Raw genomic sequence first — 54,075 nt, 5'->3', positions numbered from 1 at the left:
GCAACGCGGCCAGCACCGGCACCGCCTCCGCACGCAGCCGGGTGTCGGCGCGTACGGCCCGGTGCCGGGTGGCGACGGCGGCGCGCACGGTTGCGTCGGACGGGTGTACGCCGAGCCGGGCGCACACCCAGCGCATCGTCGACTCGGCGTTCCCGAAGGAGCCGCTGGCCCGCTCGTAGAAGCTGCTGTCCAGCACCTCCACCAGGGCCTCGGTGGAGCAGCCGAGCATGTCGGCGGTGGCGCGGTGGGCGGCTCCGCGCCGTACGCCGTGAGTCAGGGTGCCGAAGAAGTCGAACAGCACCGCCTGGAATCGGAGCATGAGGGAACGCCTCCGGACGTCGAGGGGGAGGATCGCCGGGACGCGCATGATCGTAACGGAGTGCTGACGTTCCGTGTCGGTCGGGTGCCCGTGTGAGGATTACCGTTCGTGCCTACCGTTCCGCATCGCCCGCCGCTCGACGCGCTGACGGTCGGCGCGCTCACCCTGGCCGTCGCCTCGGTCTCGTCCTCGGCGCCGCTCGTGGCGTTCGCCGCCGCGTCGGCGCTGGCGGTGGCGTTCTGGCGTACCGCGTTGTCGGCGGCGGTCCTCGGCCCGGTCGCGTTGATCCGGCGGCGCGCCGAACTCCGCGCGCTGACCGTCGGCCCGGGCCGGCGCGAAGGGCTCTACTGCGTACTCTCCGGGGTCGCCCTTGCCGCCCACTTCGCCACCTGGATGCCGAGCGCGCAGCTCACCTCGGTGGCGGCCGCGACCGCGCTCGGCGCCACGCAGCCGGTGTGGCAGGGGTTGATCGCCCGCGGGCAGGGGCGGCGGCTGCCGAGGGCGGTGTGGGCCGGCATCGGGGTGGCGGTGCTCGGCGCGGTGCTCGCCACCGGCGCCGATTTCGGCGTCTCCGGCCGGGCGTTCGCCGGTGACCTGCTCGCCGTGGTCGGCGGCCTGTTCGCGGCCGTCTACACCGCGTTCGGCGAGCGGGCCCGGGCCAGCATCAGCACCACCACCACCTACACCACCGTCTGCTACGGCGTCTGCGCGGTGATCCTGCTCGTGGTGTGCCTGGTCGGCGGGGTACGCCTGCACGGCTTCGACGGCCCGACCTGGCTGGCGATCCTCGGCCTGGTGGCGGGCGCCCAACTGCTCGGCCACTCGATGTTCAACTACGCCCTGCACCGGGTCTCGGCGACCACTGTGAGCGTGCTGATCCTGCTGGAGGCGCCCGGCGCGGCGCTGATCGGCTGGGTGTGGCTGGGGCAGCTGCCCCGGCCGCTGGCGCTGCCGGGCCTGGCGCTGCTGCTGGCCGGCGTGGCGGTGGTGGTGCTCGGCGGGGCGCGGGCCGGTCGCCGTGCCGCACCGGTCGCGGCCCCCGCCGACCCGACCCCGCTCGGCGACTGAGCGACGGGCCTCGACCGCGGCACTCGCGGCCGCGAGCCGGCCGCCGCGCCGGTCGGGGCGAAGTCGCGCCGTTCCGGCCACCGGGCCGTCCGGTTTGCACGAAAGTGCTCAGAGTGGGAGCGGACCGGGACGACGCGGCGGAGACGGGCACCGTCGTCACGCCCTCGGCCGAGTTCCCGCCGCTCGGCGACGAGGAACGCGCGGCGCTCGGCCGGATCGGCGAGCGCTGGCGCGGCCCGCGTCGCGCCGACGACCTGCCGGTGGACCCGACGCTGGGGCGGCACGATCACCACCCGGTGCCGACCCGGTTCGGGCGGCTGGCGCCGATCGACATGTTCACCGTGGCGCAGCCGGACGAGCTGGTCGCCACCGGTGCGGCGGACCTGCCCGGCGACCGGGCCGGCCGGGCCGCCGCCCGGACCCGCCGGGCGCTGCTCGGGCCGCCGCTGTCCAGCGCGTCGGTGCTGTACGAGCGGATGCGCAAACTCGTCGCGCTGCCGGTGCTCTCGTCGGACCTGCTCAGTTCCGTGGCGTACGGGCCGGAGGCGATGCTCGCGGTGCTGGTGCTGGCCGGGAGCGCCGCGCTCGGACTGGCCCTGCCGCTCGCCGCCGTACTGGTGCTGCTGATGATCGCGGTCGGCCTCTCCTACCGGCAGACCATCCCGGCCTACCCGCACGGTGCCGGCTCGTACATCGTCGCGGGGGACAACCTCGGGCGTACGCCGGGACTCGCCGCCGCGGCCGGGCTGATGCTCGACTACGTGCTGACCGTGTCCGTGTCGGTGGCGGCCGGGGTGCACGCGGTCACCTCGGCGCTGCCAGGGCTCGATCCGTGGGCGGTGCCGCTCGGGGTGCTGGTGATCGTCGTGCTGCTCGCCGGGAACCTGCGCGGCGTCCGCACCGCCGGGAACATCTTCGTGCTGCCCACGTACGCGTTCGTGGTGGTGCTTGTCGCGGTGCTGGCGGTCGGTTACGCGAAGGCCGCCTCGCGGGGTTTCGCGCCGCTGTCGCCGCCCTCGGTGCCCGCAGCCGAGGGCCTGGGCCTGCTGCTGGTGCTGCGGGCCTTCTCCTCCGGCGCGGTGTCGATGACCGGCATCGAGGCGGTCTCCAACGCGGTGCCCGCGTTCCGCCCGACCGAGTGGCGCAACGCCCGCACCACGCTCGGCTGGATGGTCGCCATGCTGGTGACGCTGTTCGCGGGCCTGATCGGGCTGATCCACCTCGACGGACTGGTGCCCCGGGCGGACGAGACGCTGCTGTCCCAGCTCGGCCGGGTCACCTTCCCGAGCGGACCCTGGTACGCGATCCTCCAGGCCACCACCGCGCTGATCCTGCTGCTCGCCGCGAACACGGCGTTCAACGACTTCCCCCGGCTGTTGTTCTTCATGGCCCGGGACGGGCACGCGCCACGCCGGTTCCTGCACATGGGCGACCGGCTGGCGTTCAGCAACGGGCTGGTGGCGCTGGCGCTGACCGCAGCGGTCGTGTTCGTCGCGTTCGGCGGGCACACCGAGCGGCTGATCCCGCTCTACGCGGTGGGCGTCTTCCTCGCGTTCACGCTGTCCCAGACCGGGATGGTGGTGCACTGGCGGCGCCGCCGGGGGCCGGGATGGCGACGCCGGCTCGCGCTCAACGCGGTCGGCGCGGCGCTGTCCGGGCTGGTGCTGCTGACCGCGGCGGTCGCCAAGTTCACCGAGGGCGCGTGGGTGGTGGTGCTCGCCGTGCCGCTGCTGGTGCTGCTGTTCCGCCGGATCCACAGGCACTACGACCGGCTGCACCGCGCGCTGGCGCTGCATCCGCCGCCGTCCGCGCCGCCCGCCGAGTGCGACGAACTGCCCCAGCAGGTACGCCACCTGGTGATCGTGCCGGTGGCCCGGCTGAACCGGGCGTCGCTGCGCGCGCTGGCGTACGCGACCTCACTCGGGCGGCCGACGCTCGCCGTGCACCTCGCGCCCGAGGAGGCCGAGGCGGACCGGTTCCGGGAACAGTGGCGGGCCTGGGGCGACCACCTGAAGCTGGAGACGATCGTGTCGCCGTACCGGTCGGTGATCGGGCCGCTGGCGCACTACCTGGAGGCGCTGCACGCCGCGAGCCCGGACCTGACGCTCACCGTGATCGTGCCGGAGGTGGTGCTGCGCCGGCGGCGGTACCGGCTGCTGCACAGCCGCGCCGAGCAGCGGCTACGGGCGGCGTTGCGGGCGCTGCCCGGCGTGGTGGTCACGAGCGTCCCGGTGCACGTGTCGCGGTGACGCTCAGAGGTATCCGGCGAAGTGGTCGGCGACCAGCGCGGCGACCGCCTCGGCGTCCCGGCCGAGGTCCACCTCGATCACGCGGACCCCGAGCGAACGGGCGCCGGCGACCGCGTCGGCGGCGACCAGCTCGTCGCGCGCGATCCGGTGACGCCACGCCCGCTCCGGGTCGCTCACACCGGGATGCCGGGCCGTCGCCCGCAGCAGCCGTTCCACCTGGTACGCGCGGAACTCCGGCGTCGGCACCAGCACCACCATCTGCCCTGTCGACTCGACGACCGGGGCGACCAGTTCGGGCCGCAGCCCCCAGCCCTCGGCGACCACCCGGCGGCCGCTCACCAGCGCGCTCAGGTCGTCGAGCACCCACTCGAAACGGCGCGGAAACCCGGCGAGGGTCTCGGCCGCCATCCGCTCGGGGTCGGTCGTCACCCAGGTCGCCTCCGCGTCCGGGCCGTCCGGCGGCTCACCCCGTCGGATCCGGTCGGCGATCCGCCGGTCGTCGTGCCCGCGCGCGTCGTGGCGGTCGTAGAGGTACGCGGTCAGCCCGTACCGCAGTGCCAACGTGACCGCGAGTGTGGTCTTGCCGGCCCACTGCGCGCCGCCGATCCAGAGCGCGCGGCGGGCGGTGGCCAGGAGATCGAAGTCCATGCCCCGACCCTGCGCCTGACCAGCTCCAAGATCAAGTCTTGTTCTCGGCGTCCCCGCGTGATGAAGTGAGGGAGAAGGGGCAGCTCAGACGTCGCGTACCTCCAGCACCCGGGTGGCGGGTGCGGCGTCGCCGAGTTCGGCGCGCAGCGCGACGCGGTCCGGGTCGACAAGGAACGCGTCCAGCCCGGCGCGGGCGGCGAACCGGATGACGTGCACCTCGGTCTCTCCGTCCCCGGTGCGCAGCCGGCGTTCCAACCGGCCGCGGTGCCGGCCGAGCAGCGCCAGCACCGCGTCCTCGTACCGTCGGCCGGCGTCCACGTCGGCGCTCAGGTCGACGAGCGCGACCAGCAGGACCTCTTGCTCCGTGGCCATGTGTCCCCCTCGGTGTCGTCAGGCGTCGAGCCCGACGGCCTTCGCGCTGGCCGTCCACAGCCGGGCGGCCAGCGCCGGATCGGCCGCCTTGGGCCGGGGCCGGTGCGGCTTGCGGTCCGTGTAGTAGCCGCCGTCGGTCAGCCGGGTCGGATCCTGGCAGGCCAGCCAGACCAGCGTCTCCGCGCCCTTCTCCGGGCTGCGGAACGGCAGCAGCCGCATGCCGAGCGCCACGATCCGGCTCTCGTTGCCGAAGCGGGTCCGCACCACGCCGGGATGGAAGGCGTGCGCCGGCACCTCCGGCCAGCGCCGCGCGGCCTCGGCGGTGAACAGGATGTTCGCCTGCTTGCTGGTGCCGTACGCGCGGAACGGCCGGTACGAGCGCAGCGCGGAATTGAGGTCGTCCGGGTCGAGCACGCCGCTGCGGTGCGCGTCCGAGGCGGTGACCACCATCCGCCCGATCCGGTCTCGCAGCAGGCTGCTGAGCAGGAACGGGGCGAGGTGGTTGGCCTGCATGCTCAGCTCGAAACCGTCGACCGTGGTGATCGGTTCCAGCACGATCGCGCCCGCGTTGTTGGCGAGCACGTCGATCCGGTCGTACCGCTCGCGCAGCCGCTCGGCGAGCCCGCGCACGTCGTCGAGCACCGCGAAGTCGGCGCGGAACAGCTCCGGCTGCTCGCCGCAGCACTCGCGGACCCGCTCGCCCGCGGCGCGCAGCCGGGCCGGGTCGCGGCCGACCAGCACCACCTGGTCACCGCGGCGCGCCAGCTCCTCGGCGGCGGCCAGCCCGATGCCGGAGCTCGCCCCGGTCAGCACCACGATCCGACGCTCAGTGAGATCTTCCACAGGTCCATTCACCCCGGTCACGGCACGAGGTTACCGTGGCGTCACCACGCCCTTTGGGATCGTTAAGTTCTCGAAATCCACCGCTGCGCCGGCACCCGCGCCGGACGCTGGAAGGAGCGCATCCATGACCGCTGTCGGTCGTCCCCGCCGATCCTGCCTGGCGGTGCCCGGCTCCAGCGTCAAAATGCTCGGCAAGGCCCAGGGCCTTCCCGCCGACCAGGTCTTCCTGGACCTGGAGGACGCGGTCGCCCCGCTGGCCAAGCCGGACGCGCGCAAGAACATCGTGGCCGCGCTGAACGAGGGCGACTGGACGGGCAAGACCCGCGTGGTCCGGGTGAACGACCTGACCACGCCGTGGACCTACCGGGACGTCATCGAGGTGGTCGAGGGCGCCGGGGCGAACCTGGACTGCATCATGCTGCCGAAGGTGCAGAACGCCGAGCAGGTGCACTGGCTGGACCTGCTGCTCACCCAGATCGAGAAGACGCTCGGCCTGGAAGTGGGCCGGATCGGCATCGAGGCGCAGATCGAGAACGCGGCCGGGCTGGTGAACGTGGACGCCATCGCCGGCGCCTCGCCCCGGGTCGAGACGATCATCTTCGGCCCGGCCGACTTCATGGCCTCGATCAACATGAAGTCGCTCGTGGTCGGCGCGCTGATCCCGGACTACCCGGGCGACCCGTACCACTACATCCTGATGCGCATCCTGATGGCCGCGCGGATGCACGACAAGCAGGCCATCGACGGCCCGTTCCTGCAGATCCGGGACGTGGACGCGTTCCGCGAGGTGGCGAAGCGCTCGGCGGCGCTGGGCTTCGACGGCAAGTGGGTGCTGCACCCCGGCCAGATCGACGCCGCGAACGAGGTCTACTCCCCGGCGCAGGCCGACTACGACCACGCCGAGCTGATCCTCGACGCGTACGACTACTACACCTCGGAGGCGGGCGGGAAGCTCGGCGCGGTGATGCTCGGCGACGAGATGATCGACGAGGCGTCCCGCAAGATGGCCCTCGTCATCGCCGCCAAGGGCCGCGCCGCCGGCATGTCCCGCACGTCCACGTTCACGCCGCCCGCGTCCTGACCGCGCGCCGGGCCGCCTCCCTGCCGGGGGCGGCCCGATCGCGTCAGTAGCTGCTGGTGCTGCTGGCGCCGACCGCGATCACGATCATCACGATGTAGAAGATGATGAAGGCGATCAGCAGGGCGGTCAGGATCCAGCCGACGATGATTGCGGCCTTCGCCATGCCCTCGCCCTGCTCACCGGTCTCCCGGATCTGCTTGCGGGCGACGTGGCCCATGATCGCGCCGATCGGCGCGGTGATGCACGAGGTGAAGCCGACGAGCGACAGCACCAGCGCCACGATGGCGAGCGTGTTCGTGCGGGACGCCGGCATCGCATAACCGGGATAGGCGCCCGGCGGGGGATAGGCACCCGGATAGCCGGGCATCGGCGCCGCGTACTGCTCGCCGCCGGGCGGGGCGTAGGGCGACTTCGCGCCCGCGTACGGGTCCGCGACCGGCGCGTACGGGTCGGCCTGCGCGTACGGGTCGGCCGGGCCCGGCTGACTCGGCACGGCCGGCGGGCTCGACTGCTGCCCGGCCGCCAAGGGATCCTGCCAGCCACCGGGCGGTGGGGGATAGGTCATCTGATCATCTCCAGGTACGTGGTCGCGCTCAGGGTAGCCACCCCGTGCGCGACACGGACGTCCCCTTTCCGGCCACCGCGTTGCCCGTGGGGTCGGCACCGGGCAGGATCCTCGGCATGGCACTTGACGCGCGTGGAGGTCGGTCGCGACGGGACATGAGCCGGCCGGGGTCGGTGCGGCGCCCGCGCGGCGGCGAGCCGGTCGGCGCCGCCGACTCCGAGCGGCCGGCACCGCTGCCGGAACCGGCCACCATGCGCCTGGACGGCCGGGTCGCGCTGGTGACCGGCGCGGGCAGCCCGGACGGCATCGGGTACGCGACCGCGCGCCGGCTGTCCGACCTGGGCGCCCGGGTCGCGATCGTGTCCACCACCCGGCGCATCCACGAACGCGCGGGCGAGCTGGGCGTCACCGGTTTCGTCGCCGACCTCACCGACGAGTCGGAGGTGGGCGCGCTCGCCGACGCGGTGGCCGAGCAGCTCGGCGACGTGGAGGTGCTGGTGAACAACGCGGGCCTGGCCAGCCGGGCCAGCCCGGAGGTGCTGCGGCCGGTGGCCCAGCTGACGTACGACGAGTGGCGCGGCGAGATCGACCGCAACCTGACCACCGCGTTCCTGTGCAGCCGGGCGTTCATCGGCGGCATGGCCGAGCGGGGCTGGGGCCGGATCGTCAACCTGGCCGCCACCGCCGGGCCGGTCAACGCGCTGCCCACCGAGGCGGCCTACGCGGCGGCCAAGGCCGGCGTGGTCGGGCTGACCCGGGCGCTGGCGATGGAGATGATCGCCGACGGGGTGACCGTGAACGCGGTGGCGCCGGGCATCATCCACACCGCGGCGTCCACGATGGCGGAGATCAAGCAGGGCCTCGGTACGCCGGTCGGGCGTCCCGGAACGCCGGACGAGGTGGCTGCGGCGATCGCGTTCCTCTGCTCGCCGGCCGCGTCGTACATCACCGGGCAGATGCTTGTGGTCGACGGCGGCAACAGCGTCCGGGAGGCGCAGTTCCGCTGAGGCGTCAGTAGGTGCCGTTGTCGGAGTTGGCCCAGATCGCCAGCCCGATCCAGCCGCAGCAGACGAGCAGGCCGATCGCGGTGAAGATGTAGCTGAGGACCAGGCCCCAGGTGGCGAGCTGGTCGCCGTCCTCGCCGGTCTGCCGGATCTGCCGCTTGGCCAGGTGGCCGCAGACGATGCCGGCGGGCGCGAAGACGAACGCGAAGACGAGCGACAGGATGGCGAGCACGTTCGTGCCACGGGGTCCCGGCCCCTGTCCGGGCGGCCCGTACTGGCCGTAGGGCGGCTGCGGGGCGTACGGGGGCTGGTGGCCGTACTGCGGATGCTGCTGGCCGTACTCCGGCTGTCCGTACGGCTGGCCGTGCGACGGCGGCTCGTACGGCGACGGTGGCTGCTCGTCTGTCACAAGCGCCCCTTCCCCCAGGTCAACGGCCCTCTTACTTGCGGACGCTACCCGCAGCGGTGAACCTTTTCACAGCGGTTGTGTGGACTGGTCACCTTGGCGCGGCCGGTCCCGGGGCCGATACTGACCGAGCGTTCAGTTACCCATGAGTAAGGCGCCGACCCCGGAGGCTGAGATGGCCCGACTCGCCCAGACACCCGGACTGACCGACGTGCAGCGGTCGATCCTGGAAACCGTCCGGGAGTTCGCCGACAAGGAGATCATCCCGCACGCGCAGCGGCTGGAGCACGCCGACGAGTACCCGAGCGACATCCTCGACGGCATGCGCGAGATGGGGCTGTTCGGCCTCACCATCGACGAGGAGTACGGCGGCCTGGGCGAGTCCCTGCTGACCTACGCGCTCGTGGTCGAGGAGCTGTCCCGGGGCTGGATGTCGATCTCCGGCATCGTCAACACCCACTTCATCGTGGCGTACCTGATCTCGCAGCACGGCTCCGCCGACCAGAAGGCCCGGCTGCTGCCCCGGATGGCCACCGGCGAGGTGCGCGGCGCGTTCTCGATGTCCGAGCCGGAGTGCGGTTCCGACGTCTCGGCGATCAAGTCGAAGGCCGTGCGCGACGGCGACGACTACGTCCTCAACGGCCAGAAGATGTGGCTCACCAACGGGGCGTACTCCTCGGTGGTCGCCACCCTGGTCAAGACCGACACCGGGGCCGACTCGGTCTACGGCAACATGAGCACCTTCCTGCTGGAGAAGGAGCCCGGCTTCGGCGAGACCGCGCCCGGCCTCACCATCCCCGGCAAGATCGACAAGATGGGCTACAAGGGCGTCGAGACCACCGAGATGGTGCTCGACGGCGTCACGGTGCCCGCCTCCGCCGTGCTCGGCGGCGAGGAGAAGGTCGGCCGCGGCTTCTACCAGATGATGGACGGCATCGAGGTCGGCCGGGTCAACGTCGCGGCCCGCGCCTGCGGCATCTCGATCCGGGCGTTCGAACTCGCGGTCGCATACGCCCAGCAGCGCCACACCTTCGGCCAGCCGCTCGCCAAGCACCAGGCCGTCGCGTTCAAGCTCGCCGAGATGGGTACGAAGATCGAGGCCGCGCACGCGCTCATGGTCAACGCGGCCCGGCTCAAGGACGCCGGCCAGCGCAACGACGTCGAGGCGGGCATGGCGAAGCTGCTCGCGTCCGAGTACTGCGCCGAGGTGGTCCAGGAGGCGTTCCGGATCCACGGCGGCTACGGCTACTCCAAGGAGTACGAGATCGAGCGCCTGATGCGCGAGGCGCCGTTCCTGCTGATCGGCGAGGGCACCTCGGAGATCCAGAAGACGATCATCTCGCGCGGCCTGCTCAAGCAGTACAAGCAGTAGGGGCCCCGGCTCACCGCTCGGGCCGGCGCGCGGCCTGCTCGGCGGTGGGCAGGTACCGCCGCGCGTGCTCGACCAGCGCCGTCGGGTCGTCGGCGTACAGCCGGATCTCCCGTACCGGCTCGCTCGGCCCCTTCGGCAGCCGCACCGACAGCGGCTCGCGCAGCACCACGTCGACCGCCGTCTGGCTGCCGATGCCGAGGTTGAGCACCGCCGGGTCGTCCACGTCGTACTGGACGGCCCGGCTGGACGGCAGCGACCGGCGGCGGATTGCCACCCGGGCGACCGCGTCCCACGGGATCGTGACGTCGACCGAGACGCCGTTGCGCACCCGCAGGCCGACGTCGTCGACGACGTGCGGGTGGATCCGGAGGGCGGCCAGCAGCCCGATCATCCACAGCACACCCCAGACGCCGAGCGCGACGGCCGCGTGCCGCACTGTCGGCTGGTCGACCGTGTGCCGCAGGATCACGTCGAGGATCGGGATCTCGATCGTGGACAGGGCGATGAAGGCCAGCAGGATCGGCTGCACGCCGCCGACGTAGGCGTACGTCTGCGCGCCCGGGGCGACCGGATACGGGCGGCGCAGGATCCACCGGGCGAGGCTGCGCCACATGCCCCACTCGTACGCCACCGCACGCCGTGCCAGCCGGATCGCCCGTCCCATCACCGCACCCCCTTTTTTCAATACGACTGCAATGTAAACGCGCGCCGGTGGGGAGTCAATGCAGTCGTATTGTGAAAGCATGGGGGCATGCCGAAGCGGGTCGACCACCGGGAGCGTCGCGCGCTGATCGCCGACGCACTGATGCGGGTCGCGGCCGAGCAGGGGCTGGAGGCGGTCAGCCTGCGTCACGTGGCCGCGGCGGCCGAGGTCAGCCCCGGGATGGTGCAGCACTACTTCCGCACCCGGGACGAGATGATGGTCTTCGCGCTCGCCGTGGTGCGCGACCGCAACGAGGCCCGGATCCGGAGGGCGGTCGAGCCGCTCGGCGCGACGCCGGCGCCCCGGGCGCTGCTGCGCGCCATGCTGGCCGAGCTGCTGCCGCTGGACGAGGACCGGCGGGCGGACGGGCGGGTGGCCCTGGCCTTCCTCGCGTACACCGCCGTCCGGCCGGCCGTGGCCGCCGCCCTGCACGACGAGACGGCCGCGCTGCTGGCGTTCGTGGCCGGGCAGATCGCCGCCGGCTCACCGCTCGTCGCGGACGGACGGGTGGACCCGGAACGGGCCGCGGTCGGACTGCTCGCCGTGATGGAGGGCCTCGGCATCTACGTGCTCGGCGGCCACTACCCCCCGGAGACCGCGCTGGCGGCGCTCGACGCCCAGCTCGACCTGATCTTCGGGCCCGAACCGCCGCCCGGTGCCGTCAGCCGCGACGAGTCAGCCCGGCGGCGGCCCGCTCGACGATGAGGCACCTGTCCTCGACGTAGTCGAGGCCGGCCTCCTCGGCGATCCGGCGCGCCTCGTCCGAGAAGATCCCGAGCTGCAACCACACCGCCGGGGCGCCGATCGCCACCGCCTGCCGGACCACGTCGACCGCGTCGCGGGCCGGGCGGAACACGTCGACCAGGTCGACCGGGTGCGGGATGTCGGCGAGCGTCGGGTACGCCTTCTCGCCGAACAACTCGTCCACAGTCGGGTTGACCGGGATGATCCGCCAGCCGTGCCGCTGCATCTCCAGCGGTACGCGGTGCGCGGCCTTGCCCGGGTCACGGGAGGCACCCACGACGGCGATCACGGCGGAGTCGGCGAGGATCTGCTGTGCGGAACGCATCCCCCGAGACTAGCTCCCTCGGTGCGGCGACGGCAGGGATTTCTGTCCGGTGGACGGTTGACAATGGGCTTTTCCGCGCCGCGCAGATCTGCGCCGATAACGATTTCTCCAGAGAATTGCGAGTGGCATCGTAAGGGGTTTCTGCATTCACTATGGCCCCTCTTGGTATGATATGGATCACACATAGACGGCATCGCTTAGTGTATTGTCGATTTCAGCTTTCATTGATCACCTGGCCGGGATATCCAATCGTTCGATCATTGGATATGTCGATGATTGCTGTCTGGTTCTGTGCAGGTGTTCTCAACACGGGGAGAGTGCAGATGAGTAGTAACCTCGCAACCAGTAAGCGTCGCGGCCTGCTCGGTGGGCTGTCGGCCGTCGCCCTGGCGACGGCGGCGGGTGCCCTGATGGTCCCTTCGGCCGCTCAGGCGCACACGTCCACTGTCGACCTCAGCCGCTCGGGATGCAGCTACGCCGGGCAGAGCAGCCACGGCTACGCGAAGACCTGGAAGGGTAGCGGGAGCTGCAGCGGACACGCCTGGCTTCGTGTCAACTGGGCCGGCAACGTCAGCAGCTGGTCGCACGATGCGTCCAAGGTCGAGTTCTACGCTCCCGGCAACAACGGCATTGTGTGGAGTGAGCACAAGAGCTGCGAGACCTGCGGCTCGAAGAAGATCAACCACTAGCTCATGCGGATGTCCCATGCCGGACAGCTGCGCGTTTCAATCGCTGCGTTGCTGATCGGTGGGCTGTTCGGCTGCAGTGCTTCTCCGCCCGCTGACCGAGGCGGAGGCACTGCAGCCGGCAGTTCCGGTCAACACCTCACCGAGAAGGAGCGGGCGGACGGTGCCGCTGCCCAGGAAGCTCTGCTTGGCGATGGAGTGACAAGCCGAGCGGACTACGAAAAAGCAGCCGAGTTTTTGGGCAAATGTCTTCAAGCGCATGATGTGCAGCTCGTCAACACGGGCTGGAACCCGGTGAATCAACAAGTGATGACCATGTGGTACCGGAACCCAGAACTGTCTGACGAAGAGGTCGGGGCCATCGGTGACGAATGTCATGGGGCCTGGCTCGGGCGAGTTGAGGACCAGTTCGCCAAGAGTAATCCTCCCCGCATGAAGCCCGAACTCATGCTTGTCGTCAAGGAGTGCCTCAGGAGCAAGAACCTGGCAGTCAGTGATCGAGCGGTGGGGATCCCGGACCTCGACGCCGAACTCGGCGAAGATCGGCGCCAGGACATTCGCACTTGCGTCACACAGGCGGTCTCACAGCTTTACCCCGACTCGCCGGTGGCCATCTACTAGCGACGACGTCACATCGCGCTTGCGGTGGCACGTCGACCGGCCCGCCGTCCCCCGAGGCGCACGCGCACCGGGGGACGGCAAGGCATGGGCCCGATCCGGAGGGCGATCAAGGCGTTCCACCCCGTACCCGGGTCGGCCGGCCGAACCGAATGGGCAGCGTACCCAGGCGCTAGAGCAGGGAGAGCTGCTCGGCGGCCGGTGCGGGCGGCGGGGTCTCGGGCAGCCGGCGATTGTCGCCGGTCTCGCCGCGGTGCAGCCCGTGCCGGCGTGCCGCCATCCGCACCCGCGCTGTCACCTCCCGCTGGTACGCCTGCGGCGCGTACGAGCCGGCCTGGTAGAGCTGCCGATAACGGGGCACCAGGTGGGGGAACTCCCGGGCCAGCCAGCGGGCGTACCACTCCCGGGCACCGGGCCGAAGATGCAGCGGCAGCGGCGTCACGCTCGCGGCCCCGGAGGCGGCGATCGCCGCGACCGTGGCGTCGATGGACTCCTCGTCGTCGCTGAGGCCGGGCAGGATCGGCGCCATCAGCACGCCGACGGAGAAGCCGGCGTCGGTGAGGGTGCGGACCGCGTCGAGGCGGCGGCGCGGGCTCGGCGTACCAGGCTCGGCTGCCCGCCAGAGCGCCTCGTCGACGAACCCCACCGAGTACGACACACCGACCCGGGTCACCTCGGCGGCCTGGCGCAGCAGGGGCAGGTCGCGCAGCAGCAGCGTGCCCTTGGTCAGGATGGAGAACGGGTTCGCGAAGTCCCGCAGCGCCTCGATGATCGGCGGCATCAGGCGGTAGCGGCCCTCGGCCCGCTGGTAACAGTCCACGTTGGTGCCCATGGCGACGTGCGCGCCGCGCCAGCGTGGGGCGGCCAGCTCGCGGCGTACCAACTCGCCCGCGTTGACCTTGACGATCACCTTGCGGTCGAAGTCGGCGCCCGGGTCCAGGTCGAGGTAGGTGTGGGTGTTGCGGGCGAAGCAGTTGTGGCTGACCACGCCGTTGGCGATGAAGTCGCCGGTGCCGGTGGTGATGTCCCACAGCGGAAGCTCCAGGCCGAGGTCTTCGACGGCGGTCACCTGGAGCCGCGCCGCGCACTTGAGCGCCATGCCCTCGATCGAGCGCCGGGCGGTGACGGCCGGGTCGGTGAGGTGGAAGAAGCGCAGCCGCTCCGGCAGCCCGCCGGTGAGCCGGAGCTGACGCGCCGCACCCGGTGCGTCCGGCACGTCGAGGGCCCACCGGAAGCCGAACCGGTCCAGCGCGCCGGCTGCGCGGGCCCGGCTCTCGTCGTCGGCGACGCTGATCCGGAACACGCCCCGGTGGCAGGTGCCCACGGCGTCGAACATGCCGGCCAGGTAGCCCAGCGCCCAGTCGTCAGTCGCCTCGTCGGGTGGCGTGAACAGCCCGGTGACGACGTCGGCCGGGCCGGCTGTGCGTACCACTGTGGTCGTCGCCCGGCGGCCCGCCCGGGCGGTGGTTGCCCGCTCGACGGTGACGCCCGCGTCGGCCAGGTAGCGCTCGGCCCGGTCGAGCGCCTCCGCCTCGGCGGTGGCCAGCCGGAACCGGGTGTCGCGCCGGTGGCCGGCGGGGTGGTCGTCGCGGACCAGGGCGTGCAGGTAGCCCCGGCGGTAGTCGGCCGAGCGCTTCGGCGCCACCACGAACCCGCCGGTGCCGAGCAGGCGGTTGCGGGTGGTCAGGTGCGGACGGCGTCCGCCGCCGCGCATGGTCCCGGTGACGTGCTTCCAGCCGCGTTCGGTGAGGAACCGGTGGTCGCCGCTGGCGACGAGCGTGGTGCCGTCGGCCAGGGTGATCCGGTAGGCCCGCTTCACCGTGGACCACTTGTCGAGCACCGTGGTGACGACGTAGTGGCGGTAGGCGCCGCTGCGCCGGGTGCCGTAGATCCGATCGCCGGGCTCCAGCTCGCTGATCGCCCTGGTGCGGCCGTCGGCCATCAGGATCGGAGTGTCGCCGCCCAGGCAGTAGACGCAGGCGTGCGAGCAGCCCCGGTAGGGGTTGATCGTCCACTCGAACGGCACGCGTGACTGGCCGGGCACCCGGTTGATGATCGACTTGGCGCGGACCTCGTAGAAGGTCATGCCGGCGAAGTCGGGGGTGTCGAAGGTGCGGGTGACGGCGCCGGGCAGCGCCAGCGGCAGGGGTGGAGCCGCCGGCGCCGCCCGATCGGGAGTCCCCTCGTCCGGGGGAGCGGAGAGGTTGTCCCAGCGCATGGAGTTATTCGAACACGTGTTCGAACAAAGCGCAAGCGAGCCCTGCCGGTACGGGACACGCCGCCGGCCGGCACCCAGGAGGGGCGCCGGCCGGCGGCGTGCGGAACGTCAGTGGTTGTGCTCGGCCAGCTTCTTGCGGACGTCGTCCATGTCCAGCGCCTGGACCTGCTCGATGAGGTTCTCCAGCGCCGACTCCGGCAGCGCGCCCGGCTGGGCGAAGACGATCACGCCGTCACGGATCGCCATGATCGTCGGGATGGAGCTGATGTTGAACTTGGCCGCCAGCTCCTGCTGCGCCTCGGTGTCGACCTTGCCGAAGGCGATCTCCGGGTGCTTCTCCGAGGAGCGCTCGTAGACCGGGGCGAAGCGCTTGCACGGGCCGCACCAGTCCGCCCAGAAGTCGAGCAGGACGATCCCGTCGCGCCCGGTCACCTCGTCAAAGTTGGCCGTGGTCAGCTCAACCGTTGCCATTTGCTCTCTCCGATCACCGCGGATTGTCGTACGTCCGGTGGAACCAGGGTCAGTCCGTCCGAATTCCCGTCGCGCGGGTGACGAAACGCTGAGCGCCTGGACGGTGACCCTGGGCACATCGAACACCATCTGTTCGCCCCGTTCGTGCGGAACGCAAATGCACGCCGCACTTGCGTGACGGGACGTGATGGGAGCGTTTCCAAGGAGATCACGCTCAGTTGCGGCTACGTATCGGTAACTTTGGGCTTGACGAGCATCTATCCGGCCTGCGGAGATCGCTTACCGACCTCACGTCGGTTACTTTTAGTAGTGTTACGAAAAGATAAATGTGACCTCCGTCTCTGTCGGCGACGGGTGGTCGTACGGCAGAATTCTTCGCATCAGAGCGTGGGCGGCGGGTGCCGGGGAGGGCCCCGCCGCTCATTGCGTCCGGACCTCGGTGGCCCCCGGTGTGACATTTCCGCCGGGCGAGCGCCCCGCCCCTCGCCTTAACAAGCGATAAGGCATGCTGTGCCGAACTCCATCGCCGCCCGTGAAGGGGACAAGGATGCAGTTCGGCCGCTACTACGAGGAGTTCGAGGTCGGCGCGGTCTACCGGCACTGGCCGGGCAAGACGGTCACCGAGTACGACGACCACCTCTTCTGCCTGCTCACCATGAACCACCACCCGCTGCACATGGACGCGCACTACGCCGAGTCCGCCTCGCAGTTCAAGCGCAACGTGGTGGTCGGCAACTACATCTACTCGCTGCTGCTGGGCATGTCCGTACCGGACGTCAGCGGCAAGGCGATCGCCAACCTGGAGATCGAGTCGCTGCGGCACGTCGCGCCGACGTTCCACGGCGACACCATCTACGGCGAGACGACGGTGCTGGACAAGCGGGAGTCGGCCTCGAAGCCCGACCGCGGCGTGGTCGCGGTCGAGACCCGCGGCTACAACCAGGACGGCACGCTCGTCTGCGTGTTCCGCCGCAAGGTCATGGTCCCCAAGAAGGAGTACGCGGCCGCCGCCGTCCCGGACGGCGTCGACCCGGAGCGTCCCAGCTTCCCCGAGCCGCGCTGACCTCGCGTTCCGTCCGGCCACCGGGCCTCGTTCTCCGTTCGGCGGGGACGGGGCCCGGACCTCGTCCGGGGGCTTATGCTCGGGCTGGAGGTGCCCATGAGCCACTCCGTAGCCGGAGAGCCGCCTTCCGCCGGTCGCCGCGCCGCACCGCTCACCACTGCCGCCTACTCCGCGGCGGAGTGGGACCTGTTGACCGACCTGCCGGGCCGCGTCCTCGTCGCCGCCGCCGCACCCGGCCCCGGCCGACCGCCGCGTGGCGTCGCCGCCGGACTGGCCGGCCTGGACGCGGTGGCCGCCGGCCGGGCCTTCGACAGCGATCTCGTCCGCGCCGTGGTGGCCGCCATCTACGCCCGCCACGACGGCGTCACCGAGCGGGACGAGCGCCTGACCGACATGGTCGACCTGCTGGCCGCCGCCCGGGCGACGGTACGCGTGCTGCGCCGCCGGGCGGATCCGGCCGACTCGGCGGCGTACCGGCAGTGGGTGGAGTCGGTCGCCGCCCGGGTGTGCCGGGCCGGGCAGACCACGCCGAGCCCCGCCGACACGCGCTTCCTCGACCGGCTGGGCGGCGCGCTCGACCTGCGCTGACCGGGGGCGCCGCCGGGCCGTACCCTCGGCAACCGTGACCGACGACCAGCTCGACGTGGGTGTGGGGCCGTGGCCCGGTGACCCGCCGGACGACCCGCGCTACGACCCGGAGCTGCTCACCGCCGGGGACCGGCGCAACGTGGTGGACCGCTACCGCTACTGGCGGCGCGAGGCCGTGGTGGCCGACCTGGACCGGCGTCGGCACGACTTCCACGTGGCGATCGAGAACTGGCAGCACGACTTCAACATCGGCACCGTGGTCCGCAACGCCAACGCCTTCCTCGCCGCCGAGGTGCACATCGTCGGACGGCGGCGGTGGAACCGGCGGGGCGCGATGGTGACCGACCGCTACCAGCACGTCCGGCACCACGCGACGATCGAGGAGTTCGTCGCGTGGGCGCGCGACGAGCGGTTGCCGGTGGTCGGGATCGACAACCTGCCCGGCTCCCGGCCGATGGAGACCGCGGTGCTGCCGCGTCGCTGCGTGCTCCTGTTCGGCCAGGAGGGGCCGGGACTGTCGGCGGTGGCCCGATCGGCCTGCGACGCGCTGTTCTCCATCGCCCAGTACGGCTCGACCCGGTCCATCAACGCGGGGGTGGCCAGCGGCATCGCCATGCACGCCTGGATCCGGTCGTACGCCGGGCCGCCGCCGGACTGAACCCGCGCGTGGGTCCACCGCCGGACGGAAATCCCACGATCGTCGGCCCGCCCCGCTTGACGCCCCGCGGGTCCGGGGTGACGGTGAGGGTGTGACTGTCGCGGTGAGTTGTCCGAAGTGCGCGGGCCCGGTGCGCGAGCCGGATCTGATGCACGCCGAGCACCGGTGCGTGCGCTGCGGCCCGGTCGCGCCGCTGCACGTACCGGAGCACATCAGCGCCGAGATCATGGCCAGCGTGGTGGAGCGGATGGCCGCCGACCCCGACCCGACCGGCCGGCTCCGGATGCCGCTGTGGTGCCCGTGGCCGCTCCCGCCGGGCTGGACGCTCACCGGGGTGGCGTGGGCGGGCGACGACCGCGCGGGCGTACGGGCCACGCTCGTCGCCTGCGCCGGACCGGCCCCCCTGGACGGTGGGCCGGCCGACCTGATCTTCGTCGCCGAGGAGCCCGGCGTCGGTCTCGGATCCCGCTTCGCGGGACTGCCCGGACCCGACCCCGGCCCACAGGTGGAGGAGGCGCTCACCGATCCCGGCCCTGGTCATCCCGAGCGGCTGCCGCACGCGAAGATCCGGGTGGGCGGCCATCCGACTCCACTGTGGCTCGTCCGCTCCGAAACGGATCGAAGCGCGTACGCCGGCGAGGCTCGGGGAATGTGGCTCCATGCGATAGCCTGGCCGGCGAGTGCGGGTCACCTCCTCGCGGAAGAAGTCGTGCTGCACGACCTCACCGAGTGGACACCGCCCGAACTCGTGTACGGCGCACCGTCTCCGTACCTGCACGGGCGGGCCTGACCGGCTCGCCACGGCGAGTCGGAGAGCGGACGCAGATATTCACGGTAAGACACCATGCTGATACTCTGGGTGCCGCTGCGGTAAACGGACCCGGCGCCGCGCGAGAGGATGGCCCGCTATGGTCAAGAAGGTCCTCACCTGGGCCGGCATCGCATTCTTGATCTTCTTTGTTGCGTACCGGCCCAACTCCGCCGCCGACGTCTTCAAGTCTCTCGGCGGCGGCATCATGGACATCGCGCAGGGCTTCGGCGACTTCTTCACCAACCTCGTCGCCTAGCCACCCATGGGAAGCCCCTCCGGTCCACCCTTCGACCCGGACGACCCCGACCGGGCACGCCGGGAACGCGACACCGAGCCGATCCCCCGGATCGACCCGGACGACCCGGCCGGTTACGGCCCCGGCCCGTACGCGGACGCGGACGACGCCGGCTATGGCAGCGCCTACACCGGCGAGGGGCGGTCCGGCCGGGCCTGGGCACGGGATCCGGACGGCTTCCCGGACCAGCCGATCTCCGAGGAGGAGCTGGCCGGGTTGCGGTCCGACGCCACCGGCATGGCACCTCGCCGGGTGCTGCCGCTGGAGGACGAGCCCAGCTCGCTCGTAGCGCGTTACCTCTTCCCCACCGAGCGCTACCGGGGCGAGTGGAAGCGGCACTGGATCCACCTCACCACTCCGATCATCGTCGGCGTGGTGGCCACGTTCGTGCTCGGCTACCTCTCCGGCTTCCTCGCCGGGCGGGACGTCGGCGCGTTGACCACCGTCGCCGTGCTGCTCTGGTTCGGCGTCATGGGCTGGGTGGCCTGGAAGGTCGCCGACTGGTGGTACGACCGGTTCATCCTGACCAACAAGCGGGTGATGGTGGTCAACGGGATCATCACCCGGCAGGTCGCGATGATGCCGCTCACCCGGGTCACCGACATGAAGTACGAGCAGAGCCCGACCGGCCGCGCCCTCAACTACGGCACGTTCGTGCTGGAGTCCGCCGGTCAGGAACAGGCACTCCGGGTGATCAAGAACCTGCCCAACCCGAACGAGCTCTACCTGCGTGTGGTCGAGGAGATGTACGAGCCGCAGGCGGTCGAGGCGCGGCTCGGCAAGGAGGCCGACGAGGCCAAGGCCGACGACGGAGCCTGAAACTTTTCGTCCGAACATCGGATGAACTGCACACCTTCCGCCATCGACCCGGGCGACCCGGCCGTGGCATCCTGCCAGGCAGGACGGGGGGAGATGAGTGTGGTGGTGAGCAGAGATCCGCTGGAGGAGGAGTTCCGCGAATTCGTCGCGGCCCGGTCCGGCGCACTGCTGCGCACCGCCTACCTGCTCGCCGGTGACTGGGCCACCGCCGAGGATCTGCTCCAGACCGCGCTGACGAAGACCTACCTGGCCTGGAAGCGGCTCGGCGGGATCGAGGCCATCGAGCCGTACGCCCGCCGGGTCATGGTCAACACGTCCACCAGCTGGTGGCGGCGCCGCTGGCACGGCGAGCGTCCCACCGAGGTGCTGCCGGAGCGCGCCGGTGTCGACGAGATCGAGCAGCAACTCGACCGGGACGCGCTCTGGCGGCACCTCCAGGCGCTGCCGGCCCGGCAGCGGGCGGTGCTGGTGCTGCGCTTCTACGAGGACATGTCCGAGGCGCAGACCGCCGCGCTGCTGGAGATCTCCCCGGGCACCGTCAAGAGCCAGACCTCCCGGGCGCTCAACACGCTGCGCCGCCGGCTCGGTTCCCAGGCGGCCCTGGGCCTGCCAGCGCCCGCCGACGCGCCCGCGGCGGCCCCGTCCGCCTCGCCCACGGGCGGCCGGGCCGTCCCGCCGGCCCGGGGCGCCGAGCCGGCCCGTACCCCGGCGCGGCAGCCCGCCGCCCGGGTGCCGCGACCGGGCCCACCCGCGGCTCCGGTCCGCCCCGCCGTCCCGATCCCGGCGAAGAGCCGATGAGCGGCACCCGGCAGCACGGCGACAACCGAACGGGCAGCCCGGAGCGTCCATTCCCCGTGAGCGACGACGAGCTGGAGCGGGCGCTGCGGGAGACCCTGTCCCGCCGCGTCGAGACGTCCCGCCCGCTGCCCGCCGACCCGGCCGGGGAGGTCCTGCGCCGGGCACGGCGCACGGGCCGGCGGCGTACGCTCACCGGCCTCGCCCTGGCCGGGGTCGCCACCGTTGTCGTCACCACCGGGGTGGCCCAGTTCAGCGCGCCCGGCGGCGACGGCGGCACGCCCACAGTGGTGCTCGGCGACCCGCCCGTCCTCTTCCCGTCCCCGCAGACCTCCGAGCCCTCCTCGGTCACCCGCTTCGGGCCGGTCCGCGCCGAACTCGACCTGCTCGTCGGTGACCGGCTGGACACCAGCGGCGGCGAACGGCGGCAGCTGACCGGGGTCAGCGGCGTCGAACGGGCGCAGCGGATCCACGAGCAGGAGGGCTGGCTGCTCACCTCGGCGGCCACCGTCGCCGGCCGTACCCTCTGGTGGGTTCCGGTCGGTGGCACCGCGCCGCAGGTCATGCTCGCCGCCGCGGACGCGGTGGCGGTCTCCCCGGACGGCCGCCAGGTCGCCTGGCGGGACGGCACGGACCTGATCGCCGCCGGTGTGGTCGCCGGCCAGCTCATCGCGCCGGTCCGGATCGCCGCGCCGGAGGGCGCCGTGCCGGTCGGCTTCACCGGCGACGCGGTGCTGATCCAGCAGCCCGGCGACGGCGGGATGAGCGTCTGGAACCGCGCGCTGGGCGGGCAGCCGGGCCCGGTGAACCCGGACGTGCGCACCGTCTACGGCACCCGGCCCGACGGCCGGGTGGTCGGCCTGGTCGCCGCCGGGCGGGACGAGGAACACTGCCTGGCCCTGCTCGACCCGGCCCGCGACCTCGCCCCGGTGCGTACCGGATGCGGTCTGAAGCTTGCCACCGACGGGCTCGGCGCCGTCTCCTTCGACGGCCGGTGGCTGCTCGCCAACGGCACGTCGCGCACCGCCCTCCTGGTCGACCTGCGTGACCCGGCCAGCCCGGTCACCCACCCGGCCGGCCCGCTGCTGGCCGGGGGCGTGTCCTGGACCCGGGCCGGGGTGGCGCTGCACGTGGACGCGACCGGCGGGCTGGTCCGGGTCAAGCCCGAGCGGGTGCTGGCCGGTGACCGGCCCACGGCCTCGAAGGTCGAGGGGCTGGCGCCGGAGGACCGCCCGGTGGTGGTGGCCGACGTGCCCACGGTGCCGGACGGGGCGTAGCGTCGGACGGGTGAGCGTCCCCGCCCGCATCGACCTGCACACCCACTCCACCGCCAGCGACGGCACCCTGACCCCCGCCGAGCTGGTCCGGGCCGCCGCCGACGCCGGGCTCGACGTGGTGGCACTCACCGACCACGACACCACCGCCGGCTGGGCGCCCGCCGTCGCCGCCCTGCCGCCCGGGCTCACCCTGATCCGCGGCGCGGAGATCTCCTGCCGGTGGTTCGGCGCCGAACCGGCGATCCCGCTGCACCTGCTCGCGTACCTGTTCGACCCGGCCGAGCCACACCTGGCCGCGGAACTGGCCCGGGTCCGCCGGGCCCGCGAGGAACGCGGCGAGCGCATCGTCCGGCTGCTCCAGGCCGACGGCATCCCGGTGAGCTGGACGGAGATCCTGACCGGTGCGGGCGGCGGCACCGTCGGCCGCCCGCACATCGCGCAGGCGCTGATCCGGGCCGGTCTGGTCGCCACCACCACCGAGGCGTTCGGGCCGGACTGGCTCGGCGAGCGGTACCGGCTGCCCAAGGACGACATCGAGGTGTTCCAGGCGGTGGCGCTGGTGCGGGCGGCCGGCGGCGTGCCCGTCTTCGCCCACCCGAAGGCCAGCCGGCGCGGCCGGATCGTGCCGGACGAGCTGATCGCGGACCTGGCGGCGGCCGGCCTGGCCGGGCTGGAGGCAGACCACGAGGACCACGACCGGGCCGAGCGGGAGCACGTCCGCGGGCTCGCCGCCGACCTGGGACTGCTGGTCACCGGCTCGTCCGACTTCCACGGCACGCACAAGACCGTGCGGCTCGGCGCGCACACCACAGGGCCCGAGGCGTACGAGCGGATCGTCGCGCTGGCCCGCGGGGTGACCCCTGTCGCTTCGAGCTGAAGCGATCCGACGGCACGGCTACCGTGTCCGCGTGGATCTCAAGCTCTTCGGCGAGGTCTTCGTGACCCTGCTGGTGATCGTCGACCCGCCCGGAATGATGCCCATCTTCCTCGCGCTGACCGGGCCGCTGCCCGCGCGCGACCGGAACCGGGCCGCCTGGCAGGCCGTGGCGCTGGCGCTCGGGGTCATCGTGATCTTCGCGGTGGCGGGGCAGACGATCCTGGCGTACCTGCACGTCGACCTGCCCGCCCTCCAGGCGGCGGGCGGCCTGCTGCTGATCCTGGTCGCGCTGGAGCTGCTGACCGGCAAGGCGGACGACCCGAGCAACCAGGTCACCTCGAACATCGCGCTGGTGCCGCTCGGCACCCCGCTGCTGGCCGGGCCGGGCGCCATCGTGGCCACCATGCTGTTCGTGCAGCAGGCCGGCGGCGCCGTCGACTACCTCGCCATCGGGCTCGCCATCGTCGCGGTGATGGTCACCGTCTGGGTGGTGCTGCGCTTCTCCGGCGGCATCGTCAAGGTGCTGCGCCCCGGCGGCATCGAGGTGCTGACCCGGATCGCCGGTCTGCTGCTGGCCGCCATCGCCGTGCAGCTCATCGCCGACGCGATCGCCGCGTTCGTGACCCAGTACCTCAACAACGCCTGAGCGGGCTCGTCCGGTGTCGTACCCGGATGGCAGGATTCTCCGGGTGCGACGACAGTCAGCAGCCAGTGGCTCCCGGGCTCCCCGACCCCGCGCCGAGCAGTCCGAGCAGCTCGGTTTCGAGGGCATGCCGGAGCGCCTGTTCGTCTGCACACCGAGCAAGCTCGGCGCGTACGCGGACTGTCCCCGCCGCTACCGCTACGCCTACGTCGACCGGCCCGCGCCGCCCAAGGGCCCGCCGTGGGCGCACAACTCGCTCGGCGCGAGCGTCCACACCGCGCTGAAGAACTGGTACGCGCTGGCCCCCGACCGCCGCCGCCCCGAGGTGCTCGGCACCCTGCTCAAGGGCACCTGGGTCCGCGAGGGCTACCGCGACGACGAGCAGGAGCGCGACGCCTTCCGGCGGGCGCTGACCTGGCTGGAGAGCTACGTGGCGGGCCTCGACCCGGCCGACGAGCCGGTCGGCGTGGAACGGGTGGTCGCGGTCAAGACCGCGGTGCTCGCGTTCAACGGCCGCACCGACCGGATCGACTCGCGTCCCGGCCCGGACGGGCGGCCCGAGCTGGTCATCGTCGACTACAAGACCGGCCGCACCGGGCTCGACGCCGACGACGCGCGCGGCTCGCAGGCGCTCGCGCTCTACGCGTACGCGGCCGAGCGGGTGTTCCGCAAGCCGTGCCGCCGGGTCGAGCTGCACCACCTGCCCACCGGCACCGTCGCCGCCCACGAGCACACGCCGGAGTCCCTGCACCGGCAGCTCACCCGCGCCGAGGACACCGCCCGCGACATCATGGCCGCCGAGCGCGCGGTGGCCGACGGCACCGACCCCGACGCGGCGTTCCCGGCCGAGCCGGGCCCGCGGTGCGGCTGGTGCGACTACCGGCGTACGTGCCCGACCGGCGCGCAGACCCCCGGCAAGGACCCCTGGTCGGCGGTCGAGCGGTTCGCCGACGCGGAGTGAGCGTGGGACGCCGTCAGGCCGCGGTCAGGCGGGCGGCGCGTTCCTTGGCGGCCTGCTGCAACGGGCCCTCCCGGTAGCGCCGGGGCACCGCGGCCAGCGCCAGTCGCAGCGCCCGCGCGCTCAGGTCCGCCGACAGAGCGGTGGTGGGCAGGCCCAGCCCGCCGTAGAGCCGCAACGCCCACGGCGGCAGCATCCCCAGCGCGGTGGCGGCGATCCCGAAGTACGCCCAGCGCGGCGGCCCCAGGTTCAGTCCGACCCGCGCCGGCAGGCTGAGCTTCCACGGGATCGGCGGCGCGGTCAGGAACACCGCCGTCTCGGCCGCCTCCCGGGTCATCCGCAACTGCGGGCGTACGTCCCGGTAGTAGTCCGCCACCTCGGCGGCGGTACCCGGCACGTCGTCCGGGTCCAGCCCGACCAGGGCCGCCGACCGGCGCTGCTCGGTGTAGTAGCCGTCCACCTCGTCGTCGGTGAGCGCCAGCCCGGCCCGCCGGGCGGTGCTCACGAACGACTCGACCTCGGTGACGTGCACCCAGCGCAGCAGCTCCGGCTCGTCGATGCGGAACTCCGCACCGGTGAACGGGTCGGTGGCGCGCATCCGGGCGTGCCGCGTTCGCAGTCGTCGCCCGGCCGCCTCCGCCTCGGCGGTGGTGCCGTAGATCGTCGTCCCCACGTAGTTCGCCGTGCGGACCAGCCGGCCCCAGGCGTCGGTGCGGTAGTTGCTGTTCTGTGCGACGCCGGCCATCGCGCGCGGGTGCAGCGCCTGGAGGTAGAGCGAGCGCAGGCCGGCGACGATCAGGATCGGTTCCTCGTGCACCTTCCACGTGACCGATCCCGGACCGAAGAGGCCGAGGTCTTCGGTGTCCACCGATCAAGAGTGCCACGCGCCGTCGCCGGGCGTCCTCGGTGCGGCCGCCAGTCGTGGGTGCGGGCGTCCTCGGTGTGGCTGTCAGTCGTCGGCGGAGCGGCGGGACTGGCAGGCCGGGCAGAGGCCCCAGAAGGTCACTTCCGCCTCGTCCAGCTCGAAGCCGTGTGCCACGTTCGGGTCCAGGCAGGGGGCGCTGCCGACAGCGCAGTCCACGTCGGCGATCTCGCCGCAGCCCCGGCACACCACGTGGTGGTGGTTGTCGCCGACCCGGGCCTCGTATCGCGCGGGACTGCCGGCCGGCTCGATCCGGCGGGACAGGCCGGCCCGGGACAGGGCGCCGAGCACGTCGTAGACGGCCTGGGTGGAGACCGAGTCGATCCGTCGGCGTACCCGCCGGGTGATCTCGTCGACCTCCAGGTGACCGCCGGCGGAGAGCACGTCCAGCACGGCGAGACGCGGCCGGGTGACCCGTAGGCCCCTCGACCGGAGCAGCTCCTCACCTGTGGACATGGATCCATGACAGCACGGGGCAGGCGGGCCGACAAGCGAACGTTGTTCACCCGTGGCCGGGGCCACAGGTGAACCGGCACCGCCACGCGTTCGTGTATCGAGGAAGACGGCCTCACGCCGTACGCTGAGCGCGCCAAACCACCCACTCGCCGGAGGTGTCGGTGTTCAGGGAAATCAACGGTCTGCCGGTCCACGTGCTCGTCATCCACGCGGTGGTGGTGCTGGTGCCGCTGCTGGCACTGCTCGCCGTCGCGTACGGGGTGCTGCCCCGCTGGCGCCCCCGCCTCGACTGGGCGGTCGCGGCGCTCGCCGTGGTCACCCCGATCCTCGCCTTCGTGGCGACCGAGTCCGGTGAGGAGTTGGAGGGGGTCCTGCGCGCGAAGGGCTACCCGCCGGACCGGCTCCAGCAGATCAGCGAGCACGCGTCGTACGGCGACACGCTGTTCTGGTACGCGCTCGGGCTCGGCGTCGCGGCGCTGCTGCTGGTGCTGTCGACGAGCCGCTTCGTCGCGGGCCGGAACCTGCCCCGCTGGCTCCCGGTGGTGCTCACCGTCGTGGTGGCGGTGCTCGCGGTCTTCGCGCTCGTGTACGTCTACCTGACCGGGGACAGCGGCGCCAAGGTGGTCTGGGACGGCGTGGTCTGACCGCTGCGGTCAGAACAGCACCCGCGAGCACAGCAGGCAGGTGAGCAGCACCAGCACCACCGCCACGGCCGCCCCGATGCCGTAGGTGAGCCGCTGCGCGCGCTGCTCCGCCTGGTCCATCGCGGCCATGTCCTGCGGCGGGAGCCGGCGGGGCGGTGACGGCTGTACGTGTACCGGTGGCCGCCAGCCGGGCGGCGGAGGCGTGCTCGGCGGCGGTCCCGCGTACCCCGAGGGCGGCGGGCCACCGGCGGGCGCGCCACCCCCGAACTGCGGGCCGGCGGGCGCGCCGCCCCCGAACTGTGGGCCAACGGCGGCCGGGCCGGCACCGCTCGTGCCCGGCCACGCGCCGCCGGCCACCGTCCAGCCGCCTGCCGCCTCCGGCCGGGCCCACGGGCTCTCGGTGGCCGCCTCGCGCGACCAGGGGCTGGCGTTCCCGGCCGCCTCGGGGTTGTCGGCGGCTGCTCCGGTCGTCTCGACGCCCTCGGCGACGGCCGGCTCTGCCGGAAGGGCGTCCGGCTCTGCTGTGGGGGCGGCCGGCTCCGCCGCGAGGGAGGCCGGCTCGGGCTGCCCGGCGGTCCCGGGCGGAACGTCGGTGCGGTCCGGTTCGGCGGTGCGGTCCGGTTCATGGGCCCCGCCGGTGTCACCCGGCCGAGATCCGGGACCGGCCGGGCGGGCGTCCGCGCTGTCCCGGGGGACCGCCCCGGGGGCGTTCTCCCCGGCGGGTGCCGGTTGGTCCGGGCGTCGCCAGGTCTCGTCGTCGGGGCTGCCACCGCTCGGCGTCGTCACGCCGTCCGACGCTACCAACGCCCCGGGCCGGTCGGCCGCCCGACGCGTCGATCACCGTCACCCCGGCCCGTCGCGCCCGGTGTTTGACGTTCCGACGGCTCCCGGCCCGGTACGGCAGGGCTCGGGACGATCCGACCGGTCCCGGGAATCGAACCGGCGGCCTGTACGGCGGTATCGTTGCTGATCGTGACCGAACCCGCCATCCGGACACCGCGCGACGACGACGACCGCGTGGTCGACCTCAGCGACGACTTCGTGGTGCTGCCCGAGCAGACCAGCGACGACACCGACCGTGGCTGGGGCGAGCGCCCCGGCGGCAACGACGACTGGCTGCTCGCCGAGCGTCCCCCACACTGGGGCTGATCGCGCCGCGGCGGGCTGCTCGCCGGCTCGCGTCAGCCGCGTACCACCACGGCGAAGCGGCTGCCTTCCGGCAGACCGATCGCCCGCCGGGCCTGCTCCGGCGGCAGCGCCAGGTAGAGCGCCGAGGAGCCGTCGACCGCCCCGGTGGCGCCGACCACGTCGAGCACCAGGGCGCGTGGAGCCAGCAGCGTGGGGTCGGGCGTACCGCCGGCCGGCACGACGAGCAGGTCGACCCGGGCACCCGGGCGCAGCACCGCGAGGGCGGCCGGTTCGGCCAGCCGGATCGGTACGCCGACCGCACCGGCCGGCAGCGCGGGGATGCCGCCGGACGGCGACGCCGTCGCCGAGGTGGCCGGCAGGACGCGGGGTGGTGGGCAGGACGGCGGCGTCTGCAGCACCGCGGCGGCCAGCCCCAGCAGCACCGCGACGAGCGTCACCCGCAGCAGTGTCCGGCGCCGGGGCAGCCCGCGCCAGCGGACCGGACGCAACGTCGTCTCGCGATCCGCCACCGCTGCCTCCCGCCGCCGGTCAACCATCCGACCGCAGGCTAGGCCCGGCCTCCCGGCTCCCGCCGCCCCACCGCCCGCCCCTGTGGATAACCCGCCCGCTTGTGGAAAACCGTTCCCCGGGACCAGCGCGGAGGCCCGGTGCGGCCGGGACCGCCAGCTCGGGGAGGTTGCTGCTTCCGGACCGGCGGATGCAGCAACCTCGCCGAGCTGGCGAGCATCCGCCGCGAACGGAACGTGGCCGCCCCCCGGAGCGGGGGCGGCCACGTGTCGCGTGCGAGAGCGGGTCAGGACGAGCTGGACGCCGCCGGTGCCTTGCTCGCCGTCGACCCGGAACCGGACGAAGAAGGCGATCCGGACGAGGAAGACGAGCCGGACGACGAGGACGAGGAGTCCGACGACCCGGACGAGGACGACTCGGACTTGGCCGGCTTGCTCGTGGTCGAGGAGCCGTTGTCGGACCCGGACGAACGGGAGTCCGTGCGGTAGAAGCCGGAGCCCTTGAACACGATGCCCACCGAGTTGAAGAGCTTTCGCAGCCGCCCCTCACACGCCGGGCACTCGGTCAGCGGCTCGTCCGAGAAGGACTGCACCGCCTCGAGCTGGTGGCCGCACGCGGTGCAGGCGTACTGGTACGTGGGCACGTTCTCCTCCGGATCTTCGGCACGGCCTTCTGGCACTCGTGGTCTTCGAGTGCCAATGGTGCGTCATGACCCCCGGGTTCGTCCAGCGGAAGCGCCCGGGCCCACACCCGGGACCGCCACCAGCCCGTCCGCCGGAGTGATCACACAGTGCACCGGACGGTCGTGCGGCAGGGCGGGCACCGCCTCCACCAGCTCGCCGTCGTGCAGCAGCGCCACCGTCGGCACCGTGGCGGGCACCCGGGCCAGCGCGCGGTCGTACGAGCCGCCGCCCCGGCCCAGCCGGATGCCCCGGCGGTCCACCGCCACCGCCGGCACCACGACCAGGGCGGCTCCGGCCACCGCGGTCCGCCCCCGGGGCGGTGCGGTCGGCTCGCGCAGGCCCCGGCCGGCGGCGCGCAACAACTCCGGGCCGGTGTACCGGGCCCAGTCCAGATCCAGGTCCTCGCGCAGCACCGGCAGCAGCAGCTCGGCGTCGGGCGGCAGCGCGGCGAGCAGCACGTCCGGCAGGTCGTGCCCGCCGGGCTCGGAGGCGACCGGCACGTACGCGCTCATCCTGGCCGGCCGCAGCCGGCGTACCAACGTCACCAGCTCGGCCTGGACGGCGGCCGCCGCCACCGCGCGTTCGGCCGCGGACAGCGACCGGCGCGCGGCGAGTAGCGCGATGCGCATCTCCCGCTTCGCATCGTGCGCTTCATCCGAAAATTCCGGCACGCAACACTCCTGACGCAACGCTTGCCTAATGGTCGCTCTGTGTCAGCATCGCACCAAGGGAGCGGAACTTCCGGGGGGAAGATTGACGCTACGCGGGCGGTTGACGGCGGCTTTCCTCGCGGTGGTCCTCGGCCCCGTCCTGCTCGGCGCGTTCTTCGTCGGGGCCACGCTCAGCGCCGTCGACCGCAGCCGTGCCACCGAACGGCTGGGCCTGGCCGCGGCCGGTGTCCGTACCTCGATCGACGCGCTCTGCCAGCAACTCCGCGCGGCCGCCGACGCGGTCGCGCTGGTCGGCGACCCGGTCGTCCGGTCGCGTGCGGCCGACCAGGTGGTCGCCCGGGGCCTGGCCGCCGCCGTGCTGATCGCCGACGCCGCCGGCCGCACCACCTACACCACGCCGAACGGGCCGGCCGGGCGCTGGCAGGACTGCGCCGGCGCGCCCGCCACCGGCGTCGCGGCGCTCTCCGCCCAGGTCCGGCTCCGCGACCCGGTCGGCACCGACCTGGGCGCGGTCGCCGCCGCCCAGCCCGTCGACCGGGCGTTCGTGGCGCGGCTCGCCGCCGTGACCGGCGTCGGGGTCACCCTCGACGACCCCGGCGGCATCACCCACACGACCGAGGACCAGGGGGTACGCGCAGCGGTGCTGGCCGCCGCCGGCAAGGCGGACGGGAACCGGGTGACAGGCACCGGCGACGGCCGGTACGTGCGGCGGGTCGGCCCGTCTCCCGGTCAGCCGCTCCCACTGGTGCTGTCGGTGCCGGGGGAGCGTGCGCCCGGCCTGTACGGGGCGCTGATCGCCGCCGTCGCGCTCGCCGCCCTGCTCGCCGTGCTGGCGGCCTGGCGGCTGGCCCGGGTGACCACCCGGCCGCTGGGTGAGCTGGCCGGCGCGGTGGACCGGGTGGCGCGCGGCGACCTGAGCGCCCGGGTGCCGGTGCGCAGCCGCGACGAGATCGGGCGGCTCGCAAGCGCGTTCAACCGGATGACCCGGGAGACCGGCACCTACGTGACGGCGCTGACCAGCAGCCGTGACCAGCTCCGCAACCACCTCGCGGTGCTCGGTGACACGCTTGCCAGCACGCACGACCTGCAACGCATCCTGCGGGTGATCCTGGACAGCGCGATCGCCGCCACCGGCGCCCGGGCCGGCGCGGTGCTGCTCGTCGACGGCGACGGCGTCCTCGTTGGCCGGTGCGTGGAAGGGCTGACCGGGCGCTGGCCGACGAGCGACCCGGCCGACCCGGCGACGCTGCGGGTCGCGGTCGGCGCCGGGGTGCTGGGAGCGGTGGCCGCCACCGGCGAACCGCTGCGCGGACGGTGGGCGCCGCCGGACACGCCGACCGGGGAGCCGACCTGCGAGACGTACGTGGCGGTGCCGTTCGCCACCCCCGGCGGCACCGAGTCGCGCGGCCCGGACCGGCCCGGCCACCCGCCCGCCGACGGCGACCCGTCCGGCTCGGCCTGCGCGGCGCTCGGCGTACTCGTGCTCTACGACCGGCTCGGCGGGCACGGGTTCCACGACGACGACGTGGTGACGCTGCGGACGTTCGCCGGGCACGCGGCGGTCGCGGTGGAGAACGTCCGGGTGCACGAGGAGGCGCAGCGGCTCTCCCTCACCGACCCGCTGACCGGGCTGTGGAACTACCGCTACCTGCGTGAGTCGATCCGCCGTGAGGTGGAGCGGGCGAACCGGTTCGGCCGGATGCTCAGCGTCCTCGCGCTCGACCTGGACCGGTTCAAGAACGTCAACGACACCTGGGGCCACGCCGCCGGGGACGCCGTGCTGGTCGAGTTCGCCCGCCGGGTACGCGGCGTGATCCGCGAGGTGGACCTGGCGTTCCGGCAGGGCGGCGAGGAGTTCGTGGTGCTGCTGCCGGAGACCGACGCCCGGGGCGCCACGATCGTCGCCGAGCGGCTCGGCGCGGTGGTACGCGACCAGCCGGTGACCGTCGAGGGGAGCGGCGACGAGCCGGTGCGGGTGCCGGTGACCGTCTCCATCGGCATCGCCGTCTACCCGGACCACGCCGCCGGCGGCCAGCAGGTGCTCGACGCCGCCGACGACGCGTTGTACGCGGCGAAGGCCGCCGGACGCGACGGCTACCGGCTCGCCCCGGCGCCCGATCCGGTGCCCACCCAGGAGATCCCGGTGGTGGCCGCCGGTGCCGGCCCGCCGGACGGGCTGCCCCGGGCCGGCGCGGCGGATCCGGCGGGCACCGTCCAGGGCGGCGCGTCTTCCGGTCCTCACCCGCCGCGGCAGAGCCGTGGCCGATAGTCTCGCGACATGTCGGAGCACTCAGCGAACCCCTCAGCGACCCCCGGTCGCTCCCGCGCGGTCAAGGCCGTGATCCCGGCCGCCGGCCTGGCCACCCGGTTCCTGCCGGCCACCAAGGCGGTTCCCAAGGAACTGCTGCCGGTCGTGGACCGGCCGGTGTTGCAGTACATCGTCGAGGAGGCCGCCCAGGCCGGTATCGACGACATCCTGCTGATCACCGGTCGCGGCAAGACCTCGATGGTGGACCACTTCGACCGCCGGCCCGACCTGGAGGAACGGCTCGCCAAGAAGCCCGAGCTGCTGGCCGAGGTCAAGCGCACCGAGGAACTCGCCGCGATCTACACGGTCCGCCAGCCGGAACAGCTCGGCCTCGGCCACGCCGTCGGGTACGCCGAGTCGCACGTCGGCGACGCGCCCTTCGCGGTGCTGCTCGGCGACGAGTTCGTCAAGCCCTCCGAGCCGCTGCTGCCGGCCATGCTGGAACTCCAGGCCCGCACCGGCGGCGTGGTGCTCGCGTTCTTCGAGGTCGACCCGGCCGAGACCAGCCGCTACGGCATCGCGTCGGTCGAGCCGGCCGAGTCGGAATACGCCGACATCGCCGAGGTCGTCAAGGTCACCGGCATGGTGGAGAAGCCCAACCCGGCCGACGCCCCCAGCAACCTCGCCGTCCTCGGCCGGTACGTGCTCCCCGGGAAGATCTTCGACGCGATCCGGCGTACCCAGCCGGGCAGCGGCGGCGAGATCCAGCTGACCGACGCGATGGAGCTGCTGCGTACCGAGGGGGTGCCGGTGCACGCCATCGTCTACCGGGGCACCCGTTACGACACCGGCATGCCGCTCGGCTACCTCCAGACCGTCGTGCAGATCGCCGCCGAGCGGGACGACCTGGGCGCCGAGTTCCGCAAGTGGCTGACCGAGTTCGTCAACAACGGTGACGAGACAGTCACCGCAGCCGTCCTCAACGGCATCCGCGACGCGTCCGGCGGTGCCGATACATGACCGCGACGGCCGACGCCGAGGCGGCCGCGAACGAGTTGACGCCGCTCGCCGACTACCTGGGCAGTGTGCTGCGCAGGTTACGCGCGCTGCCTCCACTCGACCTCGACCTGACCCAGGCGTACGGCAACGTGCTCGCCGAGGACGTGGTCGCCCCGCACTCGTACCCCGCCTTCGACCAGGCGGCGGTGGACGGGTACGCCGCGCGCTGGGAGGACATCTCCGGTGGGAGTCGGGGGCCGGGCTACGTCCCGGCCCCCTCCGGTATGCCCGGCGGCCGCAGCATCCGCCTCAACGTGGTGGGTGACCTGGGCGCGGCGAGCTGGCGGCCGGTCCGGCTCACCCCCGGCTCCTGCTTCTCGGTGGCGGCGGGCGCGCCGCTGCCGATCGGCGCGGACGTGGTCGTCCCGGTGGAGTGGACCGACCAGGGCATGGCCGCCGTCGAGATCTTCCGCGCCCCCAAACGGGGGTACGGCCTGCGCCGCGCCGGGGAGGAACTGGCCGCCGGCACGCTGCTCGCCCGCGCCGGCGCGTACGTCTCACCGGCCCTGGTAGCGGTGTTCGCCGCCACCGGCATCGGGCACGTGGTGGTGCGGCCCAGCCCGCGCGTGGTGATCGTGGCGACCGGCGACGAACTGGTGGACGTGGGCCGGGGCAGCCAGCCCGGGCAGGTGGTGGACACCAACTCGCACGCGCTGACCGCGGCGGCGGCCGAGGCGGGCGCGCTCGCGTACCGGGTGGGGATCTGCGACGACGACCCGGAGGCGCTGCGCGGCCTGCTGGAGGACCAGACGCTGCGCGCCGATCTGATCATCACGACGGGCGGCACCGGCACCGGCCCCGGCGACATGGTCCGCCGCATCCTGTCCCGCCGCGACGGCGGCCGGGCCGGGCCGGTCACCTTCACAGAGGTGGCCCTCTATCCCGGAACGGCCCTCGGGTTCGGTACGGTCGGCGCCGAGGAGGTGCCGGTGGTGTGTCTTCCCGGTGAGCCCGGCGCGGCGCTGATCGGCTTCGAGGTGCTGGCCCGCCCGGCCATCCAGCTGCTGGCCGGCGCCGAGCCGGTGTTCCGGCCGAGCGTCCGCGCACACCTGCTGGAGACGGTCTCGTCCCCGGTGGGGCTGCGCGAGTTCCGGCCCGCGCACGTGGCCGAGCGGCGCGGCGGCGGGTACACGGTCCAGCCGCTCGCCGGTGGCCCGTACACGCTCTCCGGCCTGTCCGACGCGAACGGCCTGCTGGTGCTCGGCGAGCGGGTCACCACCGCCGCTGCCGGGTCTACCGTGGATGTTCTCCTGCTGGACCGGCGCCGGTGAGCGCGAGGAGTGAGCTTGCGAGCCCCGCAGTCGCGAGCGAAGGGCCGGCTCGGTGAGGTTCCGGCGGGCGCCGGGGTGGCCGGCGGTGCTGGTGGACGGTCCGGTGGTGCTGCGGCCGTACCGGCGTTCGGACGCCACCGCCTGGTCGGAGATCCGGCGGGCGAACCGGGAGTGGCTGGCGCCGTGGGAGTCCCATGTGCCCGGCGGCTGGTACGAGACGAACTCGCCCGCAGCGTTCCGCCTGGTGCACGCCGACCAGCGCAAGTCCGCGCGTACCGGTGAGGGCATGCCGTTCGCCGTCTGCCTGCGCGAGGACGGGCAGGAGCGGCTGGTCGGCCACGTGAACGTGGGCAGCATCGTGCGGCGGGCGTTCTGCTCCGGGTACGTGGGCTACTGGGTGGACTTCCGGGTGGCCGGTCGTGGCGTGATCCCGACCGCTGTGGCGCTCGCCGTGGACCACGCGTTCGGGCCGGGCGGGCTGCACCGGATCGAGGTGAACATCCGGCCGGAGAACACGCCGTCGCGGCGGGTGGTGGAGAAACTCGGCTTCCGCGAGGAGGCCTATCACGTGCGCTACATGCACATCGACGGCGCGTGGCGAGACCACATCGGATATGCGATGACGGGCGAGGAAGTAGTAGCCGAGGGCGGCTTGCTGGCGCGGTGGCACCGCGTACGTGACAACCGCCGCTGAGGCACACGCCCGGCGCGGCGCACTGTGAACCGGGTCGGCGGCCCGTAACCTCAAGTAACTGCAAGCTGTGGCAAGCGCTGCCCGCCCGCACGAAGTGCGCCGTAAACGACGGTCGACGGAAGAAGTTGCGGCGGTGCGGCGCTCGCCTCGAACTTTGGTGACGGGAGGGGTGAGGGTGCCCACGTCGGTGCTCCTCGCCGTCCTCGCCGCCGCCGGTCTGCTCGCCCTCGCTCCGGCGCTGGTCCGCCGGTACGACGCCACCGAGCGGCTGGTGGCGGAGCGGGCGCAGTCGACGGCCCGGGTGCTCCAGCGCCGGCGTCGACGGCGCACCGTGCCCGGGCGACGACCGCTGCACCCGCCGCGCTCCCTCGTCGTGACCCTCAGTGAAGACTCCGACACGGGTGGTCTTGCCCGTCCGGTCTCCGCGCCACCGCTGCGCCGGCGCTCCGGGCGGCTCCGGCCCGTCTCCGCGGTGCCGGCCCAGTCCCGCCGACGGCACCCGCCCCGCCGACGGCACACCCCGGCGATCTACCGCCGGCGCCGGGTGCTGGCCGCGCTGCTGCTGCTCAACCTGGTCGAGCTGGGCGGCGTGGTGCTCGTCGGACCCGGGTTCTGGATCAGCGTCTCGGTCACCGGCACGCTGCTCGTCGCGTACGTCGTACACCTGCGGCAGCGTGCCCTGGCCGAGCGCCGACGGCGGCGTGCGGACGCCCGCGAGGCGGCCTGGCTGGCCGCCCGCCAGGCCGAGGTACGCCGCGAGCAGGCCCGGCGCGCGGCGGCCCGGCGGGAGGCGCAGCGCCGGCTGGCCGCCCAGCGCGAGGCGGTCCGGCGTACGGCGATGGGGCTGGACCGTCCCGCGGACCTGCCACCGGCGGCGAGCGGCGGCTCGGTGTCCTATCGGCGGGCGGGCGGCCTGCGCGGACGCCCCTACCAGTCCGGCCGAGGTGCCTGACCGCCGTGCCGGCGCTTCGCTGGTGGCGATCTTGGAAGGTTTGGGCCCTTCCGAGGGCCTTTTCCTTCCAAGATCTACGGGGCGGCGGGGCGGTTCGCGTCGTGGGGGCGCGACCTGTTAGCCTTGTCGTCGGCCCGCCCGGTGAAAGCCGGGTGGGACCGACGCTGGTTCGCCGGCGGAGGGGCTGTGGCGCAGACCGGTAGCGCACCTCGTTCGCATCGAGGGGGTCAGGGGTTCAAATCCCCTCAGCTCCACCCAGTTCAAAGGCCGTTTCCCGTGGTGGAAGCGGCCTTTTCGATCTCGTACGGCCCGGCCCGCCGGAACCACGTCGTACTGCCAGCTTGGCACTTCGGCGTACACCTCGGGAGCACAGATGCCCAACGTGGCCCTCATCGCCGGACCGCTCGTCGACCTGGCCTCCGCTGCGTCGGCTCTGGCAGACGCCCTCGGCCTGCAGGTCGTCAGCGCAGGCAATGTCTTCCGCCGGCACGTGCAGCAGAAGACTCCGTTGGGCGAAGAGGCGAACGGTCATATGCGGGCCGGACAGCTCGTCACCGATGAGCTGATGGTCAGAGCCGTCGCCGGCGCGCTAGCGGACGTCGACGGTGGCTGGGTGCTGTACGGCTTCCCTCGCAAGATCCGTCAGGCCGAGTTGCTGGCGCGGGGCGGCCATGTACCCGACACAGTGATCGAACTCGTCCTGACCGACGACCAACTCCACCTCGCGATCCAGCGCCGGGTGGAACGACGGATGGAACTCGATCCCCAGGTCGCTGTGCGACGCCGGCAACTCCTGCGCACGTACGCGAACGCGCAGGAGAACCACCAAGCACAGATCGAGCCGTTGCGCGCCTACTACCGGGCGCGTGGCCTGCTGCGGACCGTCAGCGGCTTCGGCGATTTCGAAGACGTAGCAGCCAGAATGATCCCCATCGCCTCCCAAGGCCAATGCGGCCCGTGAGATCGAGCAGGTAGGCCAGGCGACGTCCGCACGTTGTCAGGGCAACCCTGGACGGGCCGCACGCGCCACCACCTGGGCACGCGCGGCCGTTGCTCCGCCGGCGTTACGGACCCGGCCGCCCGACACGCCCGCCGTCAGTCGAACAGGCCGTCGAGCGCCTTCTGCTCAAGGTCGCGCCAGCGCTCGGCGTCCTTCAGCGCCTTGGCGATCTCCTTCTCGTCGAGATGGTGGGCGCCCTCCTCGCGGATGCACGCGACGCTGAACGGGCCGCCGACCGACGGCGAGGTCCGCTCCAGGGCCTCCAGCACCCGTACCACGCCCACCACGCCGTACTCGACGGTGCGCGTGGTCATCCGGAAGTGGGACAGCAGCGCGCCGGCCTGCTGGGCCATGGGCGCGCCGGAGCCGATGGCGTGGAAACCCACGTCCTCGTAGCGGCCGATGAGCCCGTTGGGGTTGATCTCTACGATCCACGGTCCGCCCTGGCTGAAGCCGGCCGCGAGCAGGTACGCCGACACCCCGCCGCCGCTGCCCTCGCCGGGTACGTCCGGGATGTAGTTCTCGTAGTGCTTCTTGAAGACGGGCAGGACGCGTTCCTGCAACTCGTCGCCGATGTCGGGTGCCTCGAGGATGGCGGTGGCCGAGTCCTGGAGAAGGGGGCGCAGGTCGTTGAGCACTCCCCGTGCGCCGCTGCCGCCCCAGGCGGCGCAGTCGCCCAGCGGGTGCAGCTTCTGGGCGGGGAAGCTCAGACCGCGGTCGCTCTCGGTGATCTGGGAGTCGGCGCCGATCACCACCCCGTCTTTGCAGACAACGGCGAGTACGACGGTCATATGGTCCTCCTGGGCAGGGGTGCGGGGTTGGGCGCGAGGTACCCGACGCCCCGCCTGCCTACACCCCGTCAGGTGTCGGCCCGCTCACTGCCCCGGACGGGAGGCCCTCTCAGCCCGCAGGTGGGGACTCGCGGACGGCAGCTGCTCTCCCAGGTATTGGGGCAGTGCCGCACACGTAGGTCGCCGACTCCAGGAACTCAGGAGTCAGCCGGACCCCGGTGAGGTGCTCAGCGAGGGCGAACGCCGCCTCGGTGTGGACCGTGTAGTCGGCGTCGTCGTCCTCGCTGAGGTCGAAACCGACCTGCCGCATCACCTCCACCAGGCCGTCGGGGTCGCTGCCGTCCCGGTGGGCAGGAAACAACGGCTCGAAATGCAGCCGGAGGACTCCGTCGTCGAGCCAGAAGAAGTGATCGACCGCGTTGACGTTGCGGAAGTGGGACACCAGCCGAGTGCCTCGGGAGAGCGGGACGATCACCTCGTCGAGGGTGCCGAGGTAGCCGTTGGGTTCGACGGCGAGTGCCCAGTCACCGACAGCGGTCACGCCGACGAACGCCCGTTCACCGTCGTGGTCCTCCCACGCGTCGTACGCGGGATCCAGCAGCTCGGCAGCACCTCGCACCCGGGACTCCTGCCGCGCGCCGAGTCTGTCCAGCAGCTTGCCCGGCGTCAGTCCTTCGACCAGCGTCAAACAGTAGGCCTCCAGGAGGCCCGGGAAGCGGTCAGTCAACCAGGCGTAGTCCGACGCGGTAGCGCTCACGTCCGGATCTTCGCAGGCGCCACCGACACTCCTGGTGACCGCCATCAGAGCAGGTCCGACCTGAGCCCGAGGCGCGCTTCAGTGCCCTCTCGAGCTTTCGGCGCTGCCACCGGGTGCGTTACCGTGACGGCTCGTGGAACGTCCTGGACCTCGATGCCCGGCCGCTGTCCGATGCTGTCGGCGATGCGGCGTAGTAACGCCGGCACGCTGTCCTGGCCCGGGCCCACTGGGTTGGCCTGCGAGAAGTGCTTGATGGTCCACGACCGCAGTTCGGACGGCATGGCGGCAGTCTGCCAGTGCTTCCGTCTCAGGTGACGGTGGCCGCGGTGAGGAAGAACGTGACCGCGTACGTGAACCGGCCTGCCTCGACGGCCTCGTCGAACCCGTCTTCGAACGCGCGAGCTTCGGCGGGTTCGAGTACGCCGCGCTGAGCCGCTGTGGCAGCCCAGCTGCGCAGGCCCAGAACGTTGTCGGCGGCGGCCGGGTCGCGAACCAGCAGTGTGCGGGGCTCGACGGTGATGTCGGCCAGACCGAGCGTGGCGAGAATGCCGGCGTGCTGGTGGGCCAGGGTGCCGTTGCGGAGGAGGACGTCGGCCCGGAACCGCAGCACACGTCGCGCCAGATCCTGGTCGGTGATGTCGAGCACCTGCGTGTCGTAGTCGGGGTCCGCGAGGACGATGCGGCCACCCGGCCGGACGACCCTGACGAGTTCCCCGATCGCGGCGTGGGGATCGGCGAGGTGTTGCACCGTGCGGTCGGACCAGGCGCCGTCGAAGGAGTCGTCGAGAAACGGCAGCCGGTGGGCGTCGGCGACGGCGCATTGCGTCAAGCCGCGCGCCTGCATGGCGGCAGTCATGGTCACGGCGCGGTCCACCGTCACCACGCCGGCGTCGTGTTCGTCTCGGAGGCGGACCGCACTCGCCCCGGTGCCCGCACCGACCTCGACGTAGCGCCGGGTGGGCGCCGGATGGAGCAGCTCGCGGACCCGATGCTGATACGCCTGGTAGAAGGGCTCGTCGGCGAGGCGGTCGAGCACGCCGACCCACGAGTCCGGGTCTGACTGCCGGTCGACGTCGGTGAATCCGTGCACGATCCGGAGCCTATTGCGCCGCCGTCGGCTGTCGCGGCAACGGCGTGGGGTGCATCGTGAGGTGGATCAGCCCGTGCTCCTGGTGCACCGTGCCGCCCGGGCTCGGCGCTATCCGGCCTCGGTGAACAGGTCGGCGTAGCGGTTCAGGTACAGCGGCCAGCCCTCGTCGTGGCCGACGCCGTCACGAACCGACTCCCAGCCCGGACCGTGCCGGTCCAGGTTGCGGTGCTCCAACTCGACCCGGGTGCGCTGCGGTGTCTCGGCGACGAACCGGACCTCGACCTCGCTGGCATTCTCCAGATCCTGTTCGAGCTGCCATGCCGGGCTGATGTCCCAGCTGAAGACGAGCCGGTCCGGCGGTTCGAAGACGAGGATCCGCGCCCAGGCGCACTCACTGCCGTCCTCGGCGCGGTCGTAGATGTGTCCACCGACCTTCGCCTCGAACACCGTCTCCGCGATCGGCGACGACAGCAGGTTGTGCTCCTTCGGCTTGAAGTCGCCGAACCGCTCCGTGAACACCGCGAAGGCGCGCTCCACCGGCGCGTCGACCACGATCTGCCGCCGCACCACCGCATCCGTTCCACTCATGATTCCTCCTCGTCAGGGCGCTCGGCGACGTCCTTGAAGCCGTCCAACGCGCGGCTCCAGTAGGTGTCGAGCTGATCTCGTAGGGCGGCCACGCCGGCGGGATTGAGCCGGTAGACACGCTTCGTGCCCGCCGTGCGGTCCGTCACGAGGCCGGCGTCCTTCAGCACCCGCAGATGCTGCGACACCGCCGGCCGGCTGACCGGCAGCACCGCGGCCAGTTCGCCGACCGCCCGCGGCTGCTCCGCCAGACACGCGATGATCGCCCGCCGCGTCGGGTCGCCCAGGGCGTCCCACCCGTCCTCGGTTCGGTAAGTCCCCACGAACGGTAAGCTACGACTTACCATTGGCGTTCGTCAAGCCTGGAAAGCAGGTCACTGTTGCCACAGGAACGCCGCCGTCGAGCATGGCCGGCAGCGGAATCCGTACCCGCAGCCACCGCCACCGAAGTTGAAGCCGGTGCGGTGATCGTGGCCTTCCTCGAGTTGGACGACGAACGACATGGGCAGAGCGCAGGCGGGACAGGCGGGCGTCTGGTCGAACTGGAGCCACGCCGGCAGTCCGCCGAGTTGCCCGAGGACGTCTCGCAGTGGTCGGCCGGACTCACTGCGCCACCGCTCGCGCGCCTCGTCGTAGCCGTCGGAGTCCTGCATCGGCACGTACGTGACGGCGGACGTCTCGGCGGCCAGGACGGTGTCACCCGAGGGCACGGCAGACGGAGCCAGCGCCCCGGAAGGGAAGACGAACGCGCGATTGCCGCCGGCTGTCGCATCCCACTCGTCGCACAGGCCCGGATCGTTCTGGCACATGAAGATCGACAAGAGCGCGGCGTCGGTCGCGTCGATGTCGTCGAGCCGGACCTGGGCCAGGAACTGCATCGGCCCGTCGCACTCGCCGCACAATGGCCAGTCGAAGCCCGCGGGCACGAGCGGAACACCACCGGTACGCGTGCCGGGCGCGTCTGGCGCCGTGTCGCCGTTGTAGATCATCAGAATCGTCACGCGGCGCAGCATAGGGGGGCGCGGATGCGCCCGGGCCCGTCCGGAAGTCGGCCCGCAGCCGGGCGGCCGACTGGAGTCACGTCCGTTGGTAGCCTGACGCCTCCCGTACGACGGATGGAGTCTGCCCGGTGCTCAGGATGGTGCTGCGGTGGTTGGGCGCGGCGGGCGTGGTCTGCGTGGTGGCGGCGTGCGGACCCTCGACTGCCGATCCAGCGGATCGTTCGACGGGCGGAGCCGTCCCCTCCACGGCCCGGGCGAACGGCACGCCCACCACCGGGAAGCCGTCCGCGATTCCGGCGACCGGCGGCGCCGGCTACTCCGCGGCACTGTCGGCGCGGCTGGTGACCACTGACGCGCTGCCACCAGGATTCACTGTGGAGATCGCGACCGTCATGGCTCCGGACGCGGGCCGGCAGCGTCCCGGGCCCGAGATGCCCTGTACGGACATGATTCCGCTGTTGTCGGCCAACCGGCTGACCGGTACTCCGTCGGCGATGGCCGCCGCCACAGTCAGCTCTGCCGAGGGCCTCGACTACTCGTGGGTGGCGAGCGAAGTGCTCAGGACGTACGCCGACGACAGCGCCCGAGAGGCGATGGCGGACCTGCGGACGCTCATCGGCCGGTGCCCTGCCGTCGCGTCACCGAACCAGGACGGAGGCAGCTACCGTTTCGCGGTGGTACCGGGGCCGCGACTGGGCGACGAGAGCATGCGCGTCGACTCCAGCACGACCTCCGGATCGATCACCCTGGAATGGGACAGCATCCTCGTCCGGATCGGCACCACCCTGGTGGTCGTTCACGAGCAGGGTAACGAGCCCGGCGGCGACGATCACCTCACCCGGCTCGCCGAAGCCGCGCTGCGCAGCTACCAGACGACCGGACCCTGAACGCCCTCGGGCGTCCGGCGGCAGCTCACCTCGTCGTGCCACCGAACCATCTGGTCAGCGCATCTTCCAGCGTCGGCTGATCGTCACCCACCCAGACCACGTGGCCGTCCGGCCGCAACAACGCCGCCGGCACGTCCAGCTCGTCGCCGGTGCCGGCGACGTGCCCGACCCGGTCGGCCCAGCCGTCCACCGACAGCTTCCCGGTCCCGTCCAGCAACAACCCGCCGCCGGTACGCATCAGCTCGTACAGGCGTCCCTGCGGCAGCGGTACGTCGCGCAGCCGCCGCCCGAGCAGGGCGTGCCCCTCGCCGACGTCGTACCGGACGCCGATCGCGGTGACCTTCTCGATCAGGAAGCGGTTGACCTCGTCGAAGTCCATGAGCTGCGTCAGCACCTCCCGCACGGCCTGCGGTCCGGGCTCGTTCGTGGTCAGCAGCATCTGCGCGCGGGTGTTCGTCAGCACGTCAGCCGCGACCGGGCGCCGCTCGGTCTCGTAGGTGTCGAGCAGGCCGTCCGGCGCCCAGCCGTTCACCGTCGCCGCCAGCTTCCAGCCCAGGTTGAACGCGTCCTGGATGCCCAGGTTGAGCCCCTGCCCGCCGAGCGGCGGGTGGACGTGCGCGGCGTCGCCGGCCAGGAAGACCCGCCCGACCCGGTAGTGCTCGGCCAGGCGGGTCGCGTCGCCGAACCGGGACAGCCAGCGGGGGGAGTGCACGCCGAAGTCGGTGCCCGCGTACGCGGTAAGTTGCCGTTTGAAGTCGTCGAGTGTCGGCGGCACCGACGTGACGTCGGCAGCCGGTACGACCACCCGGAACACGCCGGGCTTCCCGGTCGGTCCGAGCCCGAACCGCTTCTCGGTGCGGCGTACCTCGGTCATGATCGCGGTGATCTCGTCCGGCGGCGCTGTCACCTCCATCTCGCCGAGCAGCGTGTCGATCGTCGACGGCTCGCCGGGGAAGCCGACGCCGAGCAGCTTGCGGACGGTGCTGCGCCCGCCGTCGCAGCCGACGGCGAACCGCGCCCGCAGCGGCGGCACGCTCGCGTCGTCGAGGTGGACCGTCACGCCGTCGTCGTCCTGCTCCAGCCCGGTGACCGCACTGCCGCGCCGGATCTCGGCGCCGGCCTCGGCGGCGTGGTCGGCGAGCAGCCGGTCGGTGAGCGTCTGCGGGATGCCGAGGACGTACGGGTGGGCGGTGTCCAGGTCGGCGGGCGCGGGTTTGTCGATGCCGGCGAAGAAGCCCCGGATCGGGTGTTTGCCGCCGTGTTCCAGGAACCGCTCCAGCAGCCCGCGCTGGTCCATCACCTCGATGCTGCGGACGTGCAGCCCGAGCGAGCGCACGTACGGCGGCGGCTCGGCGTCGCGCTCCAGCACGAGCACGCCGACGCCCTGAAGGCGCAGCTCGCTCGCCAGCATCATGCCGGTCGGCCCACCGCCGACCACGATCACGTCGAACACACCGATCCCCCGTGCCGAGTGTCAGGCGACCGTCCCCTCGGGCGGCACGAACCGACCATAGCCCTCGGGCCGGAACGCCCGGGCCCCGAAGGGCAGGCAGACGGCAGATTCGTTCAGGCCGTCCGGCGCCCGCCGCGCCCGGCGAGCTTCGACAGCAGGACGAGGGCGCCACCGCCGATGACGAGACCGACGACGGCGAAGGCGAGCGTCTGCAGCAGCCAGTGGGTCCCGCTCAGCAGCGACGTGGCCAGCCACACGCAGAGCAGGCCGGCCGGCGCCGAGAGGGCCAGGGCCACGACGACGGCGGTCGTCCACTGCCCGGTCGTGGCCTCCGGATAGGTGTTCCACAAACGCTGTTTCGAACCCGGGATCCGATCCATGATGGATCGACTACCCGGGCCGACGTGCCGGCAACCCGGTCAGCCGCGGCGGAACGTGCGGCGGTAGGTGTCCGGCGGTACGCCGACGGTGCGCTGGAAGTGGCGGCGCAATGTCGTCGCCGTACCCATGCCTGATGCCTCGGCGACGGCGTCGATGCTGTCGTCGGTGTTCTCCAGCAGTTCCTGCGCCCGCCGGATGCGCTGCGTGGCCAGCCACTGCGACGGCGTGGCGCCGGTCGCGGCGGTGAAGTGCCGGACCAGGTTGCGGGTGCTCATGGCCGCCTGGCGGGCCAGGTCGGCGACTGTGAGCGGGCGGTCCAGCCGCGCCATCGCCCACGGCAGCAGCGCGGCGAGCGGGTGGTCCTCGCGGGCCGGGACGGGTGTGGTGACGTACTGGGCCTGGCCGCCCGCGCGGTGCGGCGGCACCACCAGGCGGCGGGCGACGGCGTTGGCGACAGTCGAGCCGTGGTCGCGGCGGATCAGGTGCAGGCACAGGTCGATCGCGGCGGCCTTGCCGGCGGAGGCGAGCACGTCGCCGTTGTCCACGTAGAGCACGTCCGGGTCGACCTGCACGCGTGGGTAGCGCGCGGCGAGCGCCTCGGTGTGCGCCCAGTGGGTGGTGGCGCGCAGCCCGTCGAGGACGCCGGCGGCGGCGAGCACGAACGCTCCGGTGCAGAACGAGACCATCCGGGCGCCCGCCCCGTGCGCGGCGCGGACCGCGTCGACCAGGTCGGACGGCGGCTCGGCGTCGGTGTCCTCGATCGCCGGGACGATCACCGTGTGGGCGCGGGCGAGGTGGTCCAGCCCGTGGTCGGGGGTGACCGCGAACCGGCCGACGCCGACCGGGCCGGGACCGCAGACCACCAGGTCGTACCAGGGGTCGGCCAGGCCGGTCGGGTCGCGCACGAAGATCTCGCAGGCCGCCGCCAGCTCGAAGTGCAGCATCCCGTCGGTGGCGGCGAGCGCGATCAGGGTCATGTCCAAAACTGTACGGGCATTGGCGTTTGCGCCACTGTCCCGGCTCTCGGATCCCGGCGAGGATCATTTCAGTCGATCTTCGAGGGGGAAATGTCATGCAGGTGGCGGTGTTCGGGGCGTACGGGCACACCGGACGGTTCGTGATGGCGGAGCTGCGGGAGCGGGGGTACGAGCCGCTGCCGGTGGGGCGTGACGCCGGGAAGCTGGCGGCGGCGTTTCCGGGGACGGAGCAGCGGGTGGCGTCGGTCGACGACCCGGCCACGCTGGACCGGGCGCTGGCCGGGGTGGCGGCGGTGGTCAACTGCGCCGGGCCGTTCGCCTCGACCGCCGGGCCGCTGATCGAGGCCGCGTTGCGGGCCGGGATCCCCTACGTCGACGTGGCGGCCGAGATCGAGGCGAACCGGGACACGTTCGCCGACTACGCCGAGCGTGCCGAGGCCGTCGGAGTCGCTGTGGTGCCCGCGATGGCGTTCTTCGGCGGGCTCGGGGACCTGCTGGTCACCGCCGCGACGGGGGACTGGGCGGCGGCCGACGAGGCGCACGTCGCGTACGGGCTGAGCAGCTGGCACCCGACGGCCGGGACGGTCGCCTCCGGCGTCGTCTCGCGCGAGCGCCGCGACGGCCGGCGGATCCGCTTCACCGGCGGGCGCCTGGTGTACGCCGACGGCGACCTGCCCCGGCGGGACTGGGAGTTCCCGGCGCCGCTGGGGGTGCGGCCGGTGCTCGGGGAGTTCAGCATGGCCGACGTGGTGACGGTGCCGAGCCACCTGGACATCCCGGAGGTGTGCACCTACATGACCGTGAACGCGGCGGGGGACCTGGCCGCCGGGGACGCTCCGGCCGCTGTGGACGAGCGCGGCCGGTCGGCACAGACGTTCACCGTCGACGTGGTGGTGCGGGCGGGTGACGTCCGCCGGCGGGTGGTGGCCCACGGGCAGGACATCTACGCGGTCAGCGCGCCCCTGGCGGTCGAGGCGGTCCACCGGATCCTGACGGGGCGGACGCGGGCGACCGGTGTCGCCTCGGCCGGGCGGATCTTCGACGCGCCGGACTTCCTGCGCGCGCTGTCGGCGCACCTCACCGTCGAGAGTCTGCCGACTGCCTGACGTGCTTCCGTATCCACATCTGCCGATTGACAATGTTTGGATTCCAAACTTACTCTCGCGCTGGGCGGGTGCGCGCCCCGCCTTCCCCGTCCACGCGCCCCACCCACCACGAAGGAACCACCATGTTCCGCTCTCCCCGTACCGCCCGATTGCGGGTCGGCCTGGTCGCCGCGGCCGCCGCCACCCTCGTGACCGGCACCGCCGTGATGGCGACGAACGCCCAGGCGGCGGCCGGCTGCCGCGTCACCTACACGACCGCCAGCCAGTGGCCCGGCGGTTTCACCGCGAACGTCGGCGTGACGAACCTCGGTGATCCGATAGACGGCTGGACCCTGCGCTGGACGTTCCCGTCCGGCCAGCGGGTCACCCAGGCGTGGAGCGCCGACGTCACCTCCTCCGGCGCCGACGTCACCGCCACGAACGTCGGCTACAACGGCGCCATCGCCACGAACGGCAGCGTCTCGTTCGGCTTCAACGGCTCCTGGACCGGCACCAACACGGCGCCCACCGCGTTCTCGCTGAACGGGGTCGCCTGCACCGGCGGTGTCGTCGGGACCACCGCGCCGGCCACCACGCCCCCGGTGACCACGCCGCCGCCCACGACTCCGCCGCCGGCCGGCAACGCCATGGCCGCCGTCGCCGCCATGCAGCCCGGCTGGAACCTCGGCAACTCCTTCGACGCGGTCGGCGCGGACGAGACCGCGTGGGGCAACCCGCGTGTCACCGAGGCGCTGCTCGACAACGTCCGGGCGCAGGGCTTCAACAGCATCCGCATCCCGGTGACCTGGAGCAACCACCACGGCGCCGCGCCGAACTACACGATCGACGCGGCCTGGCTCAGCCGGGTACGCGAGGTGGTCGGCTGGGCGCTCGCCGACGGCTTCTACGTGGTGCTCAACATCCACCACGACTCGTGGCAGTGGATCAACACGATGCCCACCGACCGCACAGGCGTGCTGAACCGCTACAACGCGCTCTGGACGCAGATCGCCGCCGCGTTCAAGGACTCCTCGCCGAAGCTGACCTTCGAGAGCGTCAACGAGCCGCAGTTCACCGGCAGCTCCGGCGACGCGCAGAACGCCACGCTGCTCAACGAGCTGAACACCTCGTTCCACCGCATCGTCCGCCAGTCCGGCGGGAACAACGCCACCCGGCTGCTGGTCCTGCCGACCCTGCACACCTCCGCCGAGCAGGCCCGGGTGGACGAGCTGGTCAGCACGTTCAACACGCTGAACGACCCGAACCTGATCGCCACCGTGCACTTCTACGGGTACTGGCCGTTCAGCGTGAACGTCGCCGGGGGCACCCGGTTCGACGCCACGGTCCAGCAGGACCTGACCGACCAGTTCGACCGCGTCTACAACGCCTTCGTCACCCGCAACATCCCGGTGATCATCGGTGAGTACGGGCTGCTCGGCTTCGACCGGCACACCGGCACCATCGAGCAGGGCGAGAAGCTGAAGTTCTTCGAGTTCCTCGGCCACTACGCACGCAGCCGCAAACTGACCACCCAGCTCTGGGACAACGGCCAGCACTTCGACCGGACGTCCTTCGTCTGGAAGGACCCGGAGCTGTTCGCGCAGATCAAGTCGAGCTGGACCACCCGCTCCGGCACCGCGTCCAGCGACCAGGTGTACGTGCCGCGTACCGGCTCGATCACCGCCAAGAGCCTGACGCTCAACCTGAACGGCACCACGTTCCAGGGGTTGCGGCAGGGCACCACCGACCTGGTCAACGGCACCGACTACACGGTCTCCGGCAGCACCCTGACGCTCACCGCGTCGGCGCTGACCCGGCTGGTCGGCTCCCGCGCGTACGGGGTGAACGCCAACCTGACGGCTCGCTTCTCCGCCGGTGTGCCGTGGCGGATCAGCATCATCACGTACGACCCGCCGGTGCTGTCGAACGCCACCGGCACCACCGCCGCGTTCACACTGCCGGCGCAGTTCCGCGGCGACCAACTCGCCACGATGGAGGCGAAGTACGCCGACGGCAGCAACGCCGGACCGCACAACTGGACCTCGTACAAGGAGTTCGACGTGACGTTCGCGCCGAACTACACCGGCAACACGATCGCGCTGAAGCCGGAGTTCTTCGCCGAGGTGAACGACGGCCAGCGGGTCACGCTGACGTTCCACTTCTGGAGCGGCACGAAGCTGACCTACTACGTGACGAAGTCCGGCAGCACCGTCACCGGCACGGTGAGCTGACCGCGACGGCACGGCTCGCGGCGGTGGGCGTCGACATCGCCGCGGGCCGCGCCCGGCACCGGTTTCCGCCGGACCGATTACTTCCGGAGCCGGCGCCGGTCGACACAGGCATGAAGACGCTCACTCTCCAGACTCCAGAGGTCGACCTGGTCTACGACGTCCACGCCCCCACGGCGGCCGAGGCCGGGCACCGTCCCCTGTTCATGATCGGCCAGCCCATGTGCGCCGACGGCTTCACCACGCTCGCGTCGTACTTCCCGGACCGCACCGTCGTCACGTACGACCCGCGCGGGCTCGGGCGCAGCGTCCGCAAGGACGGCCGCGGCGACGACGTGCCCGAGGTCCAGGCCCGGGACGTACGCGACATCATCGAGGCCCTCGGCGCGGGACCGGTGGACATGTTCGCCAGCAGCGGCGGCGCGGTCACGGCGCTCGCCCTGGTGGCCGCGTACCCGGACGCGCTGGCCACGCTCGTGGCGCACGAGCCACCGCTGATCCAGGTGCTGCCCGACGCCGAGGCCGCCCGCCGAGCCACGGCCGCCTGCCAGGAGGCGTACCGGAAGAGCGGTTGGGGCGCGGGCATGGCGGCGTTCGTGGCCATGACGTCGTGGCGGGGCGAGTTCACCGACGAGTACTTCGCCCAGCCGCTGCCCGACCCGGCCGCGTTCGGCATGCCGACCGAGGACGACGGCAGCCGGGACGACCCGCTGCTCTCCGACCGTGCGGCGGCGGTCACCCGTTTCCGGCCGGACGTGGACGCGCTGCGCGCGGCGCGTACCCGGGTCGTCGTCGCGGTGGGCGAGGAATCGGCGGACACCCTCACCGGACGCACGTCGGTGGCCACGGCCGAGCTGCTCGGCGGGAAGGCCGCGGTCTTCCCCAGCCACCACGGCGGGTTCCTCGGCGAGGGGATGGGCTACGCCGGGCAGCCGGAGGCGTTCGCGCGCCGGCTGCGGGAGATCCTCGACGCCTGATCGGGTTCAGGCCCGGCGCACCTCGGTGAGCATCGCGGGGTAGGGCCCGGCCGGTGTGCCGGGCCCGGCCTGGTCCACGGGAACGACGTTCTCCATCCTCAGCCGCAGGAGGGCCGGGTCGGCGGTGTCGAGGACGATCCGCCACTCCCAGCCGCCGCCGTACCCGGCGGTCAGCTCGACCACCGCCGCTCCGCCCGTCGCGCCGCTGAGCGTCATCGGTGCCGGCTGCTGGTGCCACGAGTCGCCCCACCAGGCGACGAGCGAGCCCGGCCGGTCACCGGCGGCGATCACCAGCAGGCCGTCCTGCGGGCCGTCGTCGGGGTGGCTCCACGAGTACGACACGGTGGTCAGGTGCCCGCCGGCCGCGGTGGCGACGGTGAGCACGGCCGGCGACTCGGCGAGCGGATCGGCGGGCATCAGCCGGAACCCGTTGGTGCCCGTCCAGGACCCGGTGGCGTCGGTGAGAAGCATCGCCCCAGGATAGGAACCACCCCGACACTGCTTCTCCACGCAGGATCTCTGGTGACACCGGGTCAGGTGGAGAAGTCGTCGTCGGCGTCGCGGGCGTCCGCCTGGATGTGCTCGCCGGGGCGCTTGCCCCGGATCTCGTCCTGTTCGCGTACCCGGTCCGCTTCGGCGTGTTCGTCCTGGTTCAGGTCACCGAGACGGGCCCGGGCCGGACCGGCCAGGTCCTCCAGGTCGTTCCTCGCGCGCTCGACGCTCATGCCGCCTCCCCGGATCGTCGCGTGGCGGCGCTCGCCGCCTGCCGCGTCGCGTCCCCGCTGACCGCTACGGCAAACCGCCGCCACCGGACGGTCGTGCGGTCACGCGGGCGGCAGGGCGGTGAGCAGATCCTCGGCGTGCCGCATCGTGTCGGCCAGCGCGTCGCGTGAACCGTCGTCCAGCGGGATCGAGCGCGCCTGCCGCACCAGCTCCCGCGCGGACTCCGGCTCGTCGAGTTGCAGCGCCAGCTCCGCCCGGTAGACCAGTGCCTCCACGTGGACGGCCGGGTCGTCGGCGGCCTCCGGGCGGGCGAGCGCGCCGTCGAGGATCCGCGCGGCCTGCGTCGGATTGCCGCGCGAGTCGGCCTGCACCACCGCGTTGCGCAGCGTACGGGCCAGCCCACCCCTGTTGTCGGTCTCCGGCGGGGTGGCCCGCCCGACGAACCGGATCCAGTTGCCGCCGGGGTCGACGATGCTGAACCCGAAATGGCCCTCCTGGTTGCGGCGGGGCCGGGGCCGGGTCATCCGGGGTACGCCGGAGACGAGCACCTTGCCGTACGTGGACCGCATGCCGTCGGCGAAGGCGCGATGGATGTCGACCAGGTCGTCCACCACGACCAGGCAGGAGCCGTACGAGTCGGCGGGATCGAACTGCGGCATCCCGAAGAAGTGCAGGTGCAGATCCTCCCGCCGCAGCGTCACGTACGGGTTGGGGCGCTCCTGCCGGTACGTGACCTCGAAGCCGAGGGCCTGGTAGAAGGGCGCCACGTCGTCCAGGGACCGGCACGGCAGCAGCGGGATCGTCGTCTCGTTAGCCATGCCCCGAGCCTGGCAACCGGGGGCCGGCACGCGCACATGGAAATGGCCGATCGGCTGCCGGCGTCACCCGAACGGACACGGGGGCCGGTCCGCTGTGGACCGGCCCCCGTGCGGGGCACGCGTGGGTCAGGGCTTCCAGGACCCGGCGGGACGGAAGAGGTGCCGGTACTCGACGACGCCGTTCTGGTCCTTCACGTCGAAGATGAGCTGGCCGCTGCGCTTGGAACCCACGGGCAGGTTGGTGCCCGAGGTCATCAGCTTGCCGCAACCGGAGAAGGCGCCGCCGATGCCGCTCTCCTCGGTGCCGTCCGTGGCGACCCAGGTGAAGTAGAACGGGTTGATCGAGCCGGTGCCCTTGGTGATCTCGGCGGTCACGTCGGCGATCAGGAACATGCCGTTCTTCGGTCCGGGCATGACCTCGCTGCAGGCGGCGTTCCGGGTCCGGAAGTTGCCGACGGTGATCTCGATGGTGCCGCGGTCGTCGTTGACGACCAGCCTGTCGCCGGCCGGCATGTTGAACGTCTTGTCGTCGGTGTTGCCCGGCTGCGGCGTGCCGGTGGGAACCCCCGTCGGGGCGTCAGCCGTCGGCTGGCCGTAGGTGACGCCCGGGGTGGGCAGCGAGTCGATCGCATCCTGGGTCTTCTTCGCGCCGCTGTAGATGGCGAAGATGCCGCCACCGCAGCACAGCAGCAGCAGGATCACGGCGACGACGCCGATCGTGATCCAGACGTTCTTGTTCGACTTCTTCGCCGGCGGCCCGAACGGCGCTCCCGGTGGCGGCGGGTACGCCCCACCGCCCGGCGGCGGATACGCCCCGCCCGGCGGCTGGTACGCGGACCCCGGCGGCTGGTACGCGGCGCCCGGGGCCTGGTACTCGAACCCCGGCGGCTGGTACGCCCCGGCCGAGGGCTGGTATTCGCCGCCCGGCGGCGGGTAGGGCGCGCCCGAGGTGGGCGGCGCCGGCGGGAACGCCGTGGTGGGAGCGGGCGCGGGCGGGTACTGCTCGCCCGGACCCGGCTGCGGGGGATAGGGCGCACCCGAGGTCGGGGCGGGCGGCGGCGCGTACGGGCTGTCCGGCACCGGCGGCATCGGTGCGGTGGGGAACGCCTGAGTCGGCGGTTCCGGTGGCTGCTGGTTGGGGTCCGGTGAACCGGACGGAGGCTGAGGGTGGCTCACCGTACTCCTTGGGGCGCCTTCGGGATTTTCCGTCGCAACGACGGTACAAGCCGGGCACAAGCCGGCCGGTAGTGCCTCATCGACGTGGCAGGACGGCCGCGGTGCGGACCAGGTCGTCGTCCACGGCGAACCGTCCGGTGACCGCCGACGGCGGATCGGGCACCGGGGCGGCGGCGAGCCGGACCGGTGCGATCTCGGCGTGGAACGTGCCCGCTTCCGGGTCCAGCGTGACGCGCGCGTCGGCGAAGCCCAGCCACGTACCGACCAGCGGGTGCCAGACCTTGTAGACGGTCTCCTTCGCGCTGAACAACACCGTCGGCCAGGGCGTGCCGGCCGGCAGCCGGGCCAGGTCCGCCTCCTCGTCGGGACGGCACACCTTCCGGCGTACCCCCGGGGAGAGCGGCCGGTAGCGTTCGGCGTCGATGCCGACGGCGCGCACGTCGGCGGCCCGGGCGGCGGCTGCGGCGCAGTAGTCCCGGGTGTGGGTGATCGCGCCGACCACGCCGGGCGGCCAGATCGGGGCCCGGTCGGCGCCGGCGGGTACCGGCGTGGCGGGCAGGCCGAGCGCGGCGAGCGCCCGGCGGGCGCAGACGCGCCCGGCGGTGAAGTCGCGGCGGCGGCCGGGGACCGCGCGTTCGCCGAGAGCGCTCAGTTCGGCCGGGAGCAGCTCACCGGTCCAGTCGGCCGGGCCGGCCAGCGCGACGGCGACAGCGGCCGGGAGCAGATCACGCACGAGTGGTGGATGACGGGGACACGCGGTGAACGTACCGTAACGCTTGGGCGTGCCGCGGCGCTGAAGGAACGTTGCGGGGAGGCAACCGGTCCATCACCACCCATTCCTGACCCGGAAGGAGCGGCCGATGACGCCTGGCGCGGAGGTTCCGGGGAGTGCCGGCGGCGAACACGTGCCGGTGACCCCCGGCTGGACCTGCGGCTCGTGCGGTGACGACTGGCCCTGCGCCACGAAACGTCACCACCTGCTGAGCGAGTACCAGGTGGACCGGGCGTCCTTGAGCGTCTATCTCGGATCCTGCCTCGCCGCGGCGACGCAGGACCTGCGCTCCGTGCCGGTCACCGCGCTCCAGGACCGGTTCATCGGCTGGGTGCCGCGCGGTCCGCGTATCGCCGAGGCGTGAGCGCGTCCGGTGGCCGCCGCGTCGGGTTCGCGGCGGCCACCGGCTGCGGTCTCAGGGACGGCCGTTCTCAGGGGCGGCGGTTCTCAGGGGGCGGCGGTTCTCAGGGGCGGCGGGGCCGCCGGGTGAGCCCGAAGCCGACCACGCCGGCCACGGCGGCGAGCACCCCGCCCACAGTGGTCCACACCCAGCGCGATCCGGCCTCGGGGAGCCACCCGGTCAGGTCGGTCTCCTCCTCGGCCACCGGCTCGGGCGTCGGCTCGGTGCTGAGCACCGTGCCGGCCCTGGTGTTCGGCACCAGCGGCGCGGCCAGTTCGCCGTCGTCGCCGGACGCGCCACCCTCGTCGGTCGCGCCGACCAGCATCTCCACCTCGATCGGCAGGCCGAGGTCCGGTTCGGGCAGGTCGGTGACGGAGATCCGGATGTAGTAGGTGCCGGGCAGCGGGTCGCCCGACCAGGGTTCGGCCCACGGCCGTACCCGGCGCAGCGTGCAGCCGAGCGCGACGCTCGTCGCCGACGCGCCGGCGGTCGGGGTCTGCGCGCCCGCTGTGCACGCCTGCCGGCGGCGCAGCCCGTCGAAGACGTCGACGGTCCAGGTGGACGCGCCGCTGCGTGACTTCGGGAACGTGACGGTGGCGGTGACCTCGTGCACCTGCCCGGCGTCGGCGCGGAACGACCAGTACAGGTGGTCGCCGGTCGACGCGCCCACCTGCACCGGCTGACCGGCGGTGACTGTGGTGGCGGTGAGGAACGAGGTGCCGGCCTTGGTCACCGTGGTCGCGCCCGGTGACGGGCTCGGCGCGGCCAGGGCCGCCGCCGGGGTGAGGGCGAGTCCGACGGCGGTGGTCGCCGCCGCGGCGCGGATCAGCGTGCGCATGCTCAGTTCGTCCTCCACGTGTGCACCCACCAGCGGGTGAGCAGTCCGGCGAGCAGCCCGGTGAGCAGTCCGGCCAGCGTGAGCAGGAGCAGCAGCACCCAGCCGCGGCCGAGGTCCGGTCCGTCCGGCGCGGGGGAGGCGGCCACCACGTCGACTGTCAGCTCGACCGGCATGCCGGGCCGGGCCTGGGTGCCGGGCTTGGCCGCGAACGAGTTGCTGACCACCAGGCAGACGGTCCGTACGGACTGCTCCGTGCCGGCGCTCGGCTCCGGGCTCGGCCCGTCCTCCTCCTCTTCGGCGGCCGACCAGCGCAGTCCGGCGGAGACCACGTCGGTACGCCCGCTGCCCGCGTCGACGCCCCGGACCAGTTCCCGCCCGTCCGGCGCGGTGGCACGCAGCAGCAC

Annotated in this window: 65 protein-coding genes, 1 tRNA gene and 1 pseudogene (2 of these 67 only partly in view); 34 read left to right on the top strand and 33 right to left on the bottom strand. The window is 72.7% G+C overall.

The genetic code is table 11. The features are described from left to right. On the bottom strand, positions 1–319 hold the beginning of the coding sequence (locus IRY44_RS01900; RefSeq protein ID WP_194798730.1) for an HAD family hydrolase. The gene continues 377 nt to the left of window position 1, outside the view; the window shows 319 of its 696 coding nt (coding positions 1–319); its start codon is at positions 317–319; its stop codon lies beyond the left edge, outside the window. A 108-nt stretch (positions 320–427) separates the two neighbouring features. On the opposite strand from IRY44_RS01900, the gene IRY44_RS01895 reads away from it, so the two are divergent. Then, positions 428–1,387 carry a DMT family transporter gene (locus IRY44_RS01895; RefSeq protein ID WP_194798729.1) on the top strand — a complete coding sequence of 320 codons (960 nt, stop codon included), beginning with the start codon at positions 428–430 and terminating at the stop codon, positions 1,385–1,387. A gap of 113 nt (positions 1,388–1,500) precedes the next feature. Then, positions 1,501–3,636 carry an APC family permease gene (locus IRY44_RS01890; protein ID WP_370584818.1) on the top strand — a complete coding sequence of 712 codons (2,136 nt, stop codon included), beginning with the start codon at positions 1,501–1,503 and terminating at the stop codon, positions 3,634–3,636. 3 nt (positions 3,637–3,639) lie between these two features. On the opposite strand, the gene IRY44_RS01885 is transcribed toward IRY44_RS01890, so the two are convergent. The 3 genes from IRY44_RS01885 to IRY44_RS01875 form a co-directional block, all read right to left on the bottom strand. Further along, positions 3,640–4,284 (bottom strand): hypothetical protein, encoded by a 645-nt coding sequence (locus IRY44_RS01885; RefSeq protein ID WP_194798727.1) that lies wholly within the window; start codon positions 4,282–4,284, stop codon positions 3,640–3,642. Positions 4,285–4,368: 84 nt separating this feature from the next. Further along, positions 4,369–4,656 carry a hypothetical protein gene (locus IRY44_RS01880; protein WP_194798726.1) on the bottom strand — a complete coding sequence of 96 codons (288 nt, stop codon included), beginning with the start codon at positions 4,654–4,656 and terminating at the stop codon, positions 4,369–4,371. Positions 4,657–4,674: 18 nt separating this feature from the next. Continuing rightward, complete coding sequence (locus IRY44_RS01875; protein WP_194798725.1) at positions 4,675–5,499, bottom strand: SDR family NAD(P)-dependent oxidoreductase; 825 nt, start codon at positions 5,497–5,499, stop codon at positions 4,675–4,677. A gap of 124 nt (positions 5,500–5,623) precedes the next feature. Between IRY44_RS01875 and IRY44_RS01870 the strand changes: the two genes are divergently transcribed. Continuing rightward, the gene (locus tag IRY44_RS01870; RefSeq protein WP_135243191.1) at positions 5,624–6,580 is read left to right on the top strand and encodes a CoA ester lyase; all 957 of its coding nucleotides are present in this window, start codon (positions 5,624–5,626) and stop codon (positions 6,578–6,580) included. A 43-nt stretch (positions 6,581–6,623) separates the two neighbouring features. On the opposite strand, the gene IRY44_RS01865 is transcribed toward IRY44_RS01870, so the two are convergent. After that, complete coding sequence (locus IRY44_RS01865; RefSeq protein WP_194798724.1) at positions 6,624–7,145, bottom strand: DUF4190 domain-containing protein; 522 nt, start codon at positions 7,143–7,145, stop codon at positions 6,624–6,626. A gap of 116 nt (positions 7,146–7,261) precedes the next feature. On the opposite strand from IRY44_RS01865, the gene IRY44_RS01860 reads away from it, so the two are divergent. Continuing rightward, positions 7,262–8,152: an SDR family NAD(P)-dependent oxidoreductase gene (locus tag IRY44_RS01860; protein ID WP_036311415.1), complete on the top strand. Its 891-nt coding sequence runs from the start codon at positions 7,262–7,264 to the stop codon at positions 8,150–8,152. A 4-nt stretch (positions 8,153–8,156) separates the two neighbouring features. On the opposite strand, the gene IRY44_RS01855 is transcribed toward IRY44_RS01860, so the two are convergent. Then, positions 8,157–8,558: a DUF4190 domain-containing protein gene (locus IRY44_RS01855; RefSeq protein WP_194798723.1), complete on the bottom strand. Its 402-nt coding sequence runs from the start codon at positions 8,556–8,558 to the stop codon at positions 8,157–8,159. Positions 8,559–8,730: 172 nt separating this feature from the next. Here IRY44_RS01855 and IRY44_RS01850 point away from each other — a divergent pair, with 172 nt between their 5' ends. Beyond that, positions 8,731–9,927, top strand: coding sequence for an acyl-CoA dehydrogenase family protein (locus IRY44_RS01850; protein WP_194798722.1), 1,197 nt, complete (start codon positions 8,731–8,733; stop codon positions 9,925–9,927). A gap of 10 nt (positions 9,928–9,937) precedes the next feature. Here IRY44_RS01850 and IRY44_RS01845 read toward each other — a convergent pair whose 3' ends face one another. Continuing rightward, on the bottom strand, positions 9,938–10,591 hold the full coding sequence (locus IRY44_RS01845) for a hypothetical protein (protein WP_194798721.1): 654 nt from the start codon (positions 10,589–10,591) through the stop codon (positions 9,938–9,940). Positions 10,592–10,678: 87 nt separating this feature from the next. On the opposite strand from IRY44_RS01845, the gene IRY44_RS01840 reads away from it, so the two are divergent. Next, positions 10,679–11,335, top strand: coding sequence for a TetR/AcrR family transcriptional regulator (locus IRY44_RS01840; RefSeq protein ID WP_194798720.1), 657 nt, complete (start codon positions 10,679–10,681; stop codon positions 11,333–11,335). On the opposite strand, the gene IRY44_RS01835 is transcribed toward IRY44_RS01840, so the two are convergent. After that, on the bottom strand, positions 11,292–11,699 hold the full coding sequence (locus IRY44_RS01835; RefSeq protein ID WP_194798719.1) for a CoA-binding protein: 408 nt from the start codon (positions 11,697–11,699) through the stop codon (positions 11,292–11,294). The two genes, IRY44_RS01840 and IRY44_RS01835, sit on opposite strands and share 44 nt — an antisense overlap. 323 nt (positions 11,700–12,022) lie before the next feature. Here IRY44_RS01835 and IRY44_RS01830 point away from each other — a divergent pair, with 323 nt between their 5' ends. Next, positions 12,023–12,388: a hypothetical protein gene (locus IRY44_RS01830; protein WP_013283889.1), complete on the top strand. Its 366-nt coding sequence runs from the start codon at positions 12,023–12,025 to the stop codon at positions 12,386–12,388. 3 nt (positions 12,389–12,391) lie between these two features. Next, the gene (locus IRY44_RS01825) at positions 12,392–13,006 is read left to right on the top strand and encodes a hypothetical protein (protein ID WP_194798718.1); all 615 of its coding nucleotides are present in this window, start codon (positions 12,392–12,394) and stop codon (positions 13,004–13,006) included. 169 nt (positions 13,007–13,175) lie between these two features. Here the strand turns inward: IRY44_RS01825 and IRY44_RS01820 are convergent, their stop codons facing one another. Further along, complete coding sequence (locus IRY44_RS01820) at positions 13,176–15,221, bottom strand: intein-containing Rv2578c family radical SAM protein (protein WP_194798717.1); 2,046 nt, start codon at positions 15,219–15,221, stop codon at positions 13,176–13,178. Positions 15,222–15,329: 108 nt separating this feature from the next. Continuing rightward, positions 15,330–15,692, bottom strand: coding sequence for a thioredoxin (gene trxA / locus IRY44_RS01815; RefSeq protein WP_135243197.1), 363 nt, complete (start codon positions 15,690–15,692; stop codon positions 15,330–15,332). 547 nt (positions 15,693–16,239) lie between these two features. Here trxA and IRY44_RS01810 point away from each other — a divergent pair. The 11 genes from IRY44_RS01810 to IRY44_RS01760 all read left to right on the top strand — a co-directional run bounded on the left by IRY44_RS01810 (position 16,240) and on the right by IRY44_RS01760 (position 24,479). After that, positions 16,240–16,755 carry a MaoC family dehydratase gene (locus IRY44_RS01810; RefSeq protein WP_013283894.1) on the top strand — a complete coding sequence of 172 codons (516 nt, stop codon included), beginning with the start codon at positions 16,240–16,242 and terminating at the stop codon, positions 16,753–16,755. Positions 16,756–16,851: 96 nt separating this feature from the next. Continuing rightward, complete coding sequence (locus IRY44_RS01805) at positions 16,852–17,343, top strand: hypothetical protein (protein ID WP_194798716.1); 492 nt, start codon at positions 16,852–16,854, stop codon at positions 17,341–17,343. A gap of 34 nt (positions 17,344–17,377) precedes the next feature. Then, entirely contained in the window at positions 17,378–18,001 is a 624-nt protein-coding gene (locus tag IRY44_RS01800; RefSeq protein WP_194798715.1) for an RNA methyltransferase, read from the top strand. A 91-nt stretch (positions 18,002–18,092) separates the two neighbouring features. Further along, a complete protein-coding gene (locus IRY44_RS01795) occupies positions 18,093–18,791 on the top strand; it encodes a DUF6758 family protein (protein ID WP_355512507.1) in 699 nt (232 codons plus the stop codon). A 118-nt stretch (positions 18,792–18,909) separates the two neighbouring features. Then, on the top strand, positions 18,910–19,068 hold the full coding sequence (locus IRY44_RS01790; RefSeq protein ID WP_013283898.1) for a hypothetical protein: 159 nt from the start codon (positions 18,910–18,912) through the stop codon (positions 19,066–19,068). Between the two features lie 6 nt (positions 19,069–19,074). Continuing rightward, entirely contained in the window at positions 19,075–19,926 is an 852-nt protein-coding gene (locus tag IRY44_RS01785; protein WP_194798714.1) for a PH domain-containing protein, read from the top strand. A 105-nt stretch (positions 19,927–20,031) separates the two neighbouring features. Beyond that, positions 20,032–20,724 (top strand): SigE family RNA polymerase sigma factor, encoded by a 693-nt coding sequence (locus IRY44_RS01780; RefSeq protein WP_269696081.1) that lies wholly within the window; start codon positions 20,032–20,034, stop codon positions 20,722–20,724. Between the two features lie 56 nt (positions 20,725–20,780). Next, positions 20,781–21,998, top strand: coding sequence for a hypothetical protein (locus tag IRY44_RS01775; RefSeq protein ID WP_269696082.1), 1,218 nt, complete (start codon positions 20,781–20,783; stop codon positions 21,996–21,998). A gap of 10 nt (positions 21,999–22,008) precedes the next feature. Next, positions 22,009–22,875, top strand: a complete 867-nt coding sequence (locus IRY44_RS01770; protein WP_194798711.1) for a PHP domain-containing protein — start codon at positions 22,009–22,011, stop codon at positions 22,873–22,875. A gap of 31 nt (positions 22,876–22,906) precedes the next feature. Continuing rightward, entirely contained in the window at positions 22,907–23,521 is a 615-nt protein-coding gene (locus IRY44_RS01765) for a MarC family protein (RefSeq protein WP_013283903.1), read from the top strand. Positions 23,522–23,645: 124 nt separating this feature from the next. Beyond that, a complete protein-coding gene (locus tag IRY44_RS01760) occupies positions 23,646–24,479 on the top strand; it encodes a PD-(D/E)XK nuclease family protein (protein WP_228531357.1) in 834 nt (277 codons plus the stop codon). A gap of 13 nt (positions 24,480–24,492) precedes the next feature. On the opposite strand, the gene IRY44_RS01755 is transcribed toward IRY44_RS01760, so the two are convergent. Both IRY44_RS01755 and IRY44_RS01750 read right to left on the bottom strand, forming a co-directional pair. After that, positions 24,493–25,344: an oxygenase MpaB family protein gene (locus tag IRY44_RS01755; RefSeq protein WP_194798709.1), complete on the bottom strand. Its 852-nt coding sequence runs from the start codon at positions 25,342–25,344 to the stop codon at positions 24,493–24,495. 81 nt (positions 25,345–25,425) lie between these two features. After that, entirely contained in the window at positions 25,426–25,854 is a 429-nt protein-coding gene (locus IRY44_RS01750) for a Fur family transcriptional regulator (RefSeq protein WP_194798708.1), read from the bottom strand. Between the two features lie 161 nt (positions 25,855–26,015). Here IRY44_RS01750 and IRY44_RS01745 point away from each other — a divergent pair, with 161 nt between their 5' ends. Then, a complete protein-coding gene (locus IRY44_RS01745; RefSeq protein WP_194798707.1) occupies positions 26,016–26,498 on the top strand; it encodes a DUF2231 domain-containing protein in 483 nt (160 codons plus the stop codon). A 9-nt stretch (positions 26,499–26,507) separates the two neighbouring features. Here IRY44_RS01745 and IRY44_RS01740 read toward each other — a convergent pair whose 3' ends face one another. Then, the gene (locus tag IRY44_RS01740) at positions 26,508–27,284 is read right to left on the bottom strand and encodes a hypothetical protein (RefSeq protein WP_194798706.1); all 777 of its coding nucleotides are present in this window, start codon (positions 27,282–27,284) and stop codon (positions 26,508–26,510) included. Positions 27,285–27,470: 186 nt separating this feature from the next. Between IRY44_RS01740 and IRY44_RS01735 the strand changes: the two genes are divergently transcribed. Beyond that, positions 27,471–27,647 carry a hypothetical protein gene (locus IRY44_RS01735; RefSeq protein WP_194798979.1) on the top strand — a complete coding sequence of 59 codons (177 nt, stop codon included), beginning with the start codon at positions 27,471–27,473 and terminating at the stop codon, positions 27,645–27,647. 32 nt (positions 27,648–27,679) lie between these two features. Here the strand turns inward: IRY44_RS01735 and IRY44_RS01730 are convergent, their stop codons facing one another. Next, the gene (locus IRY44_RS01730; RefSeq protein WP_228531247.1) at positions 27,680–28,183 is read right to left on the bottom strand and encodes a flagellar biosynthesis protein FlgA; all 504 of its coding nucleotides are present in this window, start codon (positions 28,181–28,183) and stop codon (positions 27,680–27,682) included. Between the two features lie 237 nt (positions 28,184–28,420). Between IRY44_RS01730 and IRY44_RS30565 the strand changes: the two genes are divergently transcribed. Continuing rightward, positions 28,421–28,642 carry a hypothetical protein gene (locus IRY44_RS30565; protein ID WP_228531435.1) on the top strand — a complete coding sequence of 74 codons (222 nt, stop codon included), beginning with the start codon at positions 28,421–28,423 and terminating at the stop codon, positions 28,640–28,642. A gap of 14 nt (positions 28,643–28,656) precedes the next feature. Here IRY44_RS30565 and IRY44_RS30560 read toward each other — a convergent pair. Both IRY44_RS30560 and IRY44_RS01720 read right to left on the bottom strand, forming a co-directional pair. Next, a pseudogene (locus tag IRY44_RS30560) lies at positions 28,657–28,797 on the bottom strand (FmdB family zinc ribbon protein); the annotation flags it as partial. A 63-nt stretch (positions 28,798–28,860) separates the two neighbouring features. Then, positions 28,861–29,508, bottom strand: coding sequence for a 5-formyltetrahydrofolate cyclo-ligase (locus IRY44_RS01720; protein WP_370584815.1), 648 nt, complete (start codon positions 29,506–29,508; stop codon positions 28,861–28,863). Between the two features lie 82 nt (positions 29,509–29,590). Between IRY44_RS01720 and IRY44_RS01715 the strand changes: the two genes are divergently transcribed. The 7 genes from IRY44_RS01715 (at position 29,591) to IRY44_RS01685 (ending at position 36,693) form a co-directional block, all read left to right on the top strand. After that, the gene (locus tag IRY44_RS01715; protein WP_194798704.1) at positions 29,591–31,777 is read left to right on the top strand and encodes a diguanylate cyclase; all 2,187 of its coding nucleotides are present in this window, start codon (positions 29,591–29,593) and stop codon (positions 31,775–31,777) included. A gap of 9 nt (positions 31,778–31,786) precedes the next feature. Continuing rightward, complete coding sequence (locus IRY44_RS01710) at positions 31,787–32,776, top strand: UTP--glucose-1-phosphate uridylyltransferase (protein ID WP_194798703.1); 990 nt, start codon at positions 31,787–31,789, stop codon at positions 32,774–32,776. Then, the gene (gene glp / locus IRY44_RS01705; RefSeq protein ID WP_194798702.1) at positions 32,773–34,086 is read left to right on the top strand and encodes a gephyrin-like molybdotransferase Glp; all 1,314 of its coding nucleotides are present in this window, start codon (positions 32,773–32,775) and stop codon (positions 34,084–34,086) included. Before IRY44_RS01710 ends, glp begins: the two co-directional genes overlap by 4 nt. 52 nt (positions 34,087–34,138) lie before the next feature. Then, positions 34,139–34,780, top strand: coding sequence for a GNAT family N-acetyltransferase (locus IRY44_RS01700; RefSeq protein WP_194798701.1), 642 nt, complete (start codon positions 34,139–34,141; stop codon positions 34,778–34,780). A 169-nt stretch (positions 34,781–34,949) separates the two neighbouring features. Continuing rightward, on the top strand, positions 34,950–35,732 hold the full coding sequence (locus IRY44_RS01695) for a hypothetical protein (protein WP_194798700.1): 783 nt from the start codon (positions 34,950–34,952) through the stop codon (positions 35,730–35,732). A gap of 180 nt (positions 35,733–35,912) precedes the next feature. Then, positions 35,913–35,986 (top strand) — tRNA-Ala (locus IRY44_RS01690). 119 nt (positions 35,987–36,105) lie between these two features. Further along, positions 36,106–36,693: a nucleoside monophosphate kinase gene (locus IRY44_RS01685; protein ID WP_194798699.1), complete on the top strand. Its 588-nt coding sequence runs from the start codon at positions 36,106–36,108 to the stop codon at positions 36,691–36,693. A gap of 134 nt (positions 36,694–36,827) precedes the next feature. Here the strand turns inward: IRY44_RS01685 and IRY44_RS01680 are convergent, their stop codons facing one another. The 7 genes from IRY44_RS01680 to IRY44_RS01650 all read right to left on the bottom strand — a co-directional run bounded on the left by IRY44_RS01680 (position 36,828) and on the right by IRY44_RS01650 (position 40,956). Further along, positions 36,828–37,523: a proteasome protein gene (locus tag IRY44_RS01680; protein WP_194798698.1), complete on the bottom strand. Its 696-nt coding sequence runs from the start codon at positions 37,521–37,523 to the stop codon at positions 36,828–36,830. A gap of 109 nt (positions 37,524–37,632) precedes the next feature. Further along, the gene (locus IRY44_RS01675) at positions 37,633–38,325 is read right to left on the bottom strand and encodes a DUF6461 domain-containing protein (RefSeq protein WP_194798697.1); all 693 of its coding nucleotides are present in this window, start codon (positions 38,323–38,325) and stop codon (positions 37,633–37,635) included. Then, positions 38,325–38,561 (bottom strand): hypothetical protein, encoded by a 237-nt coding sequence (locus tag IRY44_RS01670; RefSeq protein WP_194798978.1) that lies wholly within the window; start codon positions 38,559–38,561, stop codon positions 38,325–38,327. Before IRY44_RS01670 ends, IRY44_RS01675 begins: the two co-directional genes overlap by 1 nt. Positions 38,562–38,587: 26 nt before the next feature. Beyond that, a complete protein-coding gene (locus IRY44_RS01665) occupies positions 38,588–39,370 on the bottom strand; it encodes a methyltransferase domain-containing protein (RefSeq protein ID WP_194798696.1) in 783 nt (260 codons plus the stop codon). A gap of 108 nt (positions 39,371–39,478) precedes the next feature. Continuing rightward, positions 39,479–39,958 (bottom strand): SRPBCC family protein, encoded by a 480-nt coding sequence (locus IRY44_RS01660; RefSeq protein ID WP_194798695.1) that lies wholly within the window; start codon positions 39,956–39,958, stop codon positions 39,479–39,481. Further along, positions 39,955–40,302: a helix-turn-helix transcriptional regulator gene (locus IRY44_RS01655; RefSeq protein WP_013473924.1), complete on the bottom strand. Its 348-nt coding sequence runs from the start codon at positions 40,300–40,302 to the stop codon at positions 39,955–39,957. Before IRY44_RS01655 ends, IRY44_RS01660 begins: the two co-directional genes overlap by 4 nt. Before the next feature lie 27 nt (positions 40,303–40,329). Next, positions 40,330–40,956, bottom strand: a complete 627-nt coding sequence (locus IRY44_RS01650) for a DUF1963 domain-containing protein (RefSeq protein ID WP_194798694.1) — start codon at positions 40,954–40,956, stop codon at positions 40,330–40,332. A gap of 137 nt (positions 40,957–41,093) precedes the next feature. On the opposite strand from IRY44_RS01650, the gene IRY44_RS01645 reads away from it, so the two are divergent. Then, complete coding sequence (locus tag IRY44_RS01645; protein WP_194798693.1) at positions 41,094–41,843, top strand: hypothetical protein; 750 nt, start codon at positions 41,094–41,096, stop codon at positions 41,841–41,843. A 25-nt stretch (positions 41,844–41,868) separates the two neighbouring features. On the opposite strand, the gene rox is transcribed toward IRY44_RS01645, so the two are convergent. The 3 genes from rox to IRY44_RS01630 form a co-directional block, all read right to left on the bottom strand. Continuing rightward, on the bottom strand, positions 41,869–43,296 hold the full coding sequence (gene rox, locus IRY44_RS01640; protein WP_194798692.1) for a rifampin monooxygenase: 1,428 nt from the start codon (positions 43,294–43,296) through the stop codon (positions 41,869–41,871). A gap of 113 nt (positions 43,297–43,409) precedes the next feature. Continuing rightward, a complete protein-coding gene (locus IRY44_RS01635) occupies positions 43,410–43,676 on the bottom strand; it encodes a hypothetical protein (RefSeq protein WP_194798691.1) in 267 nt (88 codons plus the stop codon). Between the two features lie 39 nt (positions 43,677–43,715). After that, positions 43,716–44,654 carry a helix-turn-helix domain-containing protein gene (locus tag IRY44_RS01630; protein WP_194798690.1) on the bottom strand — a complete coding sequence of 313 codons (939 nt, stop codon included), beginning with the start codon at positions 44,652–44,654 and terminating at the stop codon, positions 43,716–43,718. A gap of 95 nt (positions 44,655–44,749) precedes the next feature. Between IRY44_RS01630 and IRY44_RS01625 the strand changes: the two genes are divergently transcribed. From IRY44_RS01625 to IRY44_RS01615, 3 genes are all read left to right on the top strand, one after another. Continuing rightward, positions 44,750–45,760: a trans-acting enoyl reductase family protein gene (locus IRY44_RS01625; RefSeq protein ID WP_194798689.1), complete on the top strand. Its 1,011-nt coding sequence runs from the start codon at positions 44,750–44,752 to the stop codon at positions 45,758–45,760. Positions 45,761–45,882: 122 nt separating this feature from the next. Further along, entirely contained in the window at positions 45,883–47,970 is a 2,088-nt protein-coding gene (locus IRY44_RS01620) for a cellulase family glycosylhydrolase (protein WP_194798688.1), read from the top strand. 110 nt (positions 47,971–48,080) lie between these two features. Further along, positions 48,081–48,944, top strand: a complete 864-nt coding sequence (locus IRY44_RS01615; protein WP_194798687.1) for an alpha/beta fold hydrolase — start codon at positions 48,081–48,083, stop codon at positions 48,942–48,944. Between the two features lie 6 nt (positions 48,945–48,950). On the opposite strand, the gene IRY44_RS01610 is transcribed toward IRY44_RS01615, so the two are convergent. The 5 genes from IRY44_RS01610 to IRY44_RS01590 form a co-directional block, all read right to left on the bottom strand. Beyond that, on the bottom strand, positions 48,951–49,415 hold the full coding sequence (locus IRY44_RS01610) for a hypothetical protein (protein WP_194798686.1): 465 nt from the start codon (positions 49,413–49,415) through the stop codon (positions 48,951–48,953). Positions 49,416–49,477: 62 nt separating this feature from the next. Then, complete coding sequence (locus IRY44_RS01605; RefSeq protein ID WP_194798685.1) at positions 49,478–49,669, bottom strand: general stress protein CsbD; 192 nt, start codon at positions 49,667–49,669, stop codon at positions 49,478–49,480. Between the two features lie 99 nt (positions 49,670–49,768). After that, the gene (locus IRY44_RS01600) at positions 49,769–50,485 is read right to left on the bottom strand and encodes a VOC family protein (protein ID WP_194798684.1); all 717 of its coding nucleotides are present in this window, start codon (positions 50,483–50,485) and stop codon (positions 49,769–49,771) included. Between the two features lie 126 nt (positions 50,486–50,611). Beyond that, complete coding sequence (locus tag IRY44_RS01595; RefSeq protein ID WP_194798683.1) at positions 50,612–51,661, bottom strand: hypothetical protein; 1,050 nt, start codon at positions 51,659–51,661, stop codon at positions 50,612–50,614. 76 nt (positions 51,662–51,737) lie between these two features. Then, entirely contained in the window at positions 51,738–52,394 is a 657-nt protein-coding gene (locus tag IRY44_RS01590) for a 4'-phosphopantetheinyl transferase (RefSeq protein WP_194798682.1), read from the bottom strand. 127 nt (positions 52,395–52,521) lie between these two features. Here IRY44_RS01590 and IRY44_RS01585 point away from each other — a divergent pair, with 127 nt between their 5' ends. After that, entirely contained in the window at positions 52,522–52,797 is a 276-nt protein-coding gene (locus IRY44_RS01585) for a hypothetical protein (protein WP_194798681.1), read from the top strand. A 100-nt stretch (positions 52,798–52,897) separates the two neighbouring features. On the opposite strand, the gene IRY44_RS01580 is transcribed toward IRY44_RS01585, so the two are convergent. Further along, positions 52,898–53,671, bottom strand: coding sequence for a peptidase (locus tag IRY44_RS01580; protein WP_194798960.1), 774 nt, complete (start codon positions 53,669–53,671; stop codon positions 52,898–52,900). Between the two features lie 2 nt (positions 53,672–53,673). Then, positions 53,674–54,075, bottom strand: partial view of a VWA domain-containing protein gene (locus IRY44_RS01575; protein ID WP_194798680.1) — the end only. It continues 891 nt past the right edge of the window; only the last 402 of its 1,293 coding nucleotides appear in the window; the start codon falls outside the window, past its right edge; it ends in the stop codon at positions 53,674–53,676.

It is taken from the genome of Micromonospora sp. ANENR4 (assembly GCF_015354395.1).
Taxonomy (GTDB): Bacteria; Actinomycetota; Actinomycetes; order Mycobacteriales; family Micromonosporaceae; genus Micromonospora; species Micromonospora aurantiaca.
The sequence above is the reverse complement of the archived record's forward strand: the minus strand, read 5'-3'. Positions and strand labels throughout refer to the sequence as shown.

Coding starts and splice junctions, on each gene's coding strand:
- IRY44_RS01840 (WP_194798720.1), top strand. CDS start 10,679: ATGCCGAAGCGGGTCGACCACCGGGAGCGTCGCGCGCTGATCGCCGAC.
- IRY44_RS01645 (WP_194798693.1), top strand. CDS start 41,094: ATGGTGCTGCGGTGGTTGGGCGCGGCGGGCGTGGTCTGCGTGGTGGCG.
- IRY44_RS01600 (WP_194798684.1), bottom strand. CDS start 50,485: ATGGCTAACGAGACGACGATCCCGCTGCTGCCGTGCCGGTCCCTGGAC.
- IRY44_RS01680 (WP_194798698.1), bottom strand. CDS start 37,523: ATGACCGTCGTACTCGCCGTTGTCTGCAAAGACGGGGTGGTGATCGGC.
- IRY44_RS01660 (WP_194798695.1), bottom strand. CDS start 39,958: ATGAGTGGAACGGATGCGGTGGTGCGGCGGCAGATCGTGGTCGACGCG.
- IRY44_RS01870 (WP_135243191.1), top strand. CDS start 5,624: ATGACCGCTGTCGGTCGTCCCCGCCGATCCTGCCTGGCGGTGCCCGGC.
- IRY44_RS01880 (WP_194798726.1), bottom strand. CDS start 4,656: ATGGCCACGGAGCAAGAGGTCCTGCTGGTCGCGCTCGTCGACCTGAGC.
- IRY44_RS01730 (WP_228531247.1), bottom strand. CDS start 28,183: ATGGTTGACCGGCGGCGGGAGGCAGCGGTGGCGGATCGCGAGACGACG.
- glp (WP_194798702.1), top strand. CDS start 32,773: ATGACCGCGACGGCCGACGCCGAGGCGGCCGCGAACGAGTTGACGCCG.
- IRY44_RS01710 (WP_194798703.1), top strand. CDS start 31,787: ATGTCGGAGCACTCAGCGAACCCCTCAGCGACCCCCGGTCGCTCCCGC.
- IRY44_RS01655 (WP_013473924.1), bottom strand. CDS start 40,302: ATGGTAAGTCGTAGCTTACCGTTCGTGGGGACTTACCGAACCGAGGAC.
- IRY44_RS01675 (WP_194798697.1), bottom strand. CDS start 38,325: ATGGCGGTCACCAGGAGTGTCGGTGGCGCCTGCGAAGATCCGGACGTG.
- IRY44_RS01790 (WP_013283898.1), top strand. CDS start 18,910: ATGGTCAAGAAGGTCCTCACCTGGGCCGGCATCGCATTCTTGATCTTC.
- IRY44_RS01885 (WP_194798727.1), bottom strand. CDS start 4,284: ATGGACTTCGATCTCCTGGCCACCGCCCGCCGCGCGCTCTGGATCGGC.
- trxA (WP_135243197.1), bottom strand. CDS start 15,692: ATGGCAACGGTTGAGCTGACCACGGCCAACTTTGACGAGGTGACCGGG.
- IRY44_RS01825 (WP_194798718.1), top strand. CDS start 12,392: ATGCGGATGTCCCATGCCGGACAGCTGCGCGTTTCAATCGCTGCGTTG.
- IRY44_RS01860 (WP_036311415.1), top strand. CDS start 7,262: ATGGCACTTGACGCGCGTGGAGGTCGGTCGCGACGGGACATGAGCCGG.
- IRY44_RS01605 (WP_194798685.1), bottom strand. CDS start 49,669: ATGAGCGTCGAGCGCGCGAGGAACGACCTGGAGGACCTGGCCGGTCCG.
- IRY44_RS01620 (WP_194798688.1), top strand. CDS start 45,883: ATGTTCCGCTCTCCCCGTACCGCCCGATTGCGGGTCGGCCTGGTCGCC.
- IRY44_RS01805 (WP_194798716.1), top strand. CDS start 16,852: ATGAGCCACTCCGTAGCCGGAGAGCCGCCTTCCGCCGGTCGCCGCGCC.
- IRY44_RS01760 (WP_228531357.1), top strand. CDS start 23,646: ATGCCGGAGCGCCTGTTCGTCTGCACACCGAGCAAGCTCGGCGCGTAC.
- IRY44_RS01625 (WP_194798689.1), top strand. CDS start 44,750: ATGCAGGTGGCGGTGTTCGGGGCGTACGGGCACACCGGACGGTTCGTG.
- IRY44_RS01635 (WP_194798691.1), bottom strand. CDS start 43,676: ATGGATCGGATCCCGGGTTCGAAACAGCGTTTGTGGAACACCTATCCG.
- IRY44_RS01580 (WP_194798960.1), bottom strand. CDS start 53,671: ATGCGCACGCTGATCCGCGCCGCGGCGGCGACCACCGCCGTCGGACTC.
- IRY44_RS01670 (WP_194798978.1), bottom strand. CDS start 38,561: ATGCCGTCCGAACTGCGGTCGTGGACCATCAAGCACTTCTCGCAGGCC.
- IRY44_RS01585 (WP_194798681.1), top strand. CDS start 52,522: ATGACGCCTGGCGCGGAGGTTCCGGGGAGTGCCGGCGGCGAACACGTG.
- IRY44_RS01810 (WP_013283894.1), top strand. CDS start 16,240: ATGCAGTTCGGCCGCTACTACGAGGAGTTCGAGGTCGGCGCGGTCTAC.
- IRY44_RS01750 (WP_194798708.1), bottom strand. CDS start 25,854: ATGTCCACAGGTGAGGAGCTGCTCCGGTCGAGGGGCCTACGGGTCACC.
- IRY44_RS01850 (WP_194798722.1), top strand. CDS start 8,731: ATGGCCCGACTCGCCCAGACACCCGGACTGACCGACGTGCAGCGGTCG.
- IRY44_RS01845 (WP_194798721.1), bottom strand. CDS start 10,591: ATGGGACGGGCGATCCGGCTGGCACGGCGTGCGGTGGCGTACGAGTGG.
- IRY44_RS01615 (WP_194798687.1), top strand. CDS start 48,081: ATGAAGACGCTCACTCTCCAGACTCCAGAGGTCGACCTGGTCTACGAC.
- IRY44_RS01835 (WP_194798719.1), bottom strand. CDS start 11,699: ATGCGTTCCGCACAGCAGATCCTCGCCGACTCCGCCGTGATCGCCGTC.
- IRY44_RS01610 (WP_194798686.1), bottom strand. CDS start 49,415: ATGCTTCTCACCGACGCCACCGGGTCCTGGACGGGCACCAACGGGTTC.
- IRY44_RS01830 (WP_013283889.1), top strand. CDS start 12,023: ATGAGTAGTAACCTCGCAACCAGTAAGCGTCGCGGCCTGCTCGGTGGG.
- IRY44_RS01685 (WP_194798699.1), top strand. CDS start 36,106: ATGCCCAACGTGGCCCTCATCGCCGGACCGCTCGTCGACCTGGCCTCC.
- IRY44_RS01820 (WP_194798717.1), bottom strand. CDS start 15,221: ATGCGCTGGGACAACCTCTCCGCTCCCCCGGACGAGGGGACTCCCGAT.
- IRY44_RS01630 (WP_194798690.1), bottom strand. CDS start 44,654: ATGACCCTGATCGCGCTCGCCGCCACCGACGGGATGCTGCACTTCGAG.
- IRY44_RS01785 (WP_194798714.1), top strand. CDS start 19,075: ATGGGAAGCCCCTCCGGTCCACCCTTCGACCCGGACGACCCCGACCGG.
- IRY44_RS01865 (WP_194798724.1), bottom strand. CDS start 7,145: ATGACCTATCCCCCACCGCCCGGTGGCTGGCAGGATCCCTTGGCGGCC.